Raw genomic sequence first — 57671 nt, forward strand, 5'->3', positions numbered from 1 at the left:
GTTGGGGCGGGGGTTGGGGGGCCACAGATCGTCGTTCATGCCCGCGACCCACAGGGCGTCGAAGGCGAGCCCCGTGCTTTCCAGAATGCCCAGGACTCCGATGGATGGGCTGCCGCGCGTCTCCGGTTGAAAAACCTGCTCGCGGCACAGGGCGGCAAGGCGCCGCAGGGCTTCGCCGGCGCTCACGGCGGGCAGGAGATCGTCGTAGCGGGCCAGGCCCTCCAGGGTGGCGAGGAAGCTCTGTCGCACTTGAAACTCGGGGCTGGACAGGGGGCGGTCGCCGGGCCAGCCCAGGGCCTCCAGCCAGCCGAGGAAGGCGGTGCCCCAGGCGGAAGGCGGCCGGCGGCGGGGGCCGCCCTTGGCCAGCGTGGCGGCAAAGGATTCCAGATGGGCGGCCAGCCGCGGCGCAGCGACCTTTTCGCGGGCATAGAGGCGCTTCACCAGGCGCTGCAGCGCCGGCAGGTCGGTGAAGAATTCCAGTTCGTCCCGCTGCGCCCGGTCGATGCGCGCCCGGGCGTCGGCCTCGCCCTGACCGGCGGACCAGAAGGGCGACAGGAGCAGGGCGGAAAAGACGGCCTGTTCGTGCCGGGGCGTGACCCCCAGGGCCAGAAGGTCCAGGGCCGCCGCCACCAGGGCTTGGGCGGCCAGGGGATGACCGAGGGAGACGTTGTAGGCCCGGGGGCTGTCGGGCGCCCCGGGGGAAAGGCTTTGCGGGTGCAGGGCATCGTCCAGGGCGAAGCAGAGGGCGTCCCGACGTTCCGCCAGATCGGGGACGACGATGCCCAAGCGGGCACCCGGGTCGGCGGCGAGCCTGTCCCGTGCCCAGGCGGCGATGGCCTGGGCTTCGGCCTGGGCGTCGTCGCAGGCCAGGCTGCGCCGGGTCGTGGCAGGCGCTGCGGCGGCGGGGCTGTCGCCCACCCGGACGCCGCGATCAATCAGGGTCTGGCGCAGGCGCAGCTCTTCCGGGGTGTAGCGGTCGAAGCCGGCGAAATCGATGGCCGGGGGCAGGGGAACCGACCCGGCGGCCACGAGGCCCCGGGCGATGGGCGGCAGGCGCGCCGCCTCGGTCCAGCCGCCGGCCGCGCAGCGCTTGCGGAATTCCCGCCGCCAGGCGACGAAGAGCCGGCCTTCCTCGGCCAGGGTGGCGGGGGGCAGGTCCAGATCCCAGAGGAGGCAAAGCGCATGGGCTTCCTGGGCCGTGGCGGCGAGGCCGGCGAGGTCAAAAAGGGGCAGTGCGTCGTCGGGCAGGGCGTCGGCGATCACCTGTTCCCAGAGCAGGCGTTCGCACGCCCCGTCGAGCAAGCGCAGCGTCGGCCCACTGCCGTCCAGGGCGGCGTCTTCCAGCAGACGGGTCAGCCAGGCCCCCACGGTGAAGGCGGCGGGCGTCTCCCAGACCGCGCCCGCCCCGGCCGGAACCCTGCTGCGCAGGGCCTCGGCCAGACGGGCGGTGGCGCAGAGGGTCAGGGGCATGGCGGCTCAGAGCTTGTGAAGAAATCGTGGCGATCGGGGTGCGCTGTAGATTAATGCACAGCCTCTCAGTCCCGGGCCAGCAGTGCTTGCAGGAAGCGCCCGGTATGACTGGCCTGTTCCCGCGCCACCGTCTCCGGCGTGCCGGCCACCAGGATGCGCCCGCCGCCGTCGCCGCCTTCGGGGCCCAGGTCCACCAGCCAGTCGGCGGTCTTGATCACGTCCAGGTTGTGCTCGATGACCACCACGGTATTGCCGTGGTCGGCGAGGCGGTGCAGCACCGTGAGCAGCAGTTCGATGTCGGCGAAATGGAGCCCGGTGGTGGGTTCGTCCAGGATGTAGAGGGTGCGGCCGGTGTCGCGCTTGGAGAGCTCCAGCCCCAGCTTGACCCGCTGGGCCTCGCCTCCGGAGAGCGTCGTCGCGCTCTGGCCCAGGGTGATGTAGCTCAAGCCCACGTCCACCAGGGTTTGCAGCTTCCTCGCCACCACCGGCACCGCGTCGAAGAATTCCCGCGCCTGCTCGACGGTCATTTCCAGGATTTCGTGGATGTTCCTGCCCTTGTACTGAATCTCCAGGGTTTCCCGGTTGTAGCGCTTGCCGTGGCAGACGTCGCAGGGGACGTAGATGTCGGGCAGGAAGTGCATCTCCACCTTGATCATGCCGTCGCCCTGGCAGGCCTCGCAGCGCCCGCCCTTCACATTGAAACTGAAGCGCCCCGGCCCGTAGCCCCGGGCGCGGGCTTCCGGCACGCCGGAAAAGAGGTCGCGGATGGGGGTGAGGAGCCCGGTGTAGGTGGCCGGGTTGGAGCGGGGCGTGCGGCCGATGGGGGACTGATCCACGTTGATGACTTTGTCGAACAGGTCCAGGCCCTCGATCTCCTCGTGGGCGGCGGGTTCCGCCGTGGCGCCGTAAAGGTGCCTGGCCGCCGCGGCGTAGAGGGTGTCGTTGATGAGGGTCGACTTGCCCGAGCCGGAAACGCCCGTGATGCAGGTAAAGAGCCCCACCGGGAGTTCCAGCTTCACGTCCTTCAAATTGTTGCCCCTGGCGCCGACCACCTTGAGCTGCTTCTTGGGGTCGGGCGCGCGGCGTTTTTCCGGCACGGCGATTTTCTTCTTGCCCGAGAGGTAGGCGCCGGTGAGGGATTGCGGGTTGTTGGCCACTTCGTCCGGCTCCCCCTCGGCGACGATGGCGCCGCCGTGGACCCCGGCCCCAGGGCCGATATCGACCACGTAGTCGGCCAGGCGGATGGCTTCCTCGTCGTGTTCCACGACGATCACGGTGTTGCCGATGTCGCGCAACTGCTGCAGGGTTTGCAGCAAGCGGGAGTTATCCCGCTGGTGCAGGCCGATGGAGGGCTCGTCCAGCACGTACATGACGCCGGTGAGGCCGGAGCCGATCTGCGAAGCCAGGCGGATGCGCTGGGCCTCGCCGCCGGAAAGGGTCTCGGCGGAACGCTCCAGGCACAGGTAATCCAGCCCCACGTTGATGAGGAAGGAGAGCCGCGAGGTGATCTCCTTCAATATCTTTTCCGCCACCTGGGCCTTGTGGCCGGTCATTTGCAGCAGGTTGAAGTAGTTGCGCGCCTCGCCCAGGGGCAGGCGGCTGATCTCGTGCAGGGTCTTCTCCCCCACCCGCACGTGGCGGGCCTCGGTCCTGAGGCGCGTGCCGGCGCACTGGGGGCAGGCCGTATTGCTGATGAACTTGGCCAGTTCCTCGCGCACGGCCACGGAATCGGTCTCCTTGTAGCGCCGCTCCAGGTTATGCACGATGCCCTCGAAGCTGTGCTCCCGCATCACCAGCCGGCCGCGCTCGTTCAAATACTGGAAGGGCAGCACCTGGCGGCCGGAGCCGTAGAGCACCACCTGCTGCACCGCTTCCGGCAACTGCTCGAAGGGGGTATCGATGTCGAAGCCGTAGTGTGTCGCCAGGGAGCCCAGCATCTGGAAGTAGAACTGGTTGCGCTTGTCCCAGCCGCGGATGGCGCCGGCGGCCAGCGAGAGTTCCGGATGGGCGACGACCCGCTTGGGGTCGAAGAACTGGATCACCCCCAGGCCGTCGCACTTGGGGCAGGCGCCCATGGGGTTGTTGAAGGAGAAGAGGCGTGGCTCCAGCTCCTGCAAGGCATAGGAACACACCGGGCAGGCGAATTTGGCGGAGAACAGGTGTTCCTTCTCGCTCTCCATTTCCAGGGCGATGGCCCGGCCATCGGCGTGGCGCAGGGCGGTCTCGAAGGATTCGGCCAGGCGCTGGCGCATGTCCTCGCGCACTTTCAGGCGGTCCACCACCACGTCCACGTCGTGCTTCTGCATCTTGTTGAGCTTGGGCACGGCGTCGAGTTCGTACACCGCGCCATCCACCCGCACCCGGGCGAAGCCCTGGGCGCGCAGTTCGGCAAAGAGGTCCAGCTGCTCGCCCTTGCGGTTAGCCACCACGGGGGCCAGGATCATCAGCCGGGTTTCTTCCGGCAGGGCCAGCACGTGATCGACCATCTGCGAAACCGTCTGCGCCTCCAGGGCCTGGCCGTGCTCCGGACAATAGGGCGTGCCGGCCCGGGCGAAAAGGAGGCGCAGGTAATCGTGGATTTCGGTGACGGTGCCCACGGTGGAGCGCGGGTTGTGGCTGGTGGCCTTCTGCTCGATGGAAATGGCCGGCGACAGACCCTCGATGAGGTCCACGTCCGGCTTTTCCATCAACTGCAAAAACTGGCGGGCGTAGGCGGAAAGCGATTCCACATAGCGCCGCTGCCCCTCGGCGTAGAGCGTGTCAAAGGCCAGCGAGGACTTGCCGGAACCGGAGAGCCCGGTGATGACGATGAGCTTGTCCCGCGGCAGATCGAGGTTGATGTTCTTGAGATTGTGGGTGCGGGCACCGCGGATGCGGATTTCTTCCATGGTGGGGCGGGGGGACGGCGGGGAAACCGGTAACTATACGCGGTGCGGCGCCTAAAAGAGAGCGGAAAACCTGGGCAAGCGCTTGGGGCAGTTCCCGCTTGTCCTGAGGTTGGCGTGGGGATGGGGCTTGATTTTCGAAGCACCTGCCCGCCCCGCCGCCGACTCTGCGGATCAGTCCCTTCCTTCGTTCATGAGCGCCTTGATGTCAACGGCGGCTGGACGGAGCATGTCAGCAACGGTCGCTTGAAGTTGGGGCAGGCTGGTCTGGGTCGCGTGCCAGACAACACGGCCGTCAACGGTGGCGTAGCCATGCGCCAGCACATTGCGGAAGTCGACGATGCGGCGCGCGTCGGGAATTCGTGCCGCCAGCTCCGGAGCGACTCGGGAGAGCTGGTTGATGGCTTCGCCGATGATTTCGAATTGCCGCTCCACGGCGGAGCGGAGCATGGCATCGGTGCGGAACTCGTCAAGCGTCTTGCCATGAACGAATTCCTCCACCAGCTTTGCCGCTTGTCCGATGTCCACCAGATAGAGCCGTGGATCACGCGCCATAGAGCGGGATGCGCTGACGGGCAATGGCGGCGAGCAGAACCGGGTTGCGCACCGCGGATGGCATCACGAGATCGACCGGGCGGCCCAGAAGCGACTCCAGGCCGTACTTGAGATCGAAATAGTCCGCAAAGCTGTTCGCCTCCGGGCTGTCGTCAAATTCCACCAGGAAATCAGCATCGCTGGATTTCGGATCAAAGCCATCTCCGGTCGCCGAGCCGAATAAATCCAGCCAGAGCACATGGTGCGCACGGCAGAGTTCGACGATCTGTGCTTCCTTGCTGGCGACGGCTGGGTGCATGGCGATGCGGGTCGTTTGGGGCGATGAGAAGGAATGCTAACTCCTTATGGCTGGTCTGTCTCGGTGCCTTGTTTCACGACTCGGGGCGCCAGGAGGAGCGGGGCGCACGATCCGGTAAAAAGTCATTTTCAGTCTCACCCCGTGAGACTCCCGGCCGGCAGACTCTCGCCATCGCCCCCCAAGGAGAAAGCCCTGCCGCGCCTTGATGAAACGTCCATGACCAAGATCTCCAAGCTGATGACCAAGGCCGAAGAGCAGGCGGCTTACGATGCGTGGCAGCTGTCAAGCCCCGGCCAAGCCTGCGCCGACACCATCCATGGCACCAGCCGTTTTCCCCTCAACCGGACATCTGTGCTTGGCAGAAAAGCGGACATTTCTGCTTTGGATTGACAGCCAATCCCGTGGTGACTGTTACCCGCGATGGCAAGTCAAAGCGCCACGACGTCGTGATGCAGGAGAAGAAGCGCCTGCTTCAGGCGCGTGGCCTTGCCCGATGGGATGAGTGGCAGGACGAAGAGAGGCCAGGGATGTATGAAATAGCTCATGAAACCTGCGGCAAATGGTTGGAGGAGCGCGGAAAGCGGCTTGGGTTTGAGGCAGACCAGAACAGCCTTTCGATCGAGGCATATCAGCAGCACCGTGGCAAAAAAGAGGCGCTACGTTTCAGTACTGTGGATTTTTCCGGCACGCTTACGGTAGTCGCCCCTGATACCTTTGCCGGCGCCCTTTTCGACGGTATCGGTCACGCCAAAGCCTTCGGCTGCGGCCTGTTGCTGGTGCGGCGAGCGGACGGTGTTCCGGGGTGAATTGTGCTATCGTTTGATAGCACAAACCAAGGCTGGGAGTCCCACCATGCACACCTTCACCGTCCGCGATCTACGTGAACATACCGGCGAACTGATCCGGGGCGCCGAGAACGGCGAGTTGTCGGTCATCACCAAGCACGGCACGCCCGTCTTTGTCGCCGTGCCCTTTGACGAAACCCTGCTCCGCGAAGGCGTCGGGATGGCACTGGCAATCAAGCTGTTCGACGAAGAGCGTATTTCCCTGGGCCGCGCGGCCAAGCTGGCGGGTCTTTCAGTCAGCGAAATGATCGACATGCTGGGCCGGCACGGCATCGCCGTGATTCGCACCACCGACGAAGATCTGGAGCGCGAGCTTGGTGACTTCAGTTAGGATCGTCGTCGCCGATGCCGGGCCGTTGATCGCGCTGGGGCGGCTGGGTGCCTTGCACCTGCTGCCCGCCCTGTTCGCGGAAGTCCAGGTGACCGCCACGGTGCTAGCCGAGTGTGCGGCGCGCCCGGGCTTTATCGATGCGCAGCGCATCGAGCAGGCGGTACGCGATGGATGGCTCAAGCCCTGTGACGATCAGTTTGAAAAGCCGAGCGGGCGCCTTGATCCAGGAGAAGCGAGCGCCGTTGCCCGCGCCTTGGAAATCGATGCCGGCTTGCTGCTCGATGATCGCGCAGCGGTGGTCTATGCGCGTGCCTTGGGTCTGAAGGTGATCGGCACTTTGGGTCTGCTGGTGCTGGCCAAGCGGCGAGGCCTGATCGAGCAGGTAGCGACCCTGATCGGCCAGTTGCAGGTAGGCGGTCATTATCTTGGCCCCAGCGCGGTACAGGCGGCGTTACATGCAGCGGGCGAGGCCGCCAACTGACACCATCCTGCCGCCGCTCAAACCCATTCCCATCAAGGAGCGCATGTCGGTCATCTTCGTAGAGAAGGGCGAGATCGACGTGGTGGATGGCGCCTTCGTGGTGGTGGATTGTCTTGGGGAGCGGGTGCGGCCGGTGCTCACCCACATCCCTGTCGGCGGTGTTGCCTGCATCATGCTGGAGCCCGGAACCCGGGTTTCCCATCGGGCCGCCGCGTTGGCGGCACGGGTTGGCACGCTGCTGGTGTGGGTGGGGGTCCATTTCATGGGTGTTCCCCACGCCCGTGGGGAGGAGTTACTGCTCCAGGCGTTTCTCCCTCGATTGCGAGGAGAGGTCAGGACGAATGCGATTGCGCATCCTGAACGGCTCGGCTCGGAGTACAGGCATCCCGAACTCATCGTTCTGCAGGGCCTTCTCATTTTGGGCGTAAGGGAACGCGAGACCCCGGAAGTCCGGGGGCTTTCCTGGAATGAATCCTCAGGCCTGTGGATCGCCTGCGTTCGCGGTCTTGAGCGCGTCGGCGCGCTTTTGCGCGCGCTTGGCCATTTCAGCTGCGTCCTCTTCGGGAACGCTGAGGCTGAGGCTCAGGAGTTCCGCCAGATCGAGGCGCTGCTCGGGGGGCAGCTTGAGCGCTGCGTCCAGTATCTGCTGATAGCCTTGGGTCATGTTGTCTACTCCGCGTATTGGGCTGAAGTATGACGTCGGGAGACAGCGTCGCTAATATCCGGCTACCGACTAAACGATGCTCATGGGCCCGGTGATGGCTACGTGGCGTTGAATGGCGGCGGGCTTGCCGCCTACCGCAACCCCTCCACCTTGCCGCCAGCGCCTTCAGCCGCCCGCCCCTTGATCGCTTCCGCCAGTTGAAACACCGCCATGGCGTAGAAGCTGGAGCGGTTGTAGCGGGTGATGACGTAGAAATTCTCGAAGCCCAGCCAGTATTCGGTTTCCCGGCCGGGGGAGACGAGGTCCACCAGGGTGACCGTGGCCTCCGGGGGGGCTTCGCTGGTGATGCCTTTTTCGGCCAGGGTGGCGACGCTGAGGCTGGGGCGGATGCCGGCTTCCAGGAAGGCGGGGTCCGGTGGTGCGGCGGTCAGGGCCGGGACGGCGACGGGCTGGCCGGCCTGCCAGCCGTGGCGCTCCAGGAAGCGGGCGACGCTGCCGATGGCGTCGACGGTGCTGCCGCCCAGGTCGATGCGCGCGTCGCCGTCGAAATCCACCGCGTAGCGGCGCTGGCTGCCGGGCATGAACTGGGGGATGCCGATGGCGCCGGCGAAGGAGCCTTTGACGGCCAGGGGGTCGAGGCCGTTTTCCCGGGTGAGGAGGAGGAACTGCTCCAGTTCGGTGCGGAAGAATTCGGCCCGCGGGGGGTAGTCGAAGGCCAGGGTGGCCAGGGCTTCCAGGACGCCGAAGCCGCCGGTGTTGCGACCGTATTCGGTTTCCACGCCGATGATGGCGACGATGATCTCCTCCGGCACGCCGTAGAGGGCCGTGGCGCGGGCCAGGGTTTCGCGGTGCTCGGCCCAGAAGCGCGCGCCGCCTTCGATGCGCCGTTCGTTGAGGAAGCGGGGGCGGTAGCGTTCCCAGGAGCGTTGCAGGGGAGAACTGGGGGGGCGGATCAGTTGCAGCACCTTGGGGTTGGAGTGGATGCGGGCAAAGAGGCCGAGCAGGGCTTCGGTCTCGAAACCCTGGCGCTGGGCGAAGTCGCGGGCGAAGGCGACGGCTTCGGGCTGGTCGGCGAAGCTGGGCTTGGGCGCGGGGCGGGCGGCGAGGGCGGGAGGGGTAGGCAGGGCGGCCGCGACGAGCAGGGCGGCGGCGAGAATTCGTTTCACAGGATTTTCCTTGTTGTTTGGGTTACAGCGCAGCCAGGGCTGCGCGCAGTTCGGTCAGGTCGGGCCGGGGGCCGTAGCGGGCCGTGCAATAGGCCTCGGCCAGCCGCAGGACCGGCCAGGCCAGTTCAGGGCGCTCGCGGGCCAGGCGGTGGGCCAGGGCCAGCGGGGTTTCGCCCGGCAGGGGGCTGACCCGGCGGCGTTCCAGCCGGCGCAGGGCGCGGCGCCAGAGACGCAGCGCGGGGTCGGTCGGCGGGCGGGCGGCCAGGGCCCAGGCCACCAGGATGAGGACGCCCAGGCCGCAGGCGGCGGCCAGCAGGGCCACCAGACCCCGCCAGTCGGCATCCGGCAGGCCCAGCCAGGCCAGGAAGTCTTTTTGGCGGTCGGGATTGTAGCCGAGGACATACTGGTTCCAGGTGTTGTTGAGGGCCTCCCAGCGGTAGCGCAAATCCCGCAGCCAGGCGGCATCGAGCCGGGCCAGCCCCGGCAGGGGATCGCCGGCCGGGACGGCGGCGGCAACGCCGGCTTCGACCCGGGCCGGGGCCACGGCGGCAGTGGGGTCGATGCGGGTCCAGCCCTTGTCGGGCAGCCAGACTTCGGCCCAGGCGTGGGCGTCGGATTGGCGCACCACCCAGTAGCCGTCCACCGGGTTGGGCTCGCCCCCCTGGTAGCCGCCCACCACCCGGGCGGGCACGCCGGCGGCCCGCATGAGGAAGACGAAGCCCGAGGCGTAGTGCTCGCAGAAGCCGCGCCGCGTGGCGAAGAGGAAGTCGTCTACGCCGTTCTGCCCCAGGAGGGGCGGTTGCAGGGTGTAGACGAAGCCGCCCTCGGAAAACAGCGCCAGGGCTCGGGCCACCAGGGCGTCGCCGGCCTCGCCGGAGGCACGCCATTCCGCCGCCAGGGCGCGGGCGCGGGGGTTGCCGCCGGGGGGCAGCCTGAGGTTGCGCTCCAGGGCGGCGGGGCTCTCTTCGCGGTTGAAGCGGTAGTCGAGGGTGGATTCGAAGCGCAGGCGCAGGCGCTGGCGCACCAGGGTGCGGGAGATGGCGGCCAGGGCAGGGGAAAGCCGGGCATCCGCCGGCAGGGCGAGGGGGGCGTCCAGAGCCAGGAGCCAGGCCTGCTGGTGGGCTTCCAGGGTGGTTTCGTAGGCGATGCGGGGGCCGCGGGCCTCGATGCGGGGCGCTTCTCCGGGCTCCGGCTGGCGCTGCCAGGCCTGCCCGTCGAAGCGCTCGAAAACCGGGCCGCGCCAGTACAGGCCGTCCCGCTCCGGCGGGGTACTGTCGAAACGCACCCGGAAGGCGATTTCGCCCGACAGCACCAGATTGGCGATGCTGCCCGGAGAAACCTGCTCCGGCAGGCCGCTGCGGGCGTTGCTGGCGTCCTGGGGCAGCCCCCACAAGGGGCCGGCGACGCGGGGGAAGAGCAGGTACAGGACGAGCATGAAGGGGGCCGCCTGGAGGGTGAGCAGGCCGGCGTAGGCCAGACTCGCCCGGGGCGTGCTGGCGGGGCCGCCGTGCAGCCGGACCAGGGTTGCCGTGGCGACCACCTGGGCGGCCAGGAGCCACAGGCCGGTGGCGATGCTCTGGGAGTAAAAATAGTGGGTCAGCAGCAGAAAGTAGGCCAGGAAGACGACCACGTGGGCATCGCGCCGGTGCTTGAGTTCCAGGAGCTTCAGGGCCATGAAGAGCACCAGCATGGCGACCCCGGCGTCGCGGCCGAAGAGGGTGCGGAATTCGAAAAGGATTCCCCCGCAGCCCGCGGCCACGGCCAGGAAGAGCACCCAGCGGGCCGGCGGCGGGGTGCCCCGCCGCCACAGCGCGACCGCGGCGGCGAGCCCGCCGGCTGCGGCCAGCAGCAGCCAGGGGGGCAGGTGCTCGGCGTGGGGCAGGGTGGCGGCCAGGGCGGTGGCGAACAGCCAGGGCTGGCAGGCCCGTTCCAGGGGGACGGCGGGGCGCTTCACGGGTGGCGGGCCAGGGCTTCCAGGCAGCGGCGGCGCTGCGCTTCGCCCAGGGCGGGGGGGATATGGACGCCGGGGAGTGCGAGGCCGTAGGCGATGCCGGCTTCCTCGGCGGCCAGCACCCAGCCGGCCAGGATGGAAAGGCGGCGTTCCGCGTCGCCGGCTTCGGCCAGGCTGTCCCAATCGAGCAGGAGTTCGCTGCCCGTGCCGCCCTGAAACAGCTTGACCGGCAGCGGCACCTGCGGGGCGCCCCGGGCAGCGGCTTTCCAGGCCACGTGGCGCAGGGAATCGGCCGGCTGGCGGGGGCGGAAACCGGCGAAATCCTCCTGGCCCTCGCGGCCGCGCCGCTCGCCGGAATGTGCCGCGGCGGCGGGATCGGGCAGGGGGGTGGCGAGGGGCTGCGGATACACCAGGCAGCTCATGGCCGGGCGGGGGTAGCACCAGGCGACGAAGAGCCCCAGGGGGTAGCGGGTCTCCAGCCGCACCCGGGGCAGTTCCAGCAGGCCGCGCCGCAGGGCCGGCAGGGCCAGGGCGATCCGGGTCTGGCCCGCGGCGGGGACGTCGCAATGCACCGGCGGCCCCTCCCCCGCCGCAAGCTGGAGCGCCAGACGCGGCTGGGCCCGGGCGTTGGCCAGGTGGAGGGGAAAGTGCGCCGTTTCTCCGGCAAAGACCGGCTCCGCCCGGCCCGGGGTGACGGCCAGGCCCACCAGGTTGCGAAAGCCATGCACCATTCCGGTGAGCCCCAGGCCGGCCAGGAGGAAGACCAGGGCGTGCCCCAGGGCCAGGCCGTAGTTGATCGCCCCCAGGAGCATCACCGCCAGGGCGGCGGCGAAGAGCAAGCCGGCCCGGGAGGGCAGGATGAAGATGCGGCGCTGGCCCAGGACGACGGTGCCGGTGCCGTCGCTCTGGCGCCAGCGGAACAGCCGGTCGGCCAGGGAGGCCGGCAGGAGGCTCACGGGATGGGCACCGTCCGGATGAGGGCGGCCATGTCCTCGCTGCGCGCCTGACCGCTGCCCTGGGCGGAGCGCAGGCGGTGGCAGGCCACGGCCGCCAGGACCGCCTGCACGTCGTCGGGCAGCACCAGGCGGCGGCCGTCCAGCCAGGCCCAGGCGCGGGCCGCGGCGAGCAGCGCGAGGCCCGCCCGGGGGCTCAGGCCGTGGCGCCAGGCCGGGTCGCGCCGGGTGGCCTCGACCAGGGCCTGGAGGTAGTCGATCAGCGCCGGGGAGGCATGCACGGCCGCCGCTTCGTCCTGGTAGGCCAGCAATTGGGCGGGGCTCACCAGGGGGGTGAGGCGATCCGCCGATTCCCGCCGGCCGCCGACGGCCAGGAGGGACTTTTCCGCTTCGCGATCGGGGTAGCCGAGTTCGAGGCGCATGAGAAAGCGGTCGAGCTGGGATTCCGGCAGGGGGAAGGTGCCGATCTGATGGGCGGGATTCTGGGTGGCGATGACGAAGAACGGCGCCGGCAGGGGACGGGTTTCGCCTTCGGCCGTGACCTGGCGTTCTTCCATGGCTTCCAGCAGGGCGCTCTGGGTCTTGGGGGTGGCGCGGTTGATCTCGTCCGCCAGCACCACCTGGGCGAAGACCGGCCCGGGCAGGAAGCGGAAGGCGCCGCTCTCGCGGTCAAAAATGGAGACGCCGGTGATGTCCGCCGGCAGGAGGTCGCTGGTGAATTGCACGCGGGAAAAATCCAGGCCGAGAAGGCGGGCGAGGGCGTGGGCCAGCGTGGTCTTGCCCACCCCGGGAATGTCCTCGATCAACAGGTGCCCCCGGGCCAGCAGGCAGGCCAGGGCGAGGCGGATTTCCGCGGCCTTGCCGAGGACGATGCCGGAAGCGGCGGCCAGGACCGGAGCGAGGGGCGAAGCGGCGGTGGCGAGCATGGGCGGGGGCCGGGGAGAGGAGGGGAGGCGGACATTCTAGCCCGGATGCCGGGCGCGTTTCGCCCGGGGCTTGGCAGGCAGCCGGGGGCGCGCCCCTGCCGCGAGGAATCGGCCGGGCCAAGCCCCGGCTGCCTTGGGGAAGGCCCTTCGACAAGGCCGGGGCGATCGGGATAAATTGGCACTTGCCAAGGCCGCAGCCACGCCGCCCCCGCCCCTGCTCAACCGAAGAGGACGCCATGCCTTCCAGCGCACCGACCCGTGCCGCCATCGCCCGCCAGGGACGCCAGGACGAGGCTTTGCGGGTGGCGGAACTGGTGGCGGAACTGGGGGTACAGCCCTACGACCGCGACGCCGTGGCGGCGGCGGCGCGGGCGCTGGTGCAGGCGGTACGCGAGGAGCGCCGCAGCGGCAGCGGGCTGGACAGTCTGATGCAGGAGTTTTCCCTTTCCAGCCAGGAGGGGGTCGCGCTGCTCTGTCTGGCCGAGGCCCTGCTACGCATTCCCGACGGGGCCACCGCCGACCGCCTGATTCGCGACATCCTGGCCCGGGGGGACTGGGGGGCCCACCTGGGCCACAGCCCCTCCTTCTTCGTCAATGCGGCGGCCTGGGGTCTCATGCTGACCGGGCGGCTGGTGGCCACGGCCAGCGCCCACACCCTGGGGGGCGCGCTGTCCCGCGCCCTGGCCCGGGGAGGAGAGCCCCTGCTCAGGAAGAGCTTCGCTGCGGTGGTCGAGCTTCTGGGCGAGCGCTTCGTGATGGGCGAGGACATCGCTTCCGCCCTCACCCGTAGTGCGGCCGCCGCCGCCCGCGGCTACGTGCATTCCTTCGACATGCTGGGCGAAGCCGCCCTGACGGCGGATGACGCCGCCGCGTACTGGCAGGCCTATCGGGACGCCATCGACGCGGTGGGTCGCGCCAGCGCCGGGGCCGGGGTGCTGGCCGGCCCGGGGGTTTCGGTGAAGCTTTCGGCCCTGCACCCGCGATACACCCCGGCGCAAAGCACCCGGGTGCTGGCCGAACTGCTGCCCCGGCTGGCGGATCTCGCCCGGCGCGCCGCCGGCTGGAATATCGGGCTTTCCATCGACGCCGAGGAGTCCGAGCGCCTGGAACTTTCCCTGGACCTGCTCGAAGCCCTGCTGGAGTTGCCCGAACTGGCCGCCTGGGAGGGACTGGGCTTCGTGGTGCAGGCCTACCAGAAACGGGCGGCGGCGGTGGTCGATCATCTTGTCGCCCTGGCCCGTGCGCGCGGGCGGCGCCTCATGGTGCGCCTGGTGAAGGGCGCCTACTGGGACGGGGAGATCAAGCGCGCCCAGGTGGAAGGGCTGGCGGGCTATCCGGTTTTCACGCGCAAGCGCCACACCGACCTCAGCTACCTGGTCTGCGCCGACCGCCTGCTCGCCGCGGCCCCGGCGGTGTTGCCGCAGTTTGCCACCCACAACGCCCACACCGTCGCCGCTGTGGACGCCCTGGCCCGGCGGCGCGGCGGCGCGGACTTCGAATTCCAGTGTCTGCACGGCATGGGGGAGGCCCTCTACGACCGGGTGCTCGCCAGCCCGGCCCTGGGGCGGCGGGTGCGCATCTACGCGCCGGTGGGCAGCCACCGCACCCTGCTGCCCTACCTGGTGCGCCGCCTGCTGGAAAACGGCGCCAATACCTCCTTCGTCCATCGCCTGGTGGACGATGGCGTGGCCGTAGAGGCGCTGATCGCCGATCCCCTCGACGGCCTGGCGGCGGACGGCGGCGGGCTGCACCCGGCCATTCCCTTGCCTGCTGCGCTTTTCGGCGCGGCCCGGCGCAATTCGGCCGGCGTCGATCTGGCCGATGCCGAAGCGCTCGCCACCCTGGCGGCGGACCTGGAAGCCTCCCGCGGCCGCGCCCGGGAATGCCTTCCCCGCCTCGCGGGCGCCGCGGGAGGCGGGGGGCATGGAGGCGGGGGGCATGGAGGCGGGGGGTGCGGCGGTGGCCGGCCGGTGCTCGCTCCGGCGACGGCCGCGGATCGGGTGGGCACGGTGTGGGACGCGACCCTGGCCGACGTGGCCGCGGCGGTGGCGGCCGTCCTGTCCGGCGGTGCCGCCTGGGCGGAACTGGCGCCCCGGGAGCGGGCCGCGCGCCTGGACCGGGCCGCCGAGGCGCTGGAGGCTGACCGGGCGGAGCTCTTCGCCCTTCTGGTGAGGGAATCCGGCAAGACCTGGGGCAACGCCCTGGGCGAGATTCGCGAGGCGGTGGATTTCCTGCGCTATTACGCGGCCCAACTTCGCCTGGCAGAGGGCGACGCTTCCCGCCGGGGGAGCCGGCCGGTGGTCTGCATCAGCCCCTGGAATTTTCCCCTGGCCATCTTCGTCGGCCAGGTGGCGGCGGCCCTGGCGGCGGGTCATCCGGTCCTGGCCAAGCCCGCCGAGCAGACGCCCCTGGTGGCGGACCGGGCCGTGGCCCTGCTGCACGGCGCGGGGATCCCTGCTGCCGCCCTGCAACTCCTGCCTGGCCCGGGGGAGACGGTCGGGCAGGCCCTGGTCGCCCATCCGGCCGTGGTCGGGGTGCTGTTTACGGGCTCCCTGGCGGTGGCCACCCAGATCGACCGCAGCCTGGCCGCCCGGGCCGAAGGGGCGGGCCTGCCCTGGCTGGTGGCCGAGACGGGCGGGGTCAATGCCCTGGTGGTCGATTCTTCCGCCCTGCCGGAACAGGTGGTGCGGGACGTTCTGGCTTCCGGCTTCGACAGCGCCGGTCAGCGCTGTTCCGCCCTGCGACTGCTGTGTGTGCAGGAGGACATCGCCGCCCCCCTGCTGCAAGCCCTGTCCGCCGCCCTGGCCGAGCTGCGCCTGGGCGACCCGGCGCAATTCTGCAGCGACCTGGGGCCCCTCATCGACGCCGCCGCCCGGGAGGCGGTGGAGGCCCATCTGGCGGCCATGGCGGCCCGGGGCTTCCCCGTACGGCGTGCCCCGGGAGCCGTTCCGGCCGCAGGGCATTTCTGCCCGCCGGCCCTGGTGGAAATCGGCCAGGCGAGCGACGTGCCCGGCGAGGTGTTCGGGCCGGTGGTGCATGTGCTGCGCTACCCGGCCGGGGGCCTCGAAGCCCTGGCCGCGGCCATCGACGCCCTGGGCTATGGCCTCACTTTCGCCATCCACAGCCGCATCGACGAGACCATCGCCACCCTGGCGGGCCGGGTGCGGGCCGGGAACGTGTATGTGAACCGCAACCAGATCGGCGCCGTGGTGGGGGTGCAGCCCTTCGGCGGCGAGGGCCTGTCGGGGACGGGCCCCAAGGCGGGGGGGCCGCTCCTGCTGCCCTTCATCCTGGGAGTGGAGCGGCCGGACTTCGCTGCCCTGGGGTTCCGGTCGGCAGCGCAGTCCGCCCCGCGGGACGGAATGCAAGCGCTTGAAGCCTGGGCGCGCTCCCGGGGGCAGGCCGCGCTGGTCGCGGCCTGCGAGCGCTACGCGGCGGAGAGCCCCTTGGGGCTGGAGCTTCCGCTGCCCGGACCCACCGGCGAGGCCAACCGCCTGTTCTGGGCGCCGCGCGGCGGTGTGCTGTGCGCCTCCCGCAGCGCGGCGGGCCTGCTGACCCAGATCGCCGCCAGCCTGGCGACGGGAAACCGCTTCCGCCCGGCCCAGCCGGGGCTGCTTCCCCCGGAACTGGAAGCGCTCCTGCTGCCCTGGCGCTTGCCCGGGGGGGAGGACGTCGCCGCCATCCTGGTCGATGGGCGCGAGGACGAAATCCTGTGGCGCCGCCGCCGGGCCGCGGACGAAGGGGCTCGCGTCCCCGTTCTCGCCCCGGGGGAGGAGGGCAGCTTTGCTCTGCATCGCCTGCTGGTGGAGCGGGTGAGGACGATCAATACGGCCGCGGCGGGAGGGAACGCGGAACTGATGGGGCTGGGGGATTGAGGGCGGGGCCGAGGGGCCCGCTTCTGCGCAGCCAAGGCGGCGCCCGCGTTCCTGTGCGGCCGGGGCTGGGGTAAGCTCCGCGCCATGGACGACACCATCGCCAACCAATCCTTCCTGTGGTTTTTCGGTTCTGTTTTTCTGGGGCCCCTGATCGGCTGGCTGGCCCATTTCAAGGGCGGCTTCGAGCGCGGGGTGGCGGTGGGCTGCCTCATCATCGGCCTCACCGGCGCCGTGTGCGGCGTGCGCATCGGCCTGGACCGGGGGGAGCAGTTGCGGGGAACGGTGGCGGTGGAGGGGCGGCTGATCAATTTCGAAACGCGGCGCACCAAGGACGTGGATGGCGAGGTGACCGTCACCTATGAACCACGGGTGCTCTATGTGGCGGCCGACGGCCTCGAACGCCATGTCTCCGGCCTCGGCGGCAGCCAGCAGAGCAAGGACGAAGGCGACCCGGTGCCGGTGCGCTACTGGCGGGACAATCCCGACCGGGCGGTCATCGCCGATTTTCAGAATCAATGGGGCGCGGTGCTGGCCTTCGGCATTTTCGGGGGCTTTCCCCTGATGTTCGGGATTTTCTTCCTGGGGGTGAGCCGGCAGCCCGGTGTTCGCCCGGGGACGCCGGCGCGGCCCGAGCGCTGGCGCCCCACCGCCGCAAACCTGGCGCGCAAGGTCTGGGCCCAGCGCTTCATCGTGGCGGGCAACGTGCTGCTCTTCCTGTCCATCCTGGGCATGGGTTTTTCGCCCTTTGAGGTGGCGCCGACCCTGGCGGCCGGCTTCTGCGCCGTGGCGGCGACCATGGCGGTCTATATGGTGGGTTTCGCCCTGGGCCCCAACCGGAGTTGGGAGGCCTTCGGCGTGCTCTTCATTCTGATGGCCGGCTTTGGGGTGTTCGGCGTGGGGCTTTTCCTCCTGGGGATGGAAGGGTGAGCGTTCCCGGGGACGAAGCGGCGGGGCACGCCGCCTGGCTTGCCGCGCGCCGGGCGGAACTGGCCGGGCCCGACAGTTGGCTCGGCGTAGTGGGGCTGCACTGGCTGGATGAAGGGACGAGCGTCCTGGGCAGCGGCGCGGGCTGCACCGTGGTTCTGCCCCGGGGGCCGGAAGTCCTGGGAGAACTGGACTGCTCCGGGGGGCAAGTGGTCTGGCGGGCCAGGGGCGAGGCGCCGCGGGGGCTTGCCAGCGACCGCGACGGCGAGCCCGACGTGGTGACGGCGGGTTCCCTGGCCCTTCTGGTCATCGAGCGGGAGGGCCGGCTGGCGTTGCGGGTGCGGGACCGCGCATGGGCGACGGGGCGGGTCTTCCGGCCGCCCCCCTGTTATCCCTTTGACCCGGCCTGGCGGCTTGCGGCACGCTGGGAAGCGTTGCCGCAGCCCCGGGATATGGAACTTCCCGACGTGAGCGGCGAACTGCGTCCGGTCAGGGTGGCCTTCGAGGCGGTCTTCGAACAGGGGGGGCAGACCCTGCGGCTTCTGCCGGTTCGGGTCAGGGAGGACGGCGTGTTCTTCGTTTTCCGCGACCGGAGCAGCGGTCGGGAGACCTACGGGGCAGGGCGTTTTCTGATGGCCCCCGCCGCGGACGGGGGCGTGCTCATGCTCGATTTCAACCGCGCCTACAATCCCCCCTGCGCCTTCACGCCCTTTGCCACCTGTCCCCTGCCGCCCGCGGAAAATTGGTTGCCCGCGGCGGTTCCGGCGGGCGAGATGAAGCCCGCGGCCGGGCAGGCGCCGTTCCCTTCGTAGGCGTCCGGGCCTCTCAGGCCCCGATGACCGGTGTGTCGTCCTGGCCCGTGCCGGGCAGGTGTTTTTCGATACAGCGCCCCAGGGCGGCCAGGGTGACGGGTTTGGGGAGGACGTCGTTCATGCCGACGGCGAAGCAGCGTTCGATTTCCTGATCCATGGCGCTGGCGGTCACCGCGACGATGGGCAGGGCGACGCCAGCGCTGCGCAGGGCGCGGGTGGCCTCGTAGCCGTCCAGACGGGGCATCTGGCAATCCATGAGGATGATGTCGAAGGGTTCCGCCAGGGCCTTGTCCACGGCCTCCTGGCCGTCCGTGACCAACTCCACCGCGGCGTAGCCCAGTTTCTTCAGGAGGCTGCGGATGACGGTCTGATTGACCGGGTTGTCCTCCGCCACCAGGATGCGCACCGCCTGGGGACGGGCTTCGGCAAGGCTGTGCCGGGTGACGATGGGGGTCGGGGCGGCCGCGGCTTCCGGCCGGGTGAGCAGCTTGAGCAGGCATTCGAGCAGCAGGCGGCGCTTGTAGGGCTTGCTGAGGAAGGCGGCAAAGCCGATGTCGGCGGCCCGGCGGCTGTCCCCCGGGGATCCGGAGGCCGTGGTCAGCACCAGGGCCGTCGCGCCCAGATTGCCGGCCCAGCGGATCCAGTGGCCCAGAGTTTCGCCATCCACCCCGGCCAGCAGACGGTCGATGAGCGCCAGGCGGAACGGCATTCCCTGGCGCTCCGCTTCGGTAAGGCGCGCCAGGGCGCTTTCGGCGTCGGCCACGGCGGCGACTTCGAAGCTCCAGCCCGCCAGGATGGTTTCCAGCAGGCGGCGGTGATGGGGGTTGCCGTCGACCACCAGAATCCGCGTTCCGCTCAGGGCTGCGAGGTTTTCTTCCCCGGGCAGCGCGGGGAGGGCCGGCGCGTCGGCGGGGCTGCGGGCCAGACACAGGGTGAACCAGAAGCTCGACCCTATGCCGGCTTCGCTGCGGACGCCGATTTCACCGTCCATCATGCGGGTGAGCTGGGCGCAGATGGCCAGGCCCAGCCCGGTACCGCCGTAGCGGCGCGTGGTGGAACCGTCGCCCTGCTCGAAGGGGGCGAAGATGGACGCCAGCCGGTCGGCAGGGATGCCGACGCCGGTGTCCGTGACGGTGCAGCGCAGGACCACGTGGTGTTCGGTGACGGTCTGGGACTCCAACGCCAGGGTGACGGCCCCCGCGGGGGTGAATTTGATGGCGTTGCCCACCAGGTTGATGAGGATCTGGCGCAGCCGGCCGGGGTCGCCCCGCAGCCGGGTCTCCATGTCCGGGGGGATGGACCAGGCGAAATCCAGGTGTTTTTCCGCCGCGCGCAGGGCGAAGAGGTCGGCGAAATCCTCCAGGAGTGCGAGCAGGTTGAAGTCGATGGCTTCGAGGGAGAGCTTGCGCGCCTCGATCTTGGAGAAGTCGAGGATGTCGTTGATGATCGCCAGCAGGGCCTCGCCGCTGGTGCGGATGATCTCGGCGTACTGGCGCTGTTCCGGCGTGAGGGCCGTTTCCAGGAGCAGGCTGCCCATGCCGATGACGCCGTTCATCGGGGTGCGGATTTCGTGGGACATCATGGCCAGGAAGTCGCTCTTGGCCCGGTTGGCGTCTTCCGCCCGTTCCCGCGCCCGGATCAGCTCGCGCTCGTTGAGGACGCGCTCGGTGATGTCGTGGAAGCTGTACACCTGCCCGATGACCTGATCGTCCGCCATCTGCGCCTCGCTGCGCATTTCGAAGTACTTGCCGCTGACCAGGGGGAGAACGCGAAAGGCCTCGTCCTGCGGCCCTGCGGCCAGGGTGGCGAAACGGAAGGGGCAGTCGGCTTCGAGTTGCGTGTCGAGCCAGGCGAAGACGGCCGTGTCGCCTTCCAGCAGCAGGGCTTCGGCGAGTCCCCAGAGGGCGGTGAAACGGCGGTTGAGATTGACGATGCCACCGTCGGTCCCGACGACCATGATGCCGTCGCCGGTCGCTTCCAGGGTCGCCTTGAGCTGGGCGGCCAGTTGATCGAGGCCGGCTTCGGCGCGCTTGAGTTCCTGCTCGTCGCGGATACGCAGGATCAGCCATTGGCCGGCCGCGTCCCGCACGCGGCGCACGGTCTTGACCACCGGCAGAAGGGTGCCGTCGGCGCAGGCGTAGAGCCCTTCGACGTTGTCCACCTCGCCGCTGGCGCCCTGGCGGACTTCCTCCCAGTAGAAGAGGTCCGACAGGGCGCACTCCAGTTCGGTGATGCAACGGCCCACCAGCGCTTCCGGCGCAAAGCCCAGCAGCGCCTGGGCGCGCTGGTTGGCGCCCTGGATGAGGAGGGTGGCGGGGTCGACGGCGAGCAGAACCTCGGAGGCCTGGTCGAGGAGCAGCCGGTCGGGAACGCTGCCGCTCATCCGGGAATCCTCGGGCGGGCGAGCCCCTGGGCCCCTGCGCAGCGGGCGCGCCCCGGCAGGGCGTGGAGGTCCGGGGAACGGGGCATTGCGGGCAGAGGCAGGCGGTCGGGCGCGGTTTTCAGGATCATGCTCAGGCGGCCTGGGAGGACGCGTTGGGGTCGAAGTAATAGCTGACCCGGCGGCGTGGGCTCAGATACTCGAAGACCGCGGCGGGCAACTGCCCGGGGCGGATGGCCCGGGTGATGTTGAGGTCGGGTTCCTCGTTGAGGTCGAGGATGATGGCTTCGTTCTTGGGGATGCCCGCGTCGTACACGATGACGCTGGGGCGCAGGGGACGGCTGGCATTGACCCGGATCACCAGCCCCAGGGCATCGTTGGAAAGCCCGACCACGGAACCCGGCGGATAGACGCCCATGAAGCGGATGAAGGCCTGCAGGAAACGCGGATCGAAGCGGCTGCGCTGCTGGGCGAACATGGACGAAAGCGCCTCATGGGGCGTGAGGGCCTGGGCGATGTTGGGCGGATTGCAGAGATTGTCGTAGGCGTTGATGAGCGACACGACGCGGGCCAGGGGGTCGATGGCCTCGCCCTTGAGCTTCTGGGGATAGCCGCTGCCGTCGAAGAGTTCGTGGTGCTGGTGGATGATGCGCAGGACCGGCGGGGGCAGCGCCGCCTTCCTGCCGATTTCGACGCCGTAGTGGCAGTGCATCTCGCGGAATTCGCGTTCGGCCTTGGTGAGGGGGCCGGGGTTGTTGAGGATGGTGGTGGGAATCTCGTTGAGACCCACGTCGTGGAAGATGGCGCCCATGCCGATGAACTGGACCAGTTCCGCCGGCAGACCCAGTTCCTTGGCCAGGGTCATGGAGAGGATCGCCACGTTGAGGGCATGGAGGTAGATGTCCTCGCCGCCGGGCTTCTCGGCCATGACCTGGATGGCCAGGTCGGGCGCCGCCAGGAGCGTTTCCACTACCTGGCCCACCAGCTTGCCGGCGTCGCCCACCGTCTTTTCCGGCTGGGAAAAGATGTTCTTGTTGAGGTTCCTCACCACGTTGGCGGCGGAGAGGAAGGCTTGTTCCACCTGGGCCAGGCGTTCCCGGTGTTCGCTCAACTGCTGGATGCGTTCCTGCTTGCGCGCCATCGCTTCCCGGTGGGCCGCGTCGGGCGCTGCCGCCGCATCGGCCTCGGGGGGCGCAGCTACCGGAAGCGCCTGGGCGGCCGAACGCGGCAGGGGCTTGCGCTCGCTGCGGGACGGATCCCAGCGCACCCACTTCAAGCCCAGGCCGCGGATGACCTTGAGCTGCTCTTCATCCCGAATCCTGAAGTTGTTGAAGGTGAAGGGATGGTGCATCCAGCCGACGTCCAGGTACACATAGACGCCGACCTGCAGTTGATCGACGGCGATGCGGTTGTCGGCGGCGTCGGTCATGCCAGCCACTCAGGAGACGATGGCGTCTAGAGCCTTGCGCAGGCTATCGACGGTCCGTTCCGGGTTGTGCAGCTTTTCCAGGCCGAAGAGGCCGATGCGGAAGGTGCGGAAATCCGCCGCTTCGTCGCACATGAGGGGCACGCCGGCGGCGGTCTGTACGCCGTTGGCGAGGAATTTGCGGCCGTTCTGGATATCCGGGTCGGTGGTGTAGCTCACCACCACGCCGGGGGCCTGGAAGCCCTCGGCCGCGACGCTGGCCAGGCCGCGGGCAACCAGCAGGGCGCGAATCTGGCGCCCCAGTTCCTTCTGCTCCTCGCACACCCGGGCGAAGCCGTAGGCCTCGGTTTCCAGCATCACGTCGCGCATGGCAGCCAGGGCGTCGGTGGGCATGGTGGCGTGGTAGGCGTGGCCGCCGCCTTCGAAGGTTTCCATGATCTGCAGCCACTTCTTCAGGTCGCAGGCAAAGCTGGTGCTGGTGGTGGCGTCGATGCGTTCCCGCGCCCGTTCTCCCAGGACCACCAGGGCGCAGCAGGGGGAACCGCTCCAGCCTTTCTGGGGCGCGCTGATGAGGACATCGACGTTCTTGTCGGCCACATCGACCCACACCGTGCCGGAGGCCACGCAGTCGAGGACGAAGAGGCCGCCCACCTCGCGCACGGCGGCGCCGACGGCTTTCAGGTAGGTGTCGGGCAGGATCATGCCGGAGGCGGTTTCCACGTGGGGCGCGAAGACCACGTCGGGCTTCTGGGCGCGGATGGTGGCGACCACTTCCTCGATGGGGCAGGGGGCGAAGGGCGCCTGGGGACCGCTGCCCACCTGGCGCGCCTTGAGGACGGTGCATTCGGCCGGGATGCGGCCCATGTCGAAAATCTGCGTCCAGCGGTAGCTGAACCAGCCGTTCCTGATCACCAGACACTTCTTGTCGCTGGCGAACTGGCGCGCCACGGCCTCCATGCCGAAGGTGCCGCTGCCGGGAACGATGATGGCGCTCTTGCCGTTATAGACCGCCTTGAGGATGCGGGAGATGTCGCGCATGACGCCCTGGAAGCGCTGCGACATGTGGTTGAGGGCCCGGTCGGTATAGACGACGGAATATTCGAGAAAGCCCAGGGGGTCGGGCTGGGGCAACAGGGCAGGCACGGGAAGTCTCCGGGGATTGGGTTCAACGGCTCAGGATAACCGCAAGAGGACGAACCCCGCTAGTCGGCCCCCTGCGCCCCTTGCCAGAGCTTGGTCGGCGGGGCTAGGCTGTCGCGCACAGCGGCTCTGGAGGAAATCGCGATGAACGCTCCGCAACTGCCTTCCTATATCTCCCGCGAAAACGTCGGGCCGTGGCACATCTTCCTGCAGCAAGTGGAGCAGGTGGCGCCCCTCCTGGAGCGGCGCCTGTGGCCCTGGGTGGAGACCCTGCGGCGACCCAAGCGCTCGCTGATCGTCGATGTGCCCATCCGGCTGGACAGCGGCGAAGTGGCGCACTTCGAGGGCTATCGGGTGCACCACAACACCTCCCGCGGGCCGGGCAAGGGCGGGGTGCGCTTTCACCAGGACGTGACTCTCTCCGAAGTCATGGCCCTGGCGGGCTGGATGACCATCAAGAATGCGGTGGTCAACGTGCCTTTCGGCGGTGCCAAGGGGGGCATCCGGGTCGATCCGCGCCAGCTTTCCCTGGCCGAACTGGAGCGGGTGACGCGGCGCTATACGAGCGAAATCAGCGCCATGATCGGCCCCGACAAGGACATTCCTGCGCCGGACATGAACACCAACGCCCAGGTCATGGCCTGGATGATGGATACCTATTCCATGGGCGAGGGCCGCACGGTGACCGGGGTGGTCACAGGCAAGCCGCTGTCCCTGGGGGGCTCCCTCGGGCGGCTCGACGCCACCGGCCGCGGCGTCTTCGTGGTGGCCAGGGACGCGGCACGCCGCCTGGGAATCCCCGTTGCCGGAGCCCGGGTGGCGGTGCAGGGCTTTGGCAACGTTGGGGAGGCGGCGGCCCGCCTTTTTGCCCGGGCCGGGGCGCGGGTGGTGGCGGTGCAGGACGTTTCCGGCACCGTGTATTGCGACGCCGGCCTCGATCTGGAAGACCTGCGCCGGCACCGGGCCGCCACTGGTTCCCTGATCGACGCGCCGGGGAGCATCGCCCTGGAACAGGAGGCCTTCTGGGGTGTTCCTTGTGACTTTCTCGTGCCCGCCGCCCTGGAAGCCCAGATCAACAAGCACAACGCCGCGGCCATCAGCGCCCGGGTCATCGTCGAAGGCGCCAATGGCCCCACCACGCCGGAGGCCGAAGCCATTCTGGGCGAGCGCCAGGTGCTCATCGTCCCCGACGTCATTGCCAACGCCGGTGGGGTGACGGTGAGCTACTTCGAGTGGGTGCAGGATTTTTCCAGCTTCTTCTGGAGCGAAGAGGAAATCAACCAGCGCCTGGAGCGCATCATGGGCGAAGCTTTCGCCGCCATCTGGCAACTGGCCGAGGAGCGGCGCCTGCCGCTGCGTACGGCGGCTTTCGTCATCGCGTGCAGCCGGGTTCTCGAAGCCCGGGCGATCCGCGGGCTTTATCCCTGATCCTTCCGGGAGGGCGCGGCGGCGTCGGCCCCGCCGCGGGAGGCTTTTTCCCGCAGACGCCTGTTCTTGTCCTCGTTCACGAAGACATAGCGGCCCGCGAGAACGCAGCCTTTCATGCCCGGGTCGCAGGGCAGGTCGTTGATGCGGGTGCAGCGGCCGTCGATTTCGTGGGGGCAGCCCCAGGAAGCCATGAATTTTTCTCCAGTGTTGGGCGCCATGGTAGGGCGGCGGCGCGGCCCGGACCATCCGCCGTCGGAAGTAGGCCGCGTGAAAAAGGTCACGGCCCGGCTCTTGAAAAAGGAGTAGCTTGGCCGTAACTGAAGTCGTGGGAGCCGTGCAAAAGGAGAAGTCCATGAACGTCGTCTACAACAGCGATCATTATTCGGTCCTTGCCTATCCTGCCCAGAACGGGTTCGAACTCGTGGACAAGACCGCCGGCCGCATGCTCTTCCTCCAGGGGCCCCGGGCCCTGCACTTCCGCGCCGCCATCGAGGAAATTCCCGAGGGTGAGCGCGACGAGGAAACCATCGACGCCTTCCTCGACGACTACTGCGGCGATTCCGCCCGGCCCATCGTCTTTCACTGAGAGGCTGTGAATAAATCTACTGCGTGGCCCCCGCGCGGGCGCGCCCGAAATTCACCGGCCCTGGCGTGCTAAAATCGCCGCCATTTCAACCCTTGCGAGGATTGCGGCAAATGGGCGACGTCAATAGCAGCTACGTGTCCGACCACACCCAGTGGATCGATGAGTTGATGGAAAAGAATCCCGAGTGGGCCGCCGACCAGAAGGCTGGCCGCGCCCTGTGGTGGGACAGGAAGCAGGACGCCGAGGCGGTGGCCCGGCAGACCGGCTCCAAGGTGCCCCAGAAACCTTACCCCTACGACGTGCATTTCTATCCCGAGTAAGCCGGTACCTGGCGCCAGCCGGGCATTTTGCCCCGGGCCGGCGAGGGAATTGCCCGGAGGCCTTCTCCGGGCTTCCGCTCCTCCAGGGCGTCTCTAGAATCGGACATGGCATTTCGCCATGTCCTTTTCATTTCTGGAGACGCCCATGCTTTCCTCTTTTTCGCTCCGCCACGCCGTCGCCCTGGGGGCGGCCCTGGCTTGTCTTTCCGTCCGCGCGGCCCCCGTGCTGGAGGTGCGCGAGTCAGCCGCCCTGGCCGCCTCCCCCGCGGCGGTATGGAAGCTGATCGGCCGCTACGGCGGCCTCCACGGCTGGCACCCGGCGGTGGCCGACACGCGCATTTCCCGCGGCAAGGACAATGATCCCGGGGCGGTGCGCGACATCACGGTCAAGGACGGCGCCCACATCGTCGAGGAACTGCTGGCCTACGACGGCAAGGGGCGCTCGATGCGCTACCGCATCGTCGAATCGCCCATTCCGGTGAAGAACTACTCCGCGACGCTGCGCGTCCAGCCGGAGGGCAAGGGCAGCCGGGTGGTGTGGGTCGGTCGCTTCGAGGCCACCGGCGAAGGGCAGGAAGCACGGGACAAGGTCCGGGCTTTGTTCTCGGATATCTACAAGGCCGGTTTCGACGGCCTGCGGACGCGTCTGGAGGAAGGGGGCGGCGGCAAGTAGTCGAGCCCGGAGCGCTGCAGCGGTGCCCTGCGGGCGGCGCTGCCGGGTCACTGCACCAGATTCTGGCGCAGGGCGAGGCGCATGAGTTCGATGTCGGTGCGCACCCCGAGCTTGGCCTTCACCTGGTAATGGATGTTCTGGGCCGTCTTGGGGCTGATGTGCAGGGCCTCGCCGATCTCCTCGGCGTTGTGGCCGTCGAGCACCAGACGCAGGACTTCGAATTCCCGCGGGCTGAGTTCGCGGAAGGGGTCGGCGGCGCCGTCCAGGAGGGTGAGGGCCATGTCCGGCGCAATATCCGGGCTCAGGACCCGCTGCCGGGCGGCGACCTGATAGACCGCCTGGATGAGGATATCGGGCGATGAACTCTTGGTGACGTAGCCCAGGGCACCGGCCCGCAGAGCCTGGGTGGCGAAGAGGGGGTCGCGGTGCATGCTGAAGGCCAGAATGCGAGCCTGGGGATCGCGCTGGATGAGGCGCTTGATGAGCTCTATGCCGCCCGTGTCGGGCAGCGAAAGGTCGAGGATGGCCACGTCGGGGCCGCATTCCTTGTACAGGCGGTAGCCTTCCGCGGCATCGCCGGCTTCGCCGACGATGCGCAGGTCGCTGCGCCGCTCCAGGAGCCGGCGGTAGCCTTCCCGCACCACGGCGTGATCGTCCACCAGCAGGAGACCCAGGATTTCCCTCATGCCTTTACCTCCGGGCCGGAGACAAGGGGAATGCGCACCCGCACCAGGGTTCCCCGGGGCTGGCGGGCTTCCAGGCTGAAACGGCCGCCCAGGGCCTGCACCCGCTCGTGCATGCCGAGGACGCCCAGGCCCCGTTCGGAGGGCAGCGGGACTTCGCCGTGGCCGTCGTCGCTCACCGTGAGTTCGACCTCCGCTCCCCGGGAGAGGCGCACCAGCACCTCGCCCGCTTCGCCGTGGCGGGTGGCGTTGGTCAGGCTTTCCTGGACGATGCGGTAGAGGTTGATATTGAGGTTGTCCGGGAAGTCGCCGCACTCGCCTTCGATTTCCAGCCGGTAGAGGCAGCGTCCCCGGCTGCGCTGGTTCCAGCCCCGCACCAGGTCGTCCAGGCCGGCGGCGAGGCCGAAGGCATCCAGCCCCACCGGCCTGAGCTGGCGCAGGATCTGTTGCAGCGATTCCAGCATATGGCCCGAGGTGCGCGCGATGGCCTGGGCGCAGGGAGCGAGTTCGGGCAGGCCGTCCCGGGCCAGTTCGTTGGCGAAGGCGGCCTCGGCGTTGATCGAGGTGAGGCACTGGCCGAATTCGTCGTGCAGTTCCCGGGCCAGGTGCCGTCTTTCTTCTTCGCGCACGGTGAGGAGCCGTTCGGCCAGGCGGCGCTGCTCGCCGATGGTGTTCTGCAGGCGGTCGGCCAGATGGTTGAAGACCGAGCTGATGCGTTGCAGCTCGATCAATTCGCAACGGGGCAGGCGCACGGTGAGGTCGCCCTTTTCCATGCGCCCCAGGGCGTCGAGAATCTCCTCTGTCGGGCGCAGGGCGCGGCGCACCGGGCGATAGACCAGAAAATTGAGGAACAGGATGCCCAGGGTGATGCCGAGGACGGTGCGGATCTGGCGCCAGGCGTCGGCGGCCTCGCTGGCGATGTCCGGGCGTACCGTCAGGGCGCCCACCTTGACGCCGGGGTAGTGGCCCACGTGGCTGAGGTAGACCACGTCGGAACCGATCAGGCGGTGCATGGCCCAGGAGAGGAGCCCGGGGGAATAGCCCGGTTCCTCGAAACAGCGGGCGGTGATCGGTCGCAGGTAGAGGTCTTCGATTTCGACGCAGAAGTGGATCAGTTCGCCAATGGCCGCCAGCCCGGAGAGGTCGATATCGTCGATGCTGCGGTGGAAGGCGTCGGAACTGCGCGCCACTTCGTCGGTGATGAGCTGCTGGATGGTACTGCCGGTGCGCTCGATCTGGGCGCGCACCCGGGTGCGGGACTGCTCCAGGATGACCCCCACCGCCGCGAGAAAGATGACCAGGGCGAAGACGGTGATGCGGATCAGGAGACTGCGTTTGAGATCCATGGCGGGCAGGGGGCCGACGGGGGAGAAGCGCCTATGGTAAGGCATGGCCCGCGGCGACTACTCCGGCACATACACCAGGGAGCCGTCCTCCAGACGGTAGGCGACGCCGGCCTTGACGCCCCGGCCCTGGCCGGCGCTGCCGTCGGCGCGGAAGCGCTCGACCTTCATCCCGTCGCGGGTGACGATTTCCATGTCCCCCCGCCCGGCGTTGCGGATGACTGTCACCTTGTCCACGCCGAAGGCATTCATCGGGTTGGCCGCCACCGCCAGGAGCAGGGCGGCGATGAGCACCAGAAAGACATCGATGAGATTGACCACCGACAGCAGGGGGTCGTCGCCCTCGGGGTCGTCGTCCAGGGTCAGGCGCATGCCTTCTCCCTTGCCTCGCGTTCCAGGGCCAGCAGGTCGCTGGCGTACCAGCGGCGCCGCACGTGGGCCACGGCGTAGGTCAGCGCCGAGGCGACCAGGGCCAGGATGACCGCCGAAAACGCCACCGTGAGGCGCGTGGCCACTTCCGGGAGCTGCCCCTCGCCCAGGGCGCGCAGCGCAGGGCCCATGGGGATCATGGTCGCCACCAGACCCAGCATGGGCGCCACCCGGGTAGCGATGCGCACCAGTTCCAGGCGGGCCACCGCTTCCGCCTCCAGGGCGGATCGGTCGAGGAAGGGGGCGACGCGGCTGAGATGGCACAGCTCGAAAGCTTCGGGCACCCCGCGCCGACGCTGCACAGCCTGCCACAGGAAGGCCCCCAGGGCATAAAAGGCGTAAAGGAAGAGCAGGGCGATGACCAGCAGGACGGGGACCAGGAAGACCTGGCTCAGGTCGTACATCAGCCCCTCCAGGGAGGCTCCAGGGCCGGAAAGAAAAATGGCGTTCATGGGCGGGGCGAGAGATCAAGGGCGGGGCCGCGGGGCAGGAAGCGCTGGCGCAGGATGCCGGCCACGAAGGCGGCGGCGATGAGGAAGGCGATGCCCCAGGGGGCAGCAGGCCAAGCGGGCAATGGCAGGGCCTGCCGGGGAATCAGCCGCTGGCCGGCGGCCGGGGACAACTCGGCCGCGGGCGGGGGGGACGCTTGGCCGGAGGGGAGTTGCGCAGCGGTGGGGGCCTGCTCACCGGCCAGGCGCATACGCAGCGCCGGCGCCTGGGGCAGGCTCGCATTCTCGCCCCGGGGCGGACCCGCCAGGGCGGCGGCGGTCGGGGTGCCCGCCCCCAGGCCAGCCTGGTCCCGGGAGCCGGTGTGGTAGCCGCTGCGCAGGAATTCCCTGGCTTCCTCGTTGCCCTCCGCGGCGGCGGCACGGAACCAGGTCATCGCCTCGGCCTCGTTCTTCGCCACGCCATGGCCCAGGTAGAGGGCGGTGGCGTAATGCAGCTTGCCGATGGGGGCGTAGTGCGGATCGTCGCTGGTCGCGGCCCGACGCATGAGTTCCGCCGCCCGCACGGGATCCCGCGGGGTACCGGTCCCGTCCTCCAGCAGAAGCGCCTTCCAGATCATGGCGCCGACGTAGCCGGCGGCGATGCACTTGTCGAAAACCTTGTGGGCGCTTTCGTGGTCGCCGCACTTCTCCAGCAGATAACCCCGGGCGCAGGTCACGAGGCTGGCGGGAAGATCGACGGTGTATTCCAGGGTCTGATCCCCCACCACGCTGGCCAGGTCACTGGGGTCGCCCGGCGTTGCCGCTCCGCCACAGAAGCGGCCCGGGCCATCGGCCAGGGCGGGGGACGCCGCGGCCGTCAGGGCCGCGGTCAGCCAGGGCAGCAGGGCTCTGAGGATGGGGGGCATCGCGTTCTCCCGACGCTTTGAGGATAGGGGGAGAGTACGTGGCCGCCCCAGGGCGGGCATGAGCAAAGTCCCCGGGGGCGGGAGGGCAATTTGCCCGGTCCCATGCGCTGCACGGGCCCCTGGAAGCCCTGGTAATAAAATCACTTCTGCTTTCACCATGCGAAAGCGGGGTAATCGGCGTCAGATTACTGTTCCTTCTCATGCCGCCATCCTCCATGTCTTGGTCGCCCGCTCGTTGTTCCGCCCGCAAATGCCAGCACTCCGGCCCCCATCCCCCCCATACAGCCGGTCATTCCCCGCCTGCCCGAACAGGCGGTCGTTGCCGGCCCAACCGATCAAGGTATCGTTGCCGTCCCCCGCCAACACGATATCCGCCCGCTGCGTCAGCCAGACCGAATCGTTCTCCGCGCCCAGGCGCCGCACGCGGAACTCCTGCAACAACGCTGCGATCCCCGCCGTCTGCGGCAAGGACTCCACCACGGAATCGAAAGCGGCGAGCCCCACCCAGTTGCTTCCGGAAAGGAAGGCGCTCGCGTAGCGGTCCAGGTCCAGCAAATCCCCCAGGAACCCCTCCGGGTCCGTCCCCCGCCGCTCCTGCAGCGCCGCCTCGATCCCCGCCGCATCCAGGCGCAGGCCGGTCTCGTCGATGACCAGCTCGATGCGATCCAGATAAGGCCGCAGCCGGGTCTGCAGCACCAGGCTCGCATAGACCGATTCCCGCAAGCCGTCGTAGGCCTGCTGCAGGAGATCCAGCTGTGTCTGGGCAAACTGCACCCGCAAGGTAGGCCAGCCGCCGATGGCCAGGGCCGCCGCCCCGCTGCCACCGCTCCCCGCCTGCACCGCCAGGCCCCAATTGGCCCCGGCGGTCTCGCTCCTCACCCCCGGCAAGTTGAAAAAATACTGCCCGTTGAACGCCTCCAGCACCGCAAGCTTCTGGCGCCACGCCGCGATCAGGGCGCGATACTCCTCCGACAGGCTGCTGTTCCCTGCATCGGTCAGGAGCCCGGCCCCGAGAGCGACCTCGCTGGCCGTATGGGTGGCGCTGGCGACATGGCTGGAGCGGCGCACCCCGCCAAAGGCCTCGTACAGAATGCGGAACCTCCCCTCGGCCCGCTCCTCCAGGGAGTCCATGCCGGAAGTCCCGGCCCAGGCCGTGAGCAGCGCATCCAGCAGCGCCTGCTGCGCCTCCCGGGTCGTGGCGCCCTGAAAGGCGGCCAGCACCCCGGCCAGATCGCCGGAAAGGGCCGCCGCCTGCTGCAAATCCCGCACGTTCCCGGAACCGCCCATATTGGGCAGGGCCTGCAAGGCCTCGGGGACGGTGATGGCATCGGCGAACTCGGTATCGAAAGTATCCAGGGCCAGGCGGAACTCCCCCATACCCGAGACGGTGCCATCGGCCCGGGTGAAGCTGCCCTCCCGGGAAAGCGTATTGCCATTGGCCAGCCCCTGGTTCCTGAGGGTATGGGCCAGATCGAGGGCCACGATGCCGGCCTCCGCCAGGGAGATCAGTTCCCCCTCGCCGGTCAGGCCATCGGGGGCGCCGCCCTCGGGGGAAGCATCGCGCCACAGTCTCAGTTGAGCAAAGGCAGGATCGGAAGCATCGATGACGCCATCGCCATTGGCATCCAGGGCGGCGAGGGCGGCAAAGCCGTTGGGGGCCAGGGTGCCGTTGGGCAGCGGAGTGAAGTCGCCGAACAACTCGGCGCCGGTGTCGATGCGGCCATTGGCGTTGCGGTCCCAGACGAGGAGGGCATCGCCCCCGCCGACCCAGCCGGTCCCGGTGAGAACGCCGTCTCCGTTGTGGTCGAAGTGGATGTGGGCGGAAAGGCCGAGCGTTTCTAGGCCGTCGCCGTCGAGGTCGAGGAGGAGGGGGTCGCGGGGGGGTGAATATCGCTTACCCGCGCAGTAATTTTGAGTAGCCGGTAACGCGATTGGGTTTCCTGGAAAACCCATCATTCTGCTTAATGTGCTACTTAGCTTAAGTAGCATTGCAAGATTTTTCGCTTCGTTTTCACCATTATCGAAATTATCGTCAAATACTTTTTTTGGAAGGAAGAAAAATCCTATAACACCTGGAGTATTTGAGGCTAATCCGACGGCGAGTCTCTCCAGGTCGTTGTGGGTCTTGTCAGACTGTTCCCATATCAAATATTGCTCGGCAATTCCAAATGCAGACCCCGCGATGCCATAAGTCGTTGTCGCAGTGGTTCCAAGTGGAAGGCCAGACGTTCGGTCAATTAGCGCAGAATAAATAAGATCTGCCGCGGTAAAAGTATTGCTCAGGTTGTTTAACACCGATACGTTATTATTGCAGCTCATTTTCGCTCTCCTTTTGTTTTTCACGGGAACCAGTGACGAATGTCTTGTAAACAAATATAAGCAAGAAAATACAACCCGCGAGCGTAAAGGCAAAGAAACGTCCAGGCCTCTCTAGAAATAAAATTAAGATAAGGATGCTAATAATCAAGAGCGCAAAGACGAAGAAACCGATCTTATTGATGTTCACCCCGCCCTCCTCCACGTTTCTTCGTTCGCGCAACAACTGACCCATAGATTGGTCTCTCCATCCCCCAGGGCTTCCGCACTCGGCCCGCAATTCCCTCTGTCATTTCCCCATGAAGAATTTCGTTCACGATCAGCGCCTTATGCATACATCTTGTGAACCCCTTGGAAATCGCGTCTACTCTCGTCTTTTGGATGGACGCCATGGCTGCGAAGAAGGGGGTGACACTGTTGGACTGCCTGAAGGAAATTGAGGACCCGCGGCGACCGAGCAACGGGAAGCTGCATGACTTCCAGGAGATTCTGGTGATGGCGATCGCTGCGGTGCTCTCCGACTGTGACACGGTGGAAGAAATCGCCTGGTGGGCAAGAGAACGGGAGGAGATGCCTATAGGCATCGTACGGGCCGTTTTCTTGTCCTGGAAGATTGGACTGGCCTGCTTCGTTTATCGCTAACCGCTGAGCCTCAAACGCGTCGAGAAATACCTGTTCTGCGATATTTGGTTGTTTTGCCATATCTCACCTATCGTAAATGGTTGCAGTCACTGCACACTAGGTTTTCGTTGCTTACGTAAATTGTCATGGAACACCGATGGGAATTCTTTCTGAAGCTGCACTCTCGAATTACCTCTTTGCTTTCGGCTACTGTAGAAAGCTTTGCTTTTAATTTATTTAACCCATGCTTCGGGTTGCAGCTAATGAAAAAATCTGCATCCCGTCCATCCCTTGAATATAATATTTCTTCATTGTTTATTTCAATTGAAACAATTCGCGTTCCATCTGAAATGCGCACCCAGATATCTGCGATACTTAATAATTCAATTGTCGCGTAAATTGAGATTGAGATAATTGAAAATAAAGCTAAATAAATAATATGCCGGCTCTTCCCGTTCTTCATATCGATCCTTTTTGAATGACGTGAAGCACTTTTCTACTCGAAATACTAACTTTTCAGAAAGCATTGTCACAAACATGATAAAATATGCTAATGAAATGCAAAAGAACTACCGACGGTCGTAAGCACGGCCGAGCCGCCCTGCCGGTGATGCGGCAACAGGCGATCAAGGCCATCCGTGAGGGGCAGGACGTGAACAGCGTTGCCGCCGCCTACGGCGTCAATGTGCGCAGTGTCTTTCGCTGGCTGGCCGATTTTGCCAACGGTGGGCAGAACGCGCTGTTGTCCAAGCCGATTCCGGGGCGCCCGCCGAAGGTAAGCGCGGATGAAATGCGCTGGCTGGCCCAGGCGGTGAAAGACCATACCCCGCTGCAATTCAAGTTTGCCTTTGGTCTGTGGACGCTGTCGCTGATCGCCGCGCTGATCGAACGCGAATTCGGCAAGAAGCTCTCGCTGGCCTCGGTCAGCCGCATCATGAAGCTGTTGGGCTTCTCGGCCCAGAAGCCGCTCTACCAAGCATGGCAGCAGGATGCGACCCTGGTGCGGGCCTGGGAAGCGGAAATCTACCCGGCGATCCGTGCCGAAGCCAAGGCCGCCGGAGCGACGATCTACTTTGCCGATGAATCGGGCATCCGTTCCGACTACCACACGGGGACGACCTGGGCGCCGGTAGGCGAGACCCCGGTGGTGGAAGTGACCGGGCGCCGCTTCTCCCTGAACATGATCTCGGCCGTCAGTCCGCAAGGCGAATTCCGCTTCATGCTGCACGACGGCACGGTCAATGCCGAAGTCTTCCGGGAATTCCTCAAGCGCCTGCTGATCGGGGCTGAAAAGCCGGTGTTCCTGATCGTAGATGGTCATCCGATCCACAAGGCGAAACTGATCAAGACCTTCGTCGAGGCCCAGAACGGCAGGCTCAAGCTGTTCTACCTGCCGCCGTACTCGCCCCAGATCAATCCTGACGAGCAGGTCTGGGCACACGTGAAACGCCAGGTCGCCCGGCAACTGGTGCAGTCCAAAGACGAGATGAAGCGGTTGGCCCTCGGGGCCCTGCGCCGAATCCAGAAGTTGCCCGGGTTGGTGAAATCCTTCTTTCGCCAGCCCGAGTGCCAATATGCCGCTGAATGACATTGTTTATGCAAAGGTTAGTAAATTGCTATGTAGTAGATAATTGCCGCCGTTATGGCAGCCCAGAAATATAATATTTTAGGTAGAAATATAGGAAAATATAAAACCGTTGCAATGCAAGATCCAACCCTCATTGTTCCCCCTCTACGCCATAGTTCTCGTAGCCATGTTTTCTCATGCTGGAACTCTGGAATTGCTGGCATCAGCTGTGCCCCACTAAGCCATCCCCACCATATAATAAAGAATAGTGCTATTCTAATTGGCATGCCGGCGCTGCCGAAAAGAAGAGGCAGAATTGCGGTTGATATGGCTATTAACTGAAAATATAAATTCGAGAATCGACGCGTGGTTCTTGGCGAATTATCATGTGTAGTATTCTTATCGTTCATTCAGAAACCTTCCTAGAACTTTAGAGGTCAATTTCACAAATTCTCCTGGTGCAATAGCTGCTTGGGACATGGAATCGCACAGGCCACGGTTTCTGCTCATGCAGCCATCCTCCTTGCATCGTTCGCTGGCCCGCCGCTTCGTCGACGTTGTTTCGCCATCCAACCCCTATCGATCCCCGCCGCATCCAGGCGCAGGCCGGTCTCGTCGATGAGCAGCTCGATGCGATCCAGATAAGGCCGCAGCCGGGTCTGCAGCACCAGGCTCGCATAGACCGATTCCCGCAAGCCGTCGTAGGCCTGCTGCAGGAGATCCAGCTGTGTCTGGGCAAACTGCACCCGCAGGGTAGGCCAGCCGCCGATGGCCAGGGCCGCCGCCCCGCTGCCACCGCTCCCCGCCTGCACCGCCAGGCCCCAATTGGCCCCGGCGGTCTCGCTCCTCACCCCGGCAAGTTGAAAAAATACTGCCCGTTGAACGCCTCCAGCACCGCAAGCTTCTGGCGCCACGCCGCGATCAGGGCGCGATACTCCTCCGACAGGCTGCTGTTCCCTGCATCGGTCAGGAGCCCGGCCCCCAGAGCGACCTCGCTGGCCGTATGGGTGGCGCTGGCGACATGGCTGGAGCGGCGCACCCCGCCAAAGGCCTCGTACAGGATGCGGAACCTCCCCTCGGCCCGCTCCTCCAGGGAGTCCATGCCGGAAGTCCCGGCCCAGGCCGTGAGCAGCGCATCCAGCAGCGCCTGCTGCGCCCCCCGGGTCGTGGCGCCCTGAAAGGCGGCCAGCACCCCGGCCAGATCGCCGGAAAGGGCCGCCGCCTGCTGCAAATCCCGCACGTTCCCGGAACCGCCCATATTGGGCAGGGCCTGCAAGGCCTCGGGGACGGTGATGGCATCGGCGAACTCGGTATCGAAAGTATCCAGGGCCAGGCGGAACTCCCCCATACCCGAGACGGTGCCATCGGCCCGGGTGAAGCTGCCCTCCCGGGAAAGCGTATTGCCATTGGCCAGCCCCTGGTTCCTGAGGGTATGGGCCAGATCGAGGGCCACGATGCCGGCCTCCGCCAGGGAGATCAGTTCCCCCTCGCCGGTCAGGCCATCGGGGGCGCCGCCCTCGGGGGAAGCATCGCGCCACAGTCTCAGTTGGGCAAAGGCCGGGTCGGAAGCATCGATGACGCCATCGCCATTGGCATCCAGGGCGGCGAGGGCGGCAAAGCCGTTGGGGGCCAGGGTGCCGTTGGGCAGCGGAGTGAAGTCGCCGAACAACTCGGCGCCGGTGTCAATGCGGCCATTGGCGTTGCGGTCCCAGACGAGGAGGGCATCGCCCCCGCCGACCCAGCCCGTCCCGGTGAGGACGCCGTCACCGTTGTGGTCGAAGTGGATGTGCGAGGAAAGGCCGAGCGTTTCGAGACCGTCGCCGTCGAGGTCGAGGATGAGGGGGTCGCGGGGGTAGATCCAGCGTTTGGCGCGGTTGTAGAGATCGTTCTGGGCACGGCTCTGCTCCCGCTCAAGGACCTCCTGACGGTAATCGTTCAGCTCTCGCTGTTTCCTGTCTGGAGCGGGATTCGACCAATTCCATTCACCGTAATCAGGGCGTGGGGGTGTCTCATACCACCTGCCGTCAGATTCGTTGTACCAGTAGTTTCCTACATTACTTGGCCCGCAGGAAAAATCAGCCGTGCAGTCGCCCGCATTCGGGCTGTAGAGTGATAGTCTCAATAGCCAACCTGCGGGGCTGGCGAACCATGCATTAATAAGTCCAGTAGTACCCATGGTTACCTCTCAATGAAAATAAGAACAATTAAGAAACATGCGATCAGCCCTATTGCGGCCCATAATTGAATTAACTTAATTACCTTGAAATCGCTAGCTTTATTTGTGACTGCTTTCCTCATGCTGGCAAAGGCAATAATTAGAACAATAAGTACGATTTCAACTGCTATCACAATGTCCATTTTTGGCGGCCTTGGTTCAAGTTAATGGCAACAGCGAATTTCCAAGTTACTGCGCCCGCATCGGGATTAATCTTCCCGGAATAATTGACAGCCTAAACAAATTTATTTGCCATACTGATGAGGCTGGGTAGTCTTCTTTGGGCTGCAACTCATCTACAGTCTCCTAAATGACAATCAGTGCGATCAGAACGGAAAGCCAAAGAAGCGTCGCTTTCAAAGGGCGCACGTACGGCGAATAGATGACGATACCGGCGATGCGGAAAAAGCCCGACGATGTTGCGATCCGATGGGAGACTTGGGAGCGGATCTCCTCGAAAGACGCACGATGCAAGCGCTCCAGTTGAACATTTGCGTGCCATATGCCCCAGAACAGCGCGGCAATCCACGCAATGAGCCGAAGGACTTCTGTTGGCGCCATCAATGCTCCTCCTTCACCAAACTCATATGCACTCCCCCTTGCCCCATATTCACCACCTCATCCACCTGCAAGCCCCGTGGTACCTGGTGGGTGATGAAAATCATCGTCACCTTGCCCTTGAGGCGGTTGATCGTGTGCGCAAAATGTTCGGCGGTCTGCTGGTCCAGGTTGGAGATGGCTTCGTCGAAAATCAGCACCCGGGGGCGTTTGAGCAAGGCACGGGCGATGGCGATGCGCTGGCGTTGACCACCGGAGAGCCCGGTGCCGCGTTCGCCGATTTCGCTCTGGTAGCCCTGGGGCAGTTTCTCGATCACATCGTGGATTTCTGCCGCCCGGCACGCGGCGATGACTTCCTCGAAGCTCGCGTGGGGGTGGGCCATGACCAGGTTGTCGTACACCGTGCCGGAAAAGAGGACGGTTTCCTGGGGGACGACGCCGAAGGTGGCGCGCAACTGGTTGGCCGCCAGTTGGCGGATATCGCGCCCGTCCAGGGTGATCTGCCCTTCCTGGGGCCAGTAGAAGCCTTGCAGCAGCTTGGCCAGGGTGCTCTTGCCGCAGCCGCTGGGGCCCATCAGTACGGTGAGCTTGCCGACCGCGAGAGTGAGGTTGAGGTTGCGGTAAAGCCAGGGGTGCTGTTCGGTGTAACGAAAACCAAGGTCGTGGAGGGTGATGCGGCCTTCGCCGCCCGCCGCGCGCTGTGGGGTGAGGGCGACGGGTTCCTGTGGCATGTCCAGAATGTCCCCCAGGCGCTTCACTGAAATGCTGGCCTGCTGGAATTCCTGCCACAGCCCCACCAGCCGCAACATAGGCTGGCTCATGCGGCTGGCGAACATCTGGAAAGCGACCAGCATGCCGACGGTCATTCCCGCCTCGGGCTGCATCACCAGCCAGGCGCCGACGATGAGGATGGCCAGGGTCATCACCTGCTCCAGCCCGTTGGCGACGACGTTGTAGGTGTTGCCGACCTGCTTGGTGGCGAATCCGGCGGCGAGGTATTGGGCGAGGTAGCCGGCGTAGCGCTTGCCGATGTCCGGTTCCAGTTGCAGGGATTTCACGGTGCCCATGCCGGCCAGGTACTCGGTGAGAAAGGCCTGATTGCGTGCACCCAGGAGGAACTGCGTGTCGAGCCGCTGGCGAAAGATGGGCACCATGAACAGGCTGGCGGTGACGATCAAGGCCATGATGCCCAGGGCGATGAGGGTGAGCTGCCAACTATAGGCAAACATCACGGCCAGAAAGACCACCAGGAAGGGCAGGTCCAGCACCAGGCTGACCGCCGCGCCGGAGATGAATTCGCGCAGTTGCTCCACGCCGTGCAATCGGGCGACCAGGGTGCCGGTGGGGCGCAGCTCGAAGTACGGCAGGGGCAGGCGAAGCAGATGGCCCAGCACCTTTTCGCCCAGTACGGCGTCGATGCGCGCGCCGGTGTGCAGGATCAGGTATTGGCGCAGCCAGCTCATGCCGCTGGTGAAGAACATGAAGACCACCAGGGCGACGCCCAGGACGAGGAGGGTGCTCTCGCTCTGGTGGGCGATGACCTTGTCCACGATGACCTGGGTGAAGAGCGGGGTGGCCAGGCCGACGAGCTGAATGGCGAGGCTGGCGAGGAGCACGTCGCGCCAGATGGTGCGGTGGCGCAGGAGTTCGGGAACGAACCAGGAGAAGCCGAAGGGCCTTTCGCTTTTCGCGGCGGGAGTTGCCGCTCCCGCCACTGCTCCGGTGGACTCGCCGATCGGCGGCTCGGCCTCGGCCACCAGCAGGATCAGTGGCAGACACTGGGTGTCGAGGGCTTCCTTCTCCAGCGGTACGGGGTTGCCCTGGCCCGGGCGTACGCAGGCCAGCCCGTGCGCACTGTGCTTGACGACCAGGGTCGCGGACAGCACCGCGCCCTGAAGGGCATCCGCAGCGCTCTCGGGCGCCGCGACCGGCGGGGCCTGGGATTGCGGTTCTGCGTCCGGCCGGGTCTCGAAGAGCACGAAGGGAGGCGGCAGGTGCGACCAGTCGTCTGCCGGCCAATCGACCAGGGCAGCTTTGAGCCCCAGCACCTCGAGGGCTTCGATCAATGCGGGAACGTCGAGCGGGGGCGCGAAGCGCCGCAGGATCAGCGTGGCATCGAAAGGGCGGCGGTGATAGCCGGTAAGGCTGCCCAATAGCCACAGCGCCGATGCGGTATCGATCGGCGCGCAGGGGGCGAGGGGGAGGTTCGGCGAGGCGGGTGGCATGCACTGTCGTCCTGAACGTCATCGACAAAAGACGTGGGCATGATTGCGACAGAATGCCGTTAATCTGTCAATGTCATGGGGGTGCAGGGGTGAGAGCGTGCAGGCGGTTTCTGGTTTCCTTGAGCGGAGCCGGGCGTCGCAGGGGGCTCGGGAGATGACGGGCTCTCGGAAGGGCACCGGGAACGCGATGGCAGGTTCGGTTTCGGATCGACCGAGTGCATAAAATCCGATCAGCCGTGTTCGTCAAGCCGATGCGGGGCCGATTGCCTTGCCTATGGTGGCCCAGGAGCCGACCCTTGGTGGTGAATTGCGTCTCGATCGTGCCCTCTCCTTACGCCGCAAGGGCGCGATCGAGGATTTCCCGGGTATTACGGGGAAACGGGGACGCCACTCCCAGACCACCAGGCCTCCCGGGCTGCCCGGCTTGCATCCCGGTCCACCTGAACTTCGATCAGGCAGGGTCCGCCGGCGGCGATGGCCTGAGCGAGGACAGGGGGAAATTCCTTCGGGTCGGACAGGGTCAAGCCGTTGAGGCCGAAAGCCCGCGCGGTGCTTGCCAGGTCGATACCCTGGGGGGTCAGCCAGGCGGCCTCGAATTCAGGCAGCCGGGCCTGGGGCAGGTGCTCGAAGATGCCACCGCCGCCATTCTTGATGACCACCGCCACCAGGGGAAGTCCGCGCAGGGCGGCCAGGCCTCCGATATCGTGCTGGGCGGCCAGATCGCCCAGGAGGGCAAGGGTGGGGCCGCGGGCCGCGGCGATTCCAGCGGCTGTGGAGAGGCTGCCGTCGATGCCGCTGGCACCGCGGTTGGCAAAGAATTCAAGCGTTTTGCTGTCGCTTCCGGAGAAGCTGTCCAGATCCCGGATGGGCAGCGAGTTGCCGACGAAAACCGGACAACCAGGCGGGGCCGCGGCAATGAGGGCGGCCAACAGCCGGGCTTCGGCCGGCAGGGCCAGACGGGCCAGGGCGGCGTTCGCCTCGTCTTCCGCAGCCCGGAAGGCGGCCCGCCATCCGGGCCGGGGCAGGGCGGGCAAGTGCTCCGCGAGGGCCTGGCACAGGCGGGTGGGGTCGGCTCGCACCACCGCACTGGCGGCATGGGCCGGGTCGTTCCAGCGTGGCCCGGGTTCCACCAGGATGACGCTTGGCGCGCGGGCCGCGTAGTCCTGCAGGGGGCGGCCGACGGGGGTGTCGCCAAAGCGCAGGACCCAGCTTGGCCGGTGGGCGGAGAGGAAGTCCGTACGCCGCAGCCAGCGGTCCTGGCGACAGCAGACGCGGCTGCGGTCCCAGGGGCCGAAGCGCAGGCCGGAGAGGGGCTCCGCCAGGATCGGGCAGTCCAGGTGCCGGGCCAGGGCGCCCACGGCGGGGGGGAAGTCCGGGTCGGCGGGGTTGCGGGCCGGGCCGCAGACGATGATGCCGGGCCCGCTGGCCTGGGCAGTGGCGATGGCGGCCAGGGCTTCCGCGGAAGGGGACGGCGGGCTCGGAGGGAACACCGCCACCGCCGCCAGGGCCGGGGGCGGCGGGATGTCCCCGCTGGGCACCAGGGGCTCGCGGAAGGCTTGGTTGAGATGAACCGGACCGGCCAGGGGGGCGAGGCTTTTCTCCACCAGGCGTGCGGCCAGGCGGTGCAGCCAGGCGGGGTCGAAATCGCGGTGAGGCGCTTCGAGCAGCACGCGCTCGCGCAGGAAGCCGGCGAACAGGCCGCTCTGGTCTATGGTCTGGTTGGCGCCGCAGCCCTGGAGTTCGGCGGGGCGGTCGGCGCTGATGAGGAGCAGAGGCACACCCGCGCGGTCGGCTTCGATGGCGGCCGGGAGCCAGTGTCCGGGGGCGCTGCCCGAGGTGGCGAGGAGCAGGGTGGGGAGCCCGCTGGCCTTGGTCAGCCCCAGGGCGAAGAACGCCGCGCTGCGCTCGTCCACCAGGACATGGCAGGCGATGGCCCCATGGCGCAGCAGGGCCAGGGCCAGGGGCGTCGAACGGGAGCCGGGGGAGATGACGGCGCGGCGGACCCCGGCGGCGGCAAATCCGCCCACCAGAACGTGGGACCAGAGGAGATTGAGGCTGGCGGTGTCCATCAGGCGCTGATGCGGTGGGGGGGGCGGGCCGGGACGGGCAGAAGCGGATGGGTCAGGGCTGCGGCAAGGGTATGGAATTTGGCCTCGGTTTCCGCCAGCTCCGCCCGGGGGTCCGATCCGGCCACGATGCCTGCCCCCGCCCATAGCCTGGCCTCGGGGCCTTCCAGGAGGGCACAGCGCAGGGCGACGGCCGCTTCACCTTGGCCGGCGGGGCCGAGTTGGCCAATGCCGCCGCTGTACCAGGCGGGCCGCTCCTCGCCGTGCCGGCGGAGCCACTCCAGGGCCTCCGGGCGCGGGTGGCCTCCCACCGCCGGAGTCGGGTGCAGGGCGTCGATCAGGTCGAAGAGACCGATGCCGGGCCGGGGCTGCCCGCACACCCGGGTGCGGCGGTGGCTCAGGTGGCCGAGCTGCACCACCTCGTCGGCTGATGCGAGCACGGGGCCGGCGCACAGGGGGGCCAGCGCGGCCCTCACGGCGGCGACCACGTGGGCCTGCTCGCGGCGGTTCTTGTCGCTGTCGAGGGAGGAGTCGCCGTCGCTCCAGGCCGACCCGGCCAGGGCGTCGGCTTCGGCATGGCCGTCGGTGAGGCGGACCAGGGTTTCCGGCGTCGCGCCCAGAAAGATCCGGCGGCCGTCTCCGGCGGCGTAGGTGAGGCAGTCGGGCTGACGGGCGAGGAGGGTGGCGAGGAGCGGGGCCGGCGGAATGGGGCGCGCTGCGATGAAGCGGGCTTCCCGGGCCAGAACCAGCTTGTCGCAGCGCCCGCTGGCGATTTCCCGCAGGGCGCTGCGCACCCGGGTCAGCCAGGCTTCGTCGTGCAGCGCGCGGGACTGGCGCAGGGCGGCCACCGGCCCCCGGCCGTCGGCCTGGGCCAGGAGGGCCTTGGCTTCGGCGAGTGCGGCGGGAAAGCTCCCGGCCAGGCCGTTGAAGCTCAGACTGCTGTGGCCGTCGCGACAGTCGAGGACCAGCAAGGGCAGTACCAGGCGGGCGGCGGGGCCGTCGCTCGCGCGGGGGGAGAAGGAAAAGCCGAAGAACAAGCGCGGCGCTTCGTCCCAGCGGCCGGCGGCATAGACCCCTTCCGCCGCGCTGCGCAGGGCGGCGAAGCGCCCGGGGCCGGAGGTGACGAATTCGAGGGCGGCCCCCAGGCCCAGGGTCCAGCGCCGCTGCCGGGGATGGGCCAGGTAAAAGGCGCTGCCCTGGGCGGGCAGGGCAGCGAGCCAGTCGTTCTCGCCCTCGCCCAGGGGCAGGGTGAGGCTCACCGGCGTGCTGGCGGAGGCCCCCCGGGCCAGGGCGGCGAGGCGTGCGGCGAGGGCCGGATGGGAAAGCCAGCTCAGGGCGGCATCGATCACGCCGGGGCCTCTTGAGCAAGGCGGCGCAGGGCCTGACGGTCCAGCTTGCCCCCGGGCAGGCGGGGCAGGGTGCCGACGCACACGATGCGGCGGGGTCGGGCGGCCGGGCGCAGGCGCTCGCGGCACCAGTGGTCCAGGGTGGAGGGGGATGCGGTACCCGCCACCAGGGCGACCACCAGATCGCCCCAGGTGGCGTCGGGCACGCCTGCCACGGCGGCTTCCTTCACCCCGGGGCAGGCGGCCAGGGCCGCCTCGACTTCGCTCGGGTGGACCTTGAGACCGCCGCTGACCAGAAGGTCGTCGGCACGGCCCTGGACGAACACGCTGCCGCCCTCCAGGCGCCCGAGATCGCCGCTGGGCAGCCAGCCGTCTTCCAGGCCCAGCCCGGGCTTAAGGCCGGGGTTGAGATAGCCCCGCATGACCTGGCGCCCGCGGATGCGCAGACGCCCGTCCGGGTCGGCCACGACGCGCAGGCCGTCGAGGGGGCGTCCGGCCAGGCCGGGCTGCCAGGGCTCGTCCTGCGGACAGTGGGTGGCGATCTGGGCCGCCGTCTCGCTCATGCCCCAGGTGGGATGCACCGGCCAGCGGGCGTCCCGGGCCTGGCGATACAGGCTGTGAGACAGCGGGCCGCCGCCCACGAGGGCCACCCGCAGGCTCGCCGGAGCCGGGATGCCAGCCTCCAGCAGGCGCGCGAGCATGGCGGGGACCAGGGAGATGTGGGTCACTGGTGCGCAAGCCAGGGCAGCGGCGAGGCCGGGCAGCGAGAAACCATCGTGCAGCAGGACGCCGGCGCCGGCCCGGGCGGCGCGCCAGAGGATCGCCAGGCCGCCGATGTGATTGAGCGCCAGGCAATCCAGCCAGAGATCCCCCGGACCCAGGCCCAGACGGGCATTGGCGGCGCGGGCGGCGGCATCGAGGTTGCCGTGGGACAGCATGACCGCCTTGGGCTCCCCGCTGCTGCCGCTGGTGCTTACGACCAGGGCAAGGTCGCCGGCCACAGCCTGGGCGGGTGGCGCGGGATGTGGCGCGGCGTGTGGCGCGGCGTGTGGCGCGGCGTGTGGGGCGGCGTGTGGGGCGGCGTATGGCGACGAGGCGCGCCATGCCTTCATCTCGCGGACTGCGGGTTGGACGCAAGGGAGGGGTTCCAGTCGCTCGGCGTGGTCTCCGGCCAGGAACTGCATGGCCGGCCAGGCGGCGTCCGCGGTCTGCGGGTCCAGGGGCCAGAAGGCGCGGCCGGCCAGGGCGCAGCCGTAGGCGGTGAGGGCGAGTTCGGCGCCGGTGCCGGCGATTGCCAGGATCGGTGCGGGGCTGGCGGCGGCGATGGCCTGGCTGCGGGTGCGGGCGGCTTCCACCAGGGCGGCGAAACTGTAGCGCTGTTGTGCCGTGATGAGGGCGACGCTGTCCGGGGTCCGGTCAGCGGCCTGCTGGAGCCAGTGGGCGAGGCTGCCGGGGTGGGGAAGTGGCTTCATCAGGGGATGATTATACAGAGGTGGCCGTGGGTCGCAGGGGTGCTTCAGGCCAGCAGGGGGACGAATCCCAGCCCGGCGGTGGGGGGCAGCACGAGGCGGCCGGCGGTGATGACGGGCGCCCGGCCCGTGTCGGCCGCGAACCAGCCTGCGGTCGCCAGCCCGTGGGCCAGGGTCGAGCCGGTGACGGCGGCGATGGCGGCGGCGAGGTGGGCGGCGGCGAGAAGGCCGCAGGCACTTTCCAGGGCCGAGGTCACGACGCAGGCGATGCCGGCTTGCTGGGCCCTTCGCGCGAGTTCCAGGCTGGCGCGCAGGCCCCCGTGGCGCGCCGGCTTGAGGATGAGGCGCCGTACGGGCGCCTGGCGGAGAAGGGCTTCCATGTCCTGGCCGGGCAGGGATTCGTCCAGGGCCAGGGCGATTTCCGTGCTGTCCTGGAGCCGGGCGAGCTGACCGGGATCGGGGGTGGCCAGGGGCTCCTCCAGGGACTCGACGGGCAGTTGCCGGCATTCCTTGAGGGCAGCGGCGGCGGTGGCTTCGTTCCAGGCGCCGTTGGCGTCGAGGCGCAACACGGCTCCGGCGGGCAGCGCCGCGGCCAGGCGGGTGAGGTGGTCGAGCTCTGCTGCCAGGGGGGCGCAGCCCACTTTGATTTTGAGGACCGAGTAGCCGGCGGCGCAGACTTCCCGCAGTTCGCCCGGGGCCAGGGAGAGGACGGCGCCCAGGGAGGCATTGACGGGCACGTCGGGGGCCGTGGCACAGCCGGCCAGCCAGGCCGCGAGGGGCACCCCGGCTGCCTGGGCCTCCAGGTCGAGGGCGGCGCAGGACTCGGCGTGGCGGGTGGCCAGGGCCTCGTCTATGCCGGCCTCGGGCAGCGGAGCGCAGTCCCCCCAGGCGATGCGCCCGTCGGCGGCTTCGAGACACAGGAGATGCCCGCGGCGGCCATCGAGACGGCCGCGGGAGCTTTCCCAGGGCCGCAGCAGCGGCAGGCCGTAGGGCAGCCAGCGGGCGGTGACCGGAATCAAGGCCGTTTGCGGAAAGGGGTGAAGTCGGGAGGGCGGCGATCCAGCCAGGCGTTGCGGCCTTCCTGGCCCTCTTCGGTCATGTAGAACAGGCCGGTGGCGTTGCCCGCCAGTTCCTGAATTCCCGCCAGGCCGTCGGTGTCGGCGTTGAAGCCGGCCTTGAGCATGCGCAGGGCCATGGGCGAGAGTTGCAGCATCTGCCGGCACCAGGCGACGGTTTCCTCCTCCAGCCGCTCCAGCGGGACGACGGCGTTGACCAGGCCCCAGGCGAGGGCCTGGGCGGCGTCGTACTGGCGGCAGAGGAACCAGATTTCCTTGGCCCGCTTCATGCCGATGGTGCGGGCGAGCAGGCCGGCCCCCAGACCGGCGTCGAAGGAGCCAACCCGCGGCCCGGTCTGGCCGAAACGGGCGTTTTCCGCGGCGAGGGTGAGGTCGCACACCAGGTGCAGGACGTGGCCGCCGCCCACGGCGTAGCCGGCGACCATGGCGACCACGGGCTTGGGCAGGCGGCGAATCTGCATCTGCAGGTCGAGGACGTTGAGGTGGGGGGTGCCGCCTTCGTCGATGTAGCCTTCGTCGCCCCGCACCTTCTGGTCGCCGCCGGAGCAGAAGGCTTCGTGTCCGGTGCCGGTGAGGATGATGGCGCCGATGGCGTTGTCGCGGTGGGCGCGATGGAAGGCGTCGATGAGTTGGGCGACGGTTTCGGGCCGGAAGGCGTTGCGCCGCTTGGGACGGTCGATGGCGATGCGGGCGATGCCTTCGGCGGCCTCGAAGCGGATGTCGGAGTAGTCGCCCTGGGGCTGCCAGGAGAGTGCGCTGCGGATCATGATGGACGCTTGGGTAAAAGGGCGATTGTAGGGCGTCGCCGGGTGCCGCGCGAAAGATAGCCGCCCTGCCGACACCGTTCCTTGATTTTGATATACAGTGGCGGAAAAGAAGAAACTAAGCATTTAGTAATAGTGTGCCGCCCAGGGGGAATCGGCGGGTGGCACTGGAAGAGACATGAACGACCTGCCTCGCGTGCTCATCGTCGACGCCTCCCGCGTCATCCGGGCATCGCTGTCCAAATACCTCAGTACCTTTTTCGACATCCGTGAAGAAGCCAACGGCGAGTCCGCCTGGCAGACGCTGGTGCTCGATTCGTCCATCGTCGCGGTCATTTCCGGGGCGTCCATGCCCAAGCTCGATGGCTTCGGCCTGGTCGAGCGCCTGCGGGGCAGCAAACTTGCCCGCCTGCGCGCCACGCCCTTTTACCTGATCGTTTCCGACGTGGTGAGCGAAGGCGAGCGCCAGCAGGCGCGCATCCGGGGGGTGACGGATTTTCTCCAGAAGGGCATGGCCAGTGCCCAGATCGGAACGCTGGTGGCCGCCATCCGCGCGTCCACCGGGCCCCTGGCTGCGGAGGCAGAGGGGGGCGATCCGGCCGGCGCCAGCCTGGCCATGGCTACCGTGGCCGAGGAGGAATCCGTCGGTACGGCGAGCAACCTGGGCATCAGCGACATCATGGGCCAGTTGGGCCGGGTGGCGGGTATGTCCGGTATCACGGCCAGCGACGTGATGGGGGTGGCGCGGCCGGCGCCGGATTTCCCGCCCCGGGCGGAAGTGGAGCAGGCCCTGACCAAGCTTCTGGCGGCCGGAGGAAACCATGCGGTCGGCGTGCTGGTCTTCGGGCTGGATAGTTATTCCCGGGTAGTCGGGCGCTTCGGCAGCGAACTGGGCGACAAGATCGCCGTGAAATTCGGTCGCCTCCTGGCCAACAAGATCCGCACCGATGACAGCATCGGCGCCTTCCTGCCGGGGCGCGTGGCCATCGTCGCTCCCGGCACCAACCGGGCCCTGTGCGCGAGTTTCGCCGAGCGGGTGTGCAAGGGGCTGGCCGCTGCGCAGATTTCCATCCGGGGCGAGCGGGTCGATATGACCGTGAGCGTGGGCATCGCCACCATGCCCGAGGATGGCGTGACGCTCTCTGCCGACGATTTCCTGACCCTGGCCAACGGCCGCATGGAAGCCGCCCTGAAGGCGGGCGGCAATCGGGTCGAGTCAGGTGAGGCCAAGCGGGGCGAGGATTTCCGCAAGGATGAATTCATCCTCAAGCTGAAGGAACTGCTCGCGTCGGTTCCGCCCCAGGCCCTGCAGCCCTGCCTGGGCAGCGTGGGCCTGCAGATCGTCCCGGTGCTCAAGCAGATCGACCTGGCCTTCAACCTGAGCCTGCCGGTGGACGAGATCGAGCGCAAGCTCTGGTCCCGGGCGCGCTCGGAACGGATGATGGGATAGGCAGCGCTCCCGGGATTCTCGCCCGGGGTTGCAAAAAAATGGCCGGATCGCTCCGGCCATTTTTTGTTTTCGGACTGGGTCAGGCCTTGACCGGAATCTTGCCGATCTTGACCTGCCACTCGTTCGGCCCGGTTTCGTGCACCGAGGTGCCGGCGGAGTCGACGGCCACGGTGACCGGCATGTCCTGCACGTCGAACTCGTAGATGGCTTCCATGCCCAGGTCGGCAAAGCCCACCACCTTGGCCGTCTTGATGGCCTTGGCCACCAGGTAGGCGGCGCCGCCGACGGCCATCAGGTAGGCGGACTTGTTGTCCTTGATCGCCTCGATGGCGACCGGGCCGCGCTCGGACTTGCCAATCATGGAGATGAGGCCGGTCTTCTCCAGCATCATGCGGGTGAATTTGTCCATGCGGGTGGCGGTGGTGGGGCCTGCGGGGCCGACCACTTCGTCGCGCACGGGGTCCACCGGGCCCACGTAGTAGATGACGCGGTTGGTGAAATCCACCGGCAGCTTCTCGCCCTTGGCCAGCATGTCGGCGATGCGCTTGTGGGCGGCATCGCGGCCGGTGAGCATTTTGCCGTTGAGGAGCAGCTTCTGGCCGGGCTTCCAGGCAGCGACTTCGGCCTGGGTCAGGGTGTCGAGATTGACGCGGGTGGCGGACTTCAAGTCCGGCGTCCAGGTGACGGCGGGCCAGTCTTCCAGCTTGGGCACTTCCAGCTTGGCGGGGCCGGAGCCGTCCAGGTGGAAGTGGCAGTGGCGGGTGGCGGCGCAGTTGGGCACCAGGGCCACCGGCAGGTTGGCGGCGTGGCAGGGGTAATCGAGCACCTTGACGTCGAGCACCGTGGTCAGGCCGCCCAGGCCCTGGGCGCCGACGCCCAGGGCATTGACCTTCTCGTACAGTTCCAGGCGCAGCTCCTCGGCGCGGTTCTTGGGGCCGCGGGCCTTCAGTTCATGGATATCCACCGGCGCCATGATGGATTCCTTGGCCAGCAGCATGGCCTTCTCCGGCGTGCCGCCGATGCCGATGCCGATGATGCCCGGCGGGCACCAGCCGGCGCCCATTTCGGGGATCTTGTGCAGCACCCAGTCCACCAGGTCGTCGGAGGGGTTGAGCATGGCGAACTTGGACTTGGCTTCCGAGCCGCCGCCCTTGGCGGCGCAGATCACTTCCACGTGGTCGCCGGGGACGATTTCGAAATGCACCACGGCCGGGGTGTTGTCCTTGGTGTTCTTGCGGGCGCCGGCGGGGTCGGCCAGCACCGAGGCGCGCAGGGGGTTGTCCGGGTTGGCGTAGGCGCGGCGCACGCCTTCGTTGACCATCTCCTGCACGCTCATGGTGGCGTCGTCCCAGGTGACCTTCATGCCCACCTTGAGGAAGACCATGCCGATGCCGGTGTCCTGACAGATGGGGCGGTGGCCCTCGGCGGCCATGCGCGAATTGGTCAGGATCTGGGCGATGGCGTCCTTGGCGGCGGGGGATTCTTCCCGGTCGTAGGCCTCGCCCAGGGCCGTGATGTAGTCGAGGGGGTGGTAGTAGCTGATGTACTGGAAGGCATCGGCGACGGACTGGATCAGGTCTTCCTGGCGAATGGCGGTCATGGCAGGCTTCCGAACTAGTGGGACTGGTGTTGCAGGGTGAGCGTCTGGGTCATGATCTTGTCGGTGAGGGCGATCATGAGGGCGGAAACCAGGAAAAGGGCGTGGATGAGGGCCTGCCAGAGGATGACCCGATCGTCGATCTGGGCGGCGTTGATGAAGGTCTTCAGGAGGTGAATGGAGGAAATGCCGATCAGGGCCGTCGCCAGCTTGACCTTGAGCACCCCCGCATTGACGTGGGAAAGCCATTCCGGCTGATCGGGGTGGCCTTCCAGGTCGAGACGGGAAACGAAGGTTTCGTAGCCCCCGACGATGACCATCACCAGCAGATTGGCGATCATGACGACGTCAATGAGGCCGAGGACGATCAGCATGACCTCGTTTTCTGAGAGACTGCCCGCCTTGCTGACCAAATGGATCAGTTCGTGCATGAACTGATATACGTAGACGCCCTGGGCTGCGATCAATCCGAGGTACAGGGGGGCCTGGAGCCAGCGGCTCCAAAAAATGAACCCTTCGAGTCTGGCGACGATTTTCATGGTTTGCGGAGCTGGGGAAAAGCGGGCATCTTAACACGCGGCCCTTGCCCGCCGGAGTCGCCGGAACGCCCTAATGCTGCGGCGCAGCGTGCTTTCGTAAGCCGGTTGTAAGAAACTGCCCGTCTAATGCCGCGCAGCCCAGAAAAACAGGCGTTCTTGCAGGGGTCCCCGATCACAGCGACGAGCGCAGCATTCCCGCATTGCAGGCCGGGGGGCCTGTAATCCGTTTTCTCGTGTCTTTCTAACGTTTTTTTTTTGGCCTAATTTCGCAGAGGAGAAGCAGATGTCCAATGAATCCGTGCAGGTTTACTACCCGTCCGATGAAATCGTCAAAAACGCGGCGGTTTCCGGGATGGACGCCTACAAGGCGCTGTGCGCGGAGGCCGAGGCCGATTACGAAGGGTTCTGGGCCAAGCGCGCCCGCGAATTCCTCACCTGGAAGCAACCCTTCAACCAGGTGCTCGATCAGTCCAACGCTCCCTTCTACAAGTGGTTTGCCGACGGCAAGCTGAATGCCTCCTACAACTGTCTCGACCGCAACGTCGAGAACGGCCTGGGCGACAAGGTCGCCATCATCTTCGAAGCCGACAGCGGTGAAGTGACCAAGGTCACCTACAAGGAACTGCTGGTCAAGGTCTGCAAGATGGCCAACCTGCTGAAGTCCAAGGGCGTCAAGAAGGGTGACCGCGTCGTCATCTACCTGCCCATGACCATCGAAGGCATCGTCGCCATGCAGGCCTGCGCCCGCATCGGTGCCACCCACTCCATCGTCTTCGGCGGCTTCTCCGCCCAGTCCCTGCGCGATCGCATCAACGATGCCGGCGCCGTCATGCTCATTACCTCCGACGGCCAGTTCCGCGGCGGCAAGGCCATTCCCCTGAAGCCCATCGCCGACGAAGCCTTCACCATGGGCGGCTGCGAATCGGTCAAGAACGTCATCGTCTTCAAGCGCACGGGTGGCGACTGCGCCATGACCGCCGGCCGCGACAGCTGGCTGCACGAGGGTCTGGAAGGCCAGGCCGAAACCTGCGAACCCGAGTGGGTCGAGGCCGATCATCCGCTCTTCCTCCTCTACACCTCCGGTTCCACCGGCAAGCCCAAGGGCGTCGTGCATTGCACCGGCGGCTACCTGCTGCACGCCGTGCTGACCATGAAGTGGACCTTCGACATCAAGCCCAGCGACACCTTCTGGTGTACCGCCGACATCGGCTGGGTCACGGGCCACACCTACATCACCTACGGTCCCCTGGCCTGTGGCGTGACCGAAGTGGTCTTCGAAGGCGTTCCCACTTACCCGGATGCCGGCCGCTTCTGGAAGATGATCCAGGACCACGGCGTCACCGTGTTCTACACCGCTCCGACCGCCATCCGTTCGCTCATCAAGGCCTCCGACGCCAACGCGGCCGTCCATCCCAAGAGCTACAACCTGTCCACCCTGCGCATCCTGGGTTCCGTCGGCGAGCCGATCAACCCGGCGGCCTGGGAGTGGTACTACCAGAACGTCGGCGGCAGCCGCTGCCCCATCGTCGATACCTTCTGGCAGACCGAAACCGGCGGCCACATGATCACCCCGCTGCCGGGCGCCACGCCGCTGGTTCCGGGCTCCTGCACCCTGCCTTTCCCCGGCATCCAGTTCGCCGTGGTGGACGAAACCGGTTCCGAACTGCCTTGGGGCCAGGGCGGCATCCTGGTGTGCAAGAAGCCGTGGCCGTCCATGATCCGCACCATCTGGGGCGATCCGGACCGCTTCGTCAAGTCCTACTACCCCGCCGATTTCCAGGGCAAGCTGTACCTGGCCGGCGACGGCGCCATCCGCGACGCCAACAACGGCTACTTCACCATCACCGGCCGTATCGACGACGTGCTGAACGTTTCCGGTCACCGCATGGGCACCATGGAAATCGAATCCGCCCTGGTGGCCAACCCGCTGGTGGCTGAAGCCGCCGTCGTGGGTCGTCCCGACGACCTGACCGGTGAAGCCATCGTCGCCTTCGTGGTGCTGAAGGGTGCCCGTCCGGCCGACGCCGATGCCGCCAAGAAGATCGCCAAGGAGCTTTCCGACTGGGTGGGCAAGGAAATCGGTCCCATCGCCAAGCCCAAGGACATCCGCTTCGGCGACAACCTGCCCAAGACCCGTTCGGGCAAGATCATGCGTCGTCTGCTGCGTGGTCTGGCCAAGGGTGAGGAACTCACGCAGGACACCTCCACCCTGGAAAACCCGGCCATCCTCGAGCAACTCAAGAACTCGATCTGATGGACCGGGATCCGGGCCGGGGCAACCCGGCCCGGTCCAGGGTTGCAGGAAGCGGACCCGCCCTCTTGCCTGGGTGGGCCGCCAAACAAATAAGGCAGGGAGGAGACATGGTCGCCCACTTGGTGACCGCGAAGGCGGGGAGCGATATCCGCTGGAGAACGGCTGACACGCGGTGCGTGTTGGCCGTTTTTGTTTGGGGGTTACGCTAATGCGGCAAACGTCGACCATCCGTCAGCGGCTGGCGGGGATCGGCCTCGTGGGGCTTCCGCTGCTCAGCTTTCCCCTGGTCTCCTTGCCGGAGGGGGAAATCGCCGGCCTGCCTGCGACCTACTGTTACCTCTTCGGGGTCTGGATCGCCTTGATTGCGCTGGCCGCCTGGGTTTCCGAGAAGCGGGGACGCTGATGCTTTCCGGCTGGCTGGTCAGCGCGGTTGCCGTGGCCTACCTGGGCTTGCTCTTCGCCGTGGCGCGCTTTGGCGATGCCCGGGCCGACGCGGGTCGTTCCATCATCACGGCCAATGTCTATGCCCTGTCCCTGGCTGTCTATTGCACATCCTGGACCTTCTACGGCAGCGTCGGCCGGGCGACTTCCGGCGGGCTTTCCTTCCTGACCATCTACCTCGGTCCGACCCTGGTCCTGCTCTTCGGTACGGTCATCGCCAAGATGATCCGCATCGGCAAGGCCCAACGCATTACCTCCATCGCCGATTTCATCGCCTCGCGCTACGGCAAGAGCCAGTTTCTCGCCGGTCTGGTGACCGTCATCGCCGTTATCGGGGTTATCCCTTATATTGCACTGCAACTAAAAGCCGTGTCGGCGAGCTTCGACATCGTCTTTGCCACCCCCATCGGCAAAGGGGCGACAGGCTGGGCGGACTCCACCCTGGCCATCGCGGCGGTGATGGCCGTCTTCACCATCCTCTTCGGCACGCGCCACCTGGACGCCACGGAGCGCCACGAGGGTATGGTCGCCGCGGTGGCCTTCGAGTCCGTGGTCAAGCTGGTCGCTTTCATGGCCGTGGGGGTCTTCGTGAGCTACAGCCTCTTCGACGGTCTGGGGGACATCTTTCAGCGGGCCGCGGCGTCGCCGGAGCTGGTCAAGCTCCTCACTCTCGACCCGGCACGGGCCGGAAATTGGCTCTCGCTCATCATTCTTTCCGGCCTTGCCATCCTGTTGCTGCCCCGCCAGTTCCAGATCGCCGTCGTGGAGAATGTGGACGAAAGCCATCTGCGGCGGGCGGTCTGGCTCTTTCCGCTCTACCTCCTGCTCATCAATATCTTCGTCCTGCCCCTGGCCCTGGGGGGCATGCTGCATTTTGGCGGCGCCGGGGATGCGGATACCTTCGTCCTGACCCTGCCCCTGTCGCAGGGGGCGACGGGTCTGGCGCTCCTGGCCTTCATCGGCGGCCTCTCGGCGGCCACCGGCATGGTCATCGTCGAAACCATCGCCCTGTCCACCATGGTCTGCAACGACCTCGTCATGCCCTGGCTGCTGCGCTCCGCCTGGTTCGCCCAGCGCGCGCGGCGCGACATGTCGGGCCTTCTTCTGGGGATTCGCCGCTGGGCCATCGCCCTCATCCTGTTTCTGGGTTACGCCTATTTCCGCGCGGCGGGGGAGGCCTATGCCCTGGTGGCCATCGGCCTCATCTCCTTCGCTGCCGTGGCCCAGTTTGCGCCGGCGCTGTTCGGGGGCATGTACTGGAAGGCCGGCAACCGCGCGGGCGCCGTCGCCGGACTGCTGGGGGGGTTTGCCCTGTGGCTGTACACCCTGCTGCTGCCCTCCTTCGCCAAGTCGGGCTGGATCGGCAGGGAATTTCTCGACGCGGGACCGGCCGGCATTGTCGCCCTCAAGCCCCAGGCGCTTTTCGGGCTCACCGGTCTGGACGAGATTTCCCACTGTCTCTTCTGGAGCCTGCTGGTCAACGCCGGACTCTACGTGGCGCTCTCCCTGGCCACCCGGCCGCGGGCCGCCGAGGTGGCCCAGGCCGAGCGCTTCGTCGATGCCCTGGTCCGGGGAGAGGGGGCCACCCGGGCCAGTCTGTGGCGGGGCAGTGCGTCGGCCGGGGAACTGGTGGGGCTGCTCGAGCGATTCCTGGGGCCGGCCCGGGCCCGCCAGCAACTGGGAGCCTATGCCAGGCGGCGGAAAGCGGATGACTGGCGGGCGCTTCCCGCGGATGCCGATTTCGTCCTTTTCGCGGAGACTCAGCTTGCCGGCGCCATCGGGTCGGCCAGCGCACGGGTGATGGTGGCTTCGGTCGTCCAGGAAGAGGAACTGGGCCTCGACGAAGTACTGGGCATCCTGGACGAAGCCACCCAGGTGCGCGCCCACAGCCGCGAACTCGAGGTCAAGTCCAAGGCTCTGGAGGCGGCCACCGCCGAGTTGCGCGAGGCCAACGAGCGCCTGCGCGAACTCGATCGCATGAAGGACGATTTCATCTCCACCGTCACCCATGAACTGCGTACGCCTCTGACCTCGATCCGTGCCCTGTCGGAACTGTTGCTGGACGATCCCTGCATCGAACTCGCCGAGCGCAAGCGATTTTTCGGCATCATGGTCACCGAGGCCGAACGCCTGACCCGCCTCATCAACCAGATTCTCGACATGGCCAAACTGGAGTCGGGGAGGGCCGAGTGGGTCACGGGCGAGGTGGATCTCGCCGAAGTCATCCGGGATTCCCTGGGCTCGGTCGATCAGCTCTTCCGTGGCAAAGGCGTGGCGGTCAGCGTCGATCTGCCGGAGGCGGGGCCGGTCATCCAGGCGGACCGGGACCGTCTGGTCCAGGTCATGATCAATCTGCTGTCCAACGCGGTGAAATTCGTTCCGGTCAGTGGCGGCCAGGTGGCCGTCGCGCTGCGGCAGGGGCCGCAAGAGCTGAGGGTCAGCGTCGAGGATAACGGTCCCGGGCTGCGGCCGGAAGAGCTCGAAGTCATCTTCGAAAAATTCCGCCAGGGAGGCAACACCTTGACCGATAAACCCCAGGGAACGGGGCTGGGCTTGCCCATCAGCCGCCAGATCGTGGAATACTTTGGTGGACGCCTGTGGGCCGAAAGCGAACCCGGGCGCGGCGCGCGCTTCGTCTTTACCCTGCCGCTGCGCGCGCCGGAAAAACAGCAGCATTAGGGAGGAGTGACCATGGCGAAGAAAATCCTGATCGTGGACGATGAACCGAACATCGTCATTTCCCTGGAATTTCTCATGAAAAAGGAAGGCTTCGAGGTCGCCGTGGCCGCCGATGGCGAGGAAGGACTCGCCCGGGTGGCGAATTTCCGCCCCGACCTGGTGCTGCTCGACGTCATGATGCCCAAGAAGTCGGGCTTTGAGGTCTGCGAGGCCATTCGTTCCAACCCGGACAATGCCGGTATCCAGGTAGTCATGCTGACCGCCAAGGGCCGCGATACCGAGGTCGCCAAGGGTCTGGCCCTGGGCGCCGACGCCTACGTGACCAAGCCCTTCTCGACCAAGGAACTGCTGGCCAAGGTCAAGGCCATGCTGGCCGCGTAGGTTTCCCAAGGTCGCCTTCCCAAGGATTCTCCATGCAGGCCAAGGTTCGCTTCATCCTCGCAGCCGTCATCCTGGGGCTCCTGATGACCGGGCCCTTCGTCGTCACCTCCCTGCTGGTCTGGTTGGACATGAAGGAGGCGGAGCGCAGCCTGCTGCTCGAACTGCTGCTTTCCCGCCTGCCCATCGGCACCCTGATGACGGTCTTCGGCTTCGTCGTCGGCATGGCCATGGTGCACAAGCTCTTCCGGCAATACGTCGATGGACTCCTGCGCATGTCGGAAACCCTGCGACTCATGCTGGGGGCCAACCGCAATTTCCGCGTCGCCCTGGAAGGGCCGCCGGAGGTGCAGCATCTCGCCCGCGCCGCCAACGATCTGGCTCAGCAGCGCAACGCACTGCTGGACGACGTCGATGCCCAGATCGCCCGCGCCAAGGCCTCGGTGGAGGAAGAGAAGAACCGGCTGGCCGCCCTCATGTCGGAACTGGCCCAGGCCGTCATCGTGTGCAATCTGGACGGGCGCATCCTGCTCTACAACAACCGCGCCCGCTTGCAGTTCAAAGCCCTTGCCCAGGGGCCCACGTCGGTGAGCGGCGGGGCGCTCATCGGTCTCGGGCGCTCGATCTTTTCCATTCTGGAGAAGAACCAGGTCCATCATGCCCAGGAGGTCATACGCCAGCGCATGTCGGCCGGCAAGGCGGCCCTGGCCAATTTCGTCACCACCACCCGGGGGGGCCAGTTGCTGCGGGTGCAGATGGTCCCGGTCCTGACCGGGGCCGGCGACGCCGCGGCCGCCGCCATGGGCGGCTATGTGCTGACGGTGGAAAACATCACCCGCAGCCTGGAACAGGAGGCCCGCCGTGACCAGGTGCTGCATTCCCTCACCGAGGGCAGCCGGGCGGCCCTCGGCACCCTGCGGGCGGCGGTGACCAATCTCATCGACTACCCCGACATGGAACCCGAACTGCGCGACCGCTTCGTGCGCATCGCCGACGAAGAGGCGGCCCGCATGAGCGAGCGGCTCGACAGCACCATGGCCGAGTTCTCGGATTCGCTCAAGACCCGCTGGCCCCTGGAGGACGTCCTGGGCATCGACATCATCGCCGCCGCCCAGCGGCGCATCGAGGATTTGCTGCAATTGCCGGGCAAGTGCGAAGAAATCGACGACGCCCTGTGGATCAAGGCCGACAGTTTTTCGCTGGTGTTCGCCATCGCCTTCCTGGCCGCGCGCCTGCAGGAACACTACGAGATTCGCGAACTGCGCTTCCGTCTCAGCCACCAGGACCGGCTGGCCTATCTGGACCTCATCTGGAGCGGCCAGGCCATGTCTTCGGAGACCTTTTACACCTGGGAACTGGAAGCCATGCACGTCAGCGGCGAGAACTCGCCCCTCAGCCTGCGCGACGTCATCGACCGCCATGGGGGAGAGGTCTGGTACCAGCGGGAGAAGGCCGCCCATCGGGCCTACTTCCGTTTCGTCCTGCCCCTGGCCATGCCCGAGGCCGCCACGGTGGAACTCGACGACGAAGCCCGGGCGCGGGGCAGGCCCGAGTATTACGACTTCGACCTCTTTCAGTTCCAGAACGCCGCCGGCGTCGATCTGGACCGCAAGCTCAGCGACCTGGTTTATACGGTTTTCGATACCGAAACCACCGGCCTCGAACCGTCCAACGGCGACGAAATCATCCAGATCGGTGCCGTGCGCATCGTGAACAACCGGGTGCTACGCCAGGAGGTGTTCAATCAGCTCGTCGATCCCCAGCGCCTGCTGCGTCCTGAAACCATCCCCATCCATGGCATCACCGACGACATGGTGCGGGGGCAGCCCACCATCGACATCGTCCTGCCCGCCTTCCGGGAATTTTGCGAAGAGACCGTGCTGATCGCCCACAACGCAGCCTTCGACATGCGCTTCTTGCAACTCAAGGAGGCCTCCACCGGGATACGCTTCGACCAGCCCGTCCTCGATACCCTGTTGCTGTCCGCCGTGGCCCACCCCAACCAGGAATCCCACAAGCTCGACGTCATCCTGGAACGTCTGGGCATTTCCATCGAAACGCGCCACAACGCCCTCGACGACTCCCTGGCGACGGCGGAGGTCTTCCTGAAGCTCGTGCCGCTCCTGGCCGAAAAGGGCATCTTCACCTTGCGCCAGGCCCTGGAGGCCTCCCAGAAAACCTTCTATGCCCGCATCAAGTACTGATTCCCCGC

General features: G+C 67.1%; 47 protein-coding genes and 2 pseudogenes (2 of these 49 cut by a window edge). 20 read left to right on the forward strand and 29 right to left on the reverse strand.

Going from position 1 to position 57671, the window contains the following annotated elements; genetic code table 11:
* The 4 genes from IPM73_05945 to IPM73_05960 all read right to left on the reverse strand — a co-directional run.
* Positions 1 to 1470, reverse strand: the 5' portion of a protein-coding gene (locus IPM73_05945) for a PD-(D/E)XK nuclease family protein (GenBank protein MBK8917595.1). The gene continues 1200 nt to the left of window position 1, outside the view; only the first 1470 of its 2670 coding nucleotides appear in the window; its start codon is at positions 1468 to 1470; its stop codon lies beyond the left edge, outside the window.
* Between the two features lie 65 nt (positions 1471 to 1535).
* Complete coding sequence (gene uvrA, locus IPM73_05950; protein MBK8917596.1) at positions 1536 to 4358, reverse strand: excinuclease ABC subunit UvrA; 2823 nt, start codon at positions 4356 to 4358, stop codon at positions 1536 to 1538.
* Positions 4359 to 4529: 171 nt separating this feature from the next.
* Complete coding sequence (locus IPM73_05955; protein MBK8917597.1) at positions 4530 to 4910, reverse strand: DUF86 domain-containing protein; 381 nt, start codon at positions 4908 to 4910, stop codon at positions 4530 to 4532.
* Positions 4900 to 5208, reverse strand: coding sequence for a nucleotidyltransferase domain-containing protein (locus tag IPM73_05960; GenBank protein MBK8917598.1), 309 nt, complete (start codon positions 5206 to 5208; stop codon positions 4900 to 4902). Before IPM73_05960 ends, IPM73_05955 begins: the two co-directional genes overlap by 11 nt.
* Before the next feature lie 272 nt (positions 5209 to 5480).
* Between IPM73_05960 and cas6e the strand changes: the two genes are divergently transcribed.
* From cas6e to IPM73_05980, 4 genes and pseudogenes are all read left to right on the forward strand, one after another.
* A complete protein-coding gene (gene cas6e, locus IPM73_05965) occupies positions 5481 to 6014 on the forward strand; it encodes a type I-E CRISPR-associated protein Cas6/Cse3/CasE (GenBank protein ID MBK8917599.1) in 534 nt (177 codons plus the stop codon).
* 46 nt (positions 6015 to 6060) lie between these two features.
* On the forward strand, positions 6061 to 6384 hold the full coding sequence (locus IPM73_05970; GenBank protein ID MBK8917600.1) for a type II toxin-antitoxin system prevent-host-death family antitoxin: 324 nt from the start codon (positions 6061 to 6063) through the stop codon (positions 6382 to 6384).
* Entirely contained in the window at positions 6368 to 6865 is a 498-nt protein-coding gene (locus IPM73_05975) for a DUF3368 domain-containing protein (GenBank protein MBK8917601.1), read from the forward strand. Before IPM73_05970 ends, IPM73_05975 begins: the two co-directional genes overlap by 17 nt.
* A 4-nt stretch (positions 6866 to 6869) precedes the next feature.
* Positions 6870 to 7118, forward strand: a pseudogene (locus tag IPM73_05980) (subtype I-E CRISPR-associated endonuclease Cas1).
* A gap of 542 nt (positions 7119 to 7660) precedes the next feature.
* Here IPM73_05980 and mltB read toward each other — a convergent pair.
* The 4 genes from mltB to IPM73_06000 are packed head-to-tail and all read right to left on the reverse strand — an operon-like array spanning position 7661 to position 12525.
* On the reverse strand, positions 7661 to 8695 hold the full coding sequence (mltB, locus tag IPM73_05985) for a lytic murein transglycosylase B (GenBank protein ID MBK8917602.1): 1035 nt from the start codon (positions 8693 to 8695) through the stop codon (positions 7661 to 7663).
* 22 nt (positions 8696 to 8717) lie between these two features.
* Entirely contained in the window at positions 8718 to 10649 is a 1932-nt protein-coding gene (locus IPM73_05990) for a DUF3488 domain-containing transglutaminase family protein (GenBank protein MBK8917603.1), read from the reverse strand.
* A complete protein-coding gene (locus tag IPM73_05995) occupies positions 10646 to 11602 on the reverse strand; it encodes a DUF58 domain-containing protein (GenBank protein ID MBK8917604.1) in 957 nt (318 codons plus the stop codon). Before IPM73_05995 ends, IPM73_05990 begins: the two co-directional genes overlap by 4 nt.
* A complete protein-coding gene (locus IPM73_06000; protein MBK8917605.1) occupies positions 11599 to 12525 on the reverse strand; it encodes an AAA family ATPase in 927 nt (308 codons plus the stop codon). The genes IPM73_05995 and IPM73_06000 overlap by 4 nt, the downstream gene beginning before the upstream one ends.
* A 236-nt stretch (positions 12526 to 12761) precedes the next feature.
* Here IPM73_06000 and putA point away from each other — a divergent pair, with 236 nt between their 5' ends.
* From putA to IPM73_06015, 3 genes are all read left to right on the forward strand, one after another.
* A complete protein-coding gene (putA, locus tag IPM73_06005; GenBank protein MBK8917606.1) occupies positions 12762 to 16400 on the forward strand; it encodes a bifunctional proline dehydrogenase/L-glutamate gamma-semialdehyde dehydrogenase PutA in 3639 nt (1212 codons plus the stop codon).
* An 84-nt stretch (positions 16401 to 16484) separates the two neighbouring features.
* Positions 16485 to 17327: a DUF3592 domain-containing protein gene (locus IPM73_06010; protein MBK8917607.1), complete on the forward strand. Its 843-nt coding sequence runs from the start codon at positions 16485 to 16487 to the stop codon at positions 17325 to 17327.
* The gene (locus IPM73_06015) at positions 17324 to 18136 is read left to right on the forward strand and encodes a DUF1684 domain-containing protein (GenBank protein MBK8917608.1); all 813 of its coding nucleotides are present in this window, start codon (positions 17324 to 17326) and stop codon (positions 18134 to 18136) included. Before IPM73_06010 ends, IPM73_06015 begins: the two co-directional genes overlap by 4 nt.
* 13 nt (positions 18137 to 18149) lie before the next feature.
* On the opposite strand, the gene IPM73_06020 is transcribed toward IPM73_06015, so the two are convergent.
* The 3 genes from IPM73_06020 to IPM73_06030 all read right to left on the reverse strand — a co-directional run bounded on the left by IPM73_06020 (position 18150) and on the right by IPM73_06030 (position 23085).
* Complete coding sequence (locus tag IPM73_06020) at positions 18150 to 20519, reverse strand: response regulator (GenBank protein MBK8917609.1); 2370 nt, start codon at positions 20517 to 20519, stop codon at positions 18150 to 18152.
* Positions 20520 to 20649: 130 nt separating this feature from the next.
* Positions 20650 to 21945, reverse strand: coding sequence for a DUF3391 domain-containing protein (locus IPM73_06025; GenBank protein ID MBK8917610.1), 1296 nt, complete (start codon positions 21943 to 21945; stop codon positions 20650 to 20652).
* 9 nt (positions 21946 to 21954) lie between these two features.
* Complete coding sequence (locus IPM73_06030) at positions 21955 to 23085, reverse strand: alanine--glyoxylate aminotransferase family protein (GenBank protein MBK8917611.1); 1131 nt, start codon at positions 23083 to 23085, stop codon at positions 21955 to 21957.
* Positions 23086 to 23226: 141 nt separating this feature from the next.
* Between IPM73_06030 and IPM73_06035 the strand changes: the two genes are divergently transcribed.
* Entirely contained in the window at positions 23227 to 24510 is a 1284-nt protein-coding gene (locus IPM73_06035; protein MBK8917612.1) for a Glu/Leu/Phe/Val dehydrogenase, read from the forward strand.
* On the opposite strand, the gene IPM73_06040 is transcribed toward IPM73_06035, so the two are convergent.
* The gene (locus tag IPM73_06040; GenBank protein MBK8917613.1) at positions 24501 to 24701 is read right to left on the reverse strand and encodes a hypothetical protein; all 201 of its coding nucleotides are present in this window, start codon (positions 24699 to 24701) and stop codon (positions 24501 to 24503) included. The two genes, IPM73_06035 and IPM73_06040, sit on opposite strands and share 10 nt — an antisense overlap.
* Before the next feature lie 161 nt (positions 24702 to 24862).
* Here IPM73_06040 and IPM73_06045 point away from each other — a divergent pair, with 161 nt between their 5' ends.
* From IPM73_06045 to IPM73_06055, 3 genes are all read left to right on the forward strand, one after another.
* Positions 24863 to 25096 carry a DUF3567 family protein gene (locus IPM73_06045; protein MBK8917614.1) on the forward strand — a complete coding sequence of 78 codons (234 nt, stop codon included), beginning with the start codon at positions 24863 to 24865 and terminating at the stop codon, positions 25094 to 25096.
* 110 nt (positions 25097 to 25206) lie between these two features.
* The gene (locus IPM73_06050; protein ID MBK8917615.1) at positions 25207 to 25416 is read left to right on the forward strand and encodes a DUF3460 family protein; all 210 of its coding nucleotides are present in this window, start codon (positions 25207 to 25209) and stop codon (positions 25414 to 25416) included.
* Positions 25417 to 25561: 145 nt separating this feature from the next.
* On the forward strand, positions 25562 to 26089 hold the full coding sequence (locus IPM73_06055; GenBank protein ID MBK8917616.1) for an SRPBCC family protein: 528 nt from the start codon (positions 25562 to 25564) through the stop codon (positions 26087 to 26089).
* Positions 26090 to 26136: 47 nt separating this feature from the next.
* On the opposite strand, the gene IPM73_06060 is transcribed toward IPM73_06055, so the two are convergent.
* The 6 genes from IPM73_06060 to IPM73_06085 form a co-directional block, all read right to left on the reverse strand.
* A complete protein-coding gene (locus tag IPM73_06060) occupies positions 26137 to 26766 on the reverse strand; it encodes a response regulator transcription factor (GenBank protein MBK8917617.1) in 630 nt (209 codons plus the stop codon).
* Between the two features lie 5 nt (positions 26767 to 26771).
* The gene (locus tag IPM73_06065) at positions 26772 to 28163 is read right to left on the reverse strand and encodes a histidine kinase (GenBank protein ID MBK8917618.1); all 1392 of its coding nucleotides are present in this window, start codon (positions 28161 to 28163) and stop codon (positions 26772 to 26774) included.
* A gap of 12 nt (positions 28164 to 28175) precedes the next feature.
* Positions 28176 to 28487, reverse strand: coding sequence for a DUF2149 domain-containing protein (locus IPM73_06070; protein MBK8917619.1), 312 nt, complete (start codon positions 28485 to 28487; stop codon positions 28176 to 28178).
* The gene (locus IPM73_06075; protein MBK8917620.1) at positions 28478 to 28996 is read right to left on the reverse strand and encodes a MotA/TolQ/ExbB proton channel family protein; all 519 of its coding nucleotides are present in this window, start codon (positions 28994 to 28996) and stop codon (positions 28478 to 28480) included. The genes IPM73_06070 and IPM73_06075 overlap by 10 nt, the downstream gene beginning before the upstream one ends.
* Complete coding sequence (locus IPM73_06080; protein ID MBK8917621.1) at positions 28993 to 29898, reverse strand: SEL1-like repeat protein; 906 nt, start codon at positions 29896 to 29898, stop codon at positions 28993 to 28995. The genes IPM73_06075 and IPM73_06080 overlap by 4 nt, the downstream gene beginning before the upstream one ends.
* Before the next feature lie 198 nt (positions 29899 to 30096).
* Complete coding sequence (locus IPM73_06085) at positions 30097 to 31854, reverse strand: hypothetical protein (protein ID MBK8917622.1); 1758 nt, start codon at positions 31852 to 31854, stop codon at positions 30097 to 30099.
* A 777-nt stretch (positions 31855 to 32631) separates the two neighbouring features.
* Here IPM73_06085 and IPM73_06090 point away from each other — a divergent pair.
* Positions 32632 to 32781: pseudogene (locus IPM73_06090) on the forward strand (transposase family protein).
* 607 nt (positions 32782 to 33388) lie between these two features.
* Complete coding sequence (locus IPM73_06095; GenBank protein ID MBK8917623.1) at positions 33389 to 34423, forward strand: IS630 family transposase; 1035 nt, start codon at positions 33389 to 33391, stop codon at positions 34421 to 34423.
* 485 nt (positions 34424 to 34908) lie between these two features.
* On the opposite strand, the gene IPM73_06100 is transcribed toward IPM73_06095, so the two are convergent.
* The 9 genes from IPM73_06100 to menB all read right to left on the reverse strand — a co-directional run bounded on the left by IPM73_06100 (position 34909) and on the right by menB (position 46124).
* Positions 34909 to 35253, reverse strand: coding sequence for a hypothetical protein (locus IPM73_06100; GenBank protein ID MBK8917624.1), 345 nt, complete (start codon positions 35251 to 35253; stop codon positions 34909 to 34911).
* The gene (locus IPM73_06105) at positions 35250 to 36524 is read right to left on the reverse strand and encodes a hypothetical protein (GenBank protein ID MBK8917625.1); all 1275 of its coding nucleotides are present in this window, start codon (positions 36522 to 36524) and stop codon (positions 35250 to 35252) included. Before IPM73_06105 ends, IPM73_06100 begins: the two co-directional genes overlap by 4 nt.
* Positions 36525 to 36923: 399 nt before the next feature.
* Positions 36924 to 37178, reverse strand: coding sequence for a hypothetical protein (locus tag IPM73_06110; protein ID MBK8917626.1), 255 nt, complete (start codon positions 37176 to 37178; stop codon positions 36924 to 36926).
* Complete coding sequence (locus IPM73_06115) at positions 37178 to 39400, reverse strand: peptidase domain-containing ABC transporter (protein ID MBK8917627.1); 2223 nt, start codon at positions 39398 to 39400, stop codon at positions 37178 to 37180. The genes IPM73_06110 and IPM73_06115 overlap by 1 nt, the downstream gene beginning before the upstream one ends.
* 368 nt (positions 39401 to 39768) lie before the next feature.
* Positions 39769 to 41472: a 2-succinyl-5-enolpyruvyl-6-hydroxy-3-cyclohexene-1-carboxylic-acid synthase gene (gene menD, locus IPM73_06120; protein ID MBK8917628.1), complete on the reverse strand. Its 1704-nt coding sequence runs from the start codon at positions 41470 to 41472 to the stop codon at positions 39769 to 39771.
* Positions 41469 to 42815: an isochorismate synthase gene (locus IPM73_06125; protein ID MBK8917629.1), complete on the reverse strand. Its 1347-nt coding sequence runs from the start codon at positions 42813 to 42815 to the stop codon at positions 41469 to 41471. The genes menD and IPM73_06125 overlap by 4 nt, the downstream gene beginning before the upstream one ends.
* Positions 42812 to 44284, reverse strand: coding sequence for an AMP-binding protein (locus IPM73_06130; GenBank protein MBK8917630.1), 1473 nt, complete (start codon positions 44282 to 44284; stop codon positions 42812 to 42814). Before IPM73_06130 ends, IPM73_06125 begins: the two co-directional genes overlap by 4 nt.
* A 44-nt stretch (positions 44285 to 44328) precedes the next feature.
* A complete protein-coding gene (locus IPM73_06135; protein ID MBK8917631.1) occupies positions 44329 to 45297 on the reverse strand; it encodes an o-succinylbenzoate synthase in 969 nt (322 codons plus the stop codon).
* Positions 45297 to 46124: a 1,4-dihydroxy-2-naphthoyl-CoA synthase gene (gene menB, locus IPM73_06140; protein ID MBK8917632.1), complete on the reverse strand. Its 828-nt coding sequence runs from the start codon at positions 46122 to 46124 to the stop codon at positions 45297 to 45299. The genes IPM73_06135 and menB overlap by 1 nt, the downstream gene beginning before the upstream one ends.
* Positions 46125 to 46299: 175 nt before the next feature.
* On the opposite strand from menB, the gene IPM73_06145 reads away from it, so the two are divergent.
* Positions 46300 to 47571 (forward strand): diguanylate cyclase, encoded by a 1272-nt coding sequence (locus tag IPM73_06145; GenBank protein ID MBK8917633.1) that lies wholly within the window; start codon positions 46300 to 46302, stop codon positions 47569 to 47571.
* Positions 47572 to 47650: 79 nt separating this feature from the next.
* On the opposite strand, the gene IPM73_06150 is transcribed toward IPM73_06145, so the two are convergent.
* Together IPM73_06150 and IPM73_06155 are read right to left on the reverse strand one after the other, a co-directional pair.
* On the reverse strand, positions 47651 to 49171 hold the full coding sequence (locus tag IPM73_06150; protein MBK8917634.1) for a fumarate hydratase: 1521 nt from the start codon (positions 49169 to 49171) through the stop codon (positions 47651 to 47653).
* Between the two features lie 14 nt (positions 49172 to 49185).
* Positions 49186 to 49707, reverse strand: coding sequence for a TIGR00645 family protein (locus IPM73_06155; GenBank protein MBK8917635.1), 522 nt, complete (start codon positions 49705 to 49707; stop codon positions 49186 to 49188).
* A 283-nt stretch (positions 49708 to 49990) separates the two neighbouring features.
* Between IPM73_06155 and acs the strand changes: the two genes are divergently transcribed.
* The 6 genes from acs to IPM73_06185 form a co-directional block, all read left to right on the forward strand.
* Positions 49991 to 51961 (forward strand): acetate--CoA ligase, encoded by a 1971-nt coding sequence (acs, locus tag IPM73_06160; protein ID MBK8917636.1) that lies wholly within the window; start codon positions 49991 to 49993, stop codon positions 51959 to 51961.
* A 208-nt stretch (positions 51962 to 52169) separates the two neighbouring features.
* The gene (locus IPM73_06165) at positions 52170 to 52364 is read left to right on the forward strand and encodes a hypothetical protein (GenBank protein MBK8917637.1); all 195 of its coding nucleotides are present in this window, start codon (positions 52170 to 52172) and stop codon (positions 52362 to 52364) included.
* Positions 52364 to 55081, forward strand: coding sequence for a histidine kinase (locus tag IPM73_06170; protein MBK8917638.1), 2718 nt, complete (start codon positions 52364 to 52366; stop codon positions 55079 to 55081). The genes IPM73_06165 and IPM73_06170 overlap by 1 nt, the downstream gene beginning before the upstream one ends.
* A gap of 12 nt (positions 55082 to 55093) precedes the next feature.
* Positions 55094 to 55462, forward strand: coding sequence for a response regulator (locus IPM73_06175; protein ID MBK8917639.1), 369 nt, complete (start codon positions 55094 to 55096; stop codon positions 55460 to 55462).
* 32 nt (positions 55463 to 55494) lie between these two features.
* Positions 55495 to 57663 carry a 3'-5' exoribonuclease gene (locus IPM73_06180; protein ID MBK8917640.1) on the forward strand — a complete coding sequence of 723 codons (2169 nt, stop codon included), beginning with the start codon at positions 55495 to 55497 and terminating at the stop codon, positions 57661 to 57663.
* A protein-coding gene (locus IPM73_06185; GenBank protein MBK8917641.1) for a hypothetical protein crosses the window boundary here: on the forward strand, positions 57644 to 57671 show its beginning. 1067 nt of this gene lie beyond the right edge of the window; 28 of the gene's 1095 nt are visible here — the first part of the coding sequence; its start codon is at positions 57644 to 57646; the stop codon falls past the right edge of the window. Before IPM73_06180 ends, IPM73_06185 begins: the two co-directional genes overlap by 20 nt.

Source organism: Betaproteobacteria bacterium (assembly GCA_016720065.1).
Classification (GTDB): domain Bacteria; phylum Pseudomonadota; class Gammaproteobacteria; order Burkholderiales; family Rhodocyclaceae; genus SSSZ01.

Coding starts and splice junctions, on each gene's coding strand:
- acs (MBK8917636.1), top strand. CDS start 49,991: ATGTCCAATGAATCCGTGCAGGTTTACTACCCGTCCGATGAAATCGTC.
- IPM73_06175 (MBK8917639.1), top strand. CDS start 55,094: ATGGCGAAGAAAATCCTGATCGTGGACGATGAACCGAACATCGTCATT.
- IPM73_06165 (MBK8917637.1), top strand. CDS start 52,170: ATGCGGCAAACGTCGACCATCCGTCAGCGGCTGGCGGGGATCGGCCTC.
- IPM73_06150 (MBK8917634.1), bottom strand. CDS start 49,171: ATGACCGCCATTCGCCAGGAAGACCTGATCCAGTCCGTCGCCGATGCC.
- IPM73_06095 (MBK8917623.1), top strand. CDS start 33,389: ATGAAATGCAAAAGAACTACCGACGGTCGTAAGCACGGCCGAGCCGCC.
- IPM73_06020 (MBK8917609.1), bottom strand. CDS start 20,519: ATGAGCGGCAGCGTTCCCGACCGGCTGCTCCTCGACCAGGCCTCCGAG.
- IPM73_06180 (MBK8917640.1), top strand. CDS start 55,495: ATGCAGGCCAAGGTTCGCTTCATCCTCGCAGCCGTCATCCTGGGGCTC.
- IPM73_06145 (MBK8917633.1), top strand. CDS start 46,300: ATGAACGACCTGCCTCGCGTGCTCATCGTCGACGCCTCCCGCGTCATC.
- IPM73_06000 (MBK8917605.1), bottom strand. CDS start 12,525: ATGCTCGCCACCGCCGCTTCGCCCCTCGCTCCGGTCCTGGCCGCCGCT.
- IPM73_05970 (MBK8917600.1), top strand. CDS start 6,061: ATGCACACCTTCACCGTCCGCGATCTACGTGAACATACCGGCGAACTG.
- IPM73_05955 (MBK8917597.1), bottom strand. CDS start 4,910: ATGGCGCGTGATCCACGGCTCTATCTGGTGGACATCGGACAAGCGGCA.
- IPM73_06080 (MBK8917621.1), bottom strand. CDS start 29,898: ATGCCCCCCATCCTCAGAGCCCTGCTGCCCTGGCTGACCGCGGCCCTG.
- IPM73_06025 (MBK8917610.1), bottom strand. CDS start 21,945: ATGACCGACGCCGCCGACAACCGCATCGCCGTCGATCAACTGCAGGTC.
- IPM73_06055 (MBK8917616.1), top strand. CDS start 25,562: ATGCTTTCCTCTTTTTCGCTCCGCCACGCCGTCGCCCTGGGGGCGGCC.
- IPM73_06075 (MBK8917620.1), bottom strand. CDS start 28,996: ATGAACGCCATTTTTCTTTCCGGCCCTGGAGCCTCCCTGGAGGGGCTG.
- IPM73_06110 (MBK8917626.1), bottom strand. CDS start 37,178: ATGGCGCCAACAGAAGTCCTTCGGCTCATTGCGTGGATTGCCGCGCTG.
- IPM73_06050 (MBK8917615.1), top strand. CDS start 25,207: ATGGGCGACGTCAATAGCAGCTACGTGTCCGACCACACCCAGTGGATC.
- IPM73_06155 (MBK8917635.1), bottom strand. CDS start 49,707: ATGAAAATCGTCGCCAGACTCGAAGGGTTCATTTTTTGGAGCCGCTGG.
- uvrA (MBK8917596.1), bottom strand. CDS start 4,358: ATGGAAGAAATCCGCATCCGCGGTGCCCGCACCCACAATCTCAAGAAC.
- IPM73_06085 (MBK8917622.1), bottom strand. CDS start 31,854: ATGATGGGTTTTCCAGGAAACCCAATCGCGTTACCGGCTACTCAAAAT.
- IPM73_05960 (MBK8917598.1), bottom strand. CDS start 5,208: ATGCACCCAGCCGTCGCCAGCAAGGAAGCACAGATCGTCGAACTCTGC.
- menB (MBK8917632.1), bottom strand. CDS start 46,124: ATGATCCGCAGCGCACTCTCCTGGCAGCCCCAGGGCGACTACTCCGAC.
- putA (MBK8917606.1), top strand. CDS start 12,762: ATGCCTTCCAGCGCACCGACCCGTGCCGCCATCGCCCGCCAGGGACGC.
- IPM73_06035 (MBK8917612.1), top strand. CDS start 23,227: ATGAACGCTCCGCAACTGCCTTCCTATATCTCCCGCGAAAACGTCGGG.
- IPM73_06070 (MBK8917619.1), bottom strand. CDS start 28,487: ATGCGCCTGACCCTGGACGACGACCCCGAGGGCGACGACCCCCTGCTG.
- IPM73_06130 (MBK8917630.1), bottom strand. CDS start 44,284: ATGAAGCCACTTCCCCACCCCGGCAGCCTCGCCCACTGGCTCCAGCAG.
- IPM73_06065 (MBK8917618.1), bottom strand. CDS start 28,163: ATGCCTTACCATAGGCGCTTCTCCCCCGTCGGCCCCCTGCCCGCCATG.
- IPM73_06045 (MBK8917614.1), top strand. CDS start 24,863: ATGAACGTCGTCTACAACAGCGATCATTATTCGGTCCTTGCCTATCCT.
- IPM73_06115 (MBK8917627.1), bottom strand. CDS start 39,400: ATGCCACCCGCCTCGCCGAACCTCCCCCTCGCCCCCTGCGCGCCGATC.
- IPM73_06010 (MBK8917607.1), top strand. CDS start 16,485: ATGGACGACACCATCGCCAACCAATCCTTCCTGTGGTTTTTCGGTTCT.
- IPM73_06040 (MBK8917613.1), bottom strand. CDS start 24,701: ATGGCTTCCTGGGGCTGCCCCCACGAAATCGACGGCCGCTGCACCCGC.
- IPM73_06170 (MBK8917638.1), top strand. CDS start 52,364: ATGCTTTCCGGCTGGCTGGTCAGCGCGGTTGCCGTGGCCTACCTGGGC.